Raw genomic sequence first — 57,671 nt, 5'->3', positions numbered from 1 at the left:
TCAACGGAACAAGCATGTTGCAGAAGATGATCGCGTAAGAAACGCCCTCTGCACCGCTTCCGAAGATACGGAACAGTCCTGTTAAAATACCAAGGCAGATACCAAATACGATCTGTCCTTTTGCAGTGATCGGGCTTGTTACATAGTCGGTAGCCATGAAGAATGCACCGAAGATCAGTCCGCCGCCGCAGATCTCAGCAAGCACGTAGTTGATATTGTGCTGGCCAAAGATAAATGCGAATACTGCAAAGGAAAGGATATATGCTGCCGGGATGCGGATCGTAATTACTTTCTTAACGAGCAGGTATGCCGCACCGATTAAAAGGGCAATTACGGAAACCTCACCGATAGTTCCCGGGATCTTACCGATAAACATTGCTGCAAGATCATATGTATCACCGGCTTTGATCGCCGCAAGAGGAGTTGCGCTTGCAACTGCGTCTGTTACCGGGTCTGTGAACTTTGTCATAGCCTGTGCAAAGGAGATCAGCATAAAGCATCTTGCTGCCAGAGCCGGGTTCATCCAGTTCTGACCAAGTCCGCCGTAAAGCTGTTTTACGACAATGATCGCGAATACACCGCCAAGGATCGGCATCCATAACGGAATTGCCGGCGGCATATTTAAGCCTAAGATCATACCTGTAACAAGAGCACTGCCGTCACTGATGGTAACCGGCTTGTGCATCAATGTCTCAAAAAGATATTCACTGAGTACACAGGAAAGAACCGTTGCAACAACAACGATAAGGGAATAGATACCGAACTGCATCACGCCCCAGATCGTAGCCGGAAGCATTGCGATCGCCACATCGTACATTAAGTTCTTTGTGGAAACACCGCAGCGTACGTGAGGGGATGATGATACGTTTAATAATTTACTCATTTGTCACACCTCCTACGCTTTCTTTCTTCTGGCTGCCATGACAGCTTTACGCATCTCTTTGAATGCCTGTGTCAGCGGTCTGTGTGCAGGGCAGATGAAAGTACAGGAGCCGCATTCGCAGCACTCCATACCATTTAATTTTTCGAACAGGGCAAGATCATTTCTTTCTGCTGCCGCCATCATCATCTGCGGGACAACATGACCAGGACATACCTCGATACAGCGTCCACAGCGAATACACGGAGATTCCAGATTTGCCGCAACCGGATCTTTTATGAAGCAGGTCAGGGCAGAAGAGTTCTTCATGACCGGAATATCCAGAGAGAATAATGCCTGTCCCATCATCGGACCACCGGAGATCATCTTTTCCGGCTCTTCCTTAAATCCACCTGCAGCCTCGAGGATCTCCCGGTAGCACATACCGAGCGGAACCTGGAAGTTCTGCGGATTCTTAACCGCATCACCGGTAACAGTAATGATCTTACGAATTAACGGTGTGCTCTCACAGACTGCATTGTAAATAGAGATAACGGTATCTACGTTATCAACGATACATCCTGCATCCGCCGGAAGCATCGTGGAGTTGATCTCACGTCCGCCCGTAACCGCATAGATCAGGAAACGCTCGCCGCCCTGCGGATATTTTGTCTTTAACGGACATACCGTGATCTTCGGCTCGTCTTTTACGAGACCTTCCAGAAGCTTGATCGCCTCCGGCTTGTTCTCCTCGATTCCGATCACGCCCTTCGCGTTCGGGAACATGCTTAACATGACTTTGATGCCGCCGATCAGTCTCTCCGGCTGCTCCATCATCAGGCGATAGTCACTTGTCAGATACGGCTCACACTCAGCCGCATTTACGATAATGTGATCGATCGCGTTGTCATCCTTCGGTGCAAGTTTTACGTTGGTCGGGAAACCTGCGCCGCCGAGACCTACGATACCGGCTTCTTTTACGATATTCCGGATCTCTTCCTTGGAAAGTTTTGTGTAATCGCGTTTTTCGCCAAAACCTTCGATTGCTGTGTACTCGTTATCGTTCTCAACGATAATGGACTGTACGATTGCTCCGTTCGCAACCAGACGCGGTTCGATTCCCTTTACTGTACCGGATACGGAACAGATAACATTTGCGGAAATGAAGCCGCCTGCTTCAGCGATCTTCTGGCCAACCAGGACCTTGTCACCCTTGGCAACAAGCGGTTTCGCCGGAGCACCGATATGCTGGGAGAGAGGATAAACCAGCTCACCCTTCGGCTGGATCACCTGAATCGGCTTATCTGCGGACAGTTCTTTTCCCTCATAAGGATGAACGCCGCCTATAAATGTGCTCAGACCCATTTAACAAACCTTCTTTCTATAAAATTTCATAGTACCCATCACATCGTAGTATAGCATATTTGGAATTTTTCTACAATTGGAAATCGGTTAACTTTTTAACGGAAATGGCCGTTTTCAGCGTTTGTATCAAAAAAAGAACAAAAACAGACATCTGATTTCTTTAAAAAATGAAGTTTTTACCAACTAACTCCCGCTCTTTTCTGCTGTCTCTTATGGAATTGCTACAAAATTTGAAAAAGCCTGTCTGGGTGCGTATGATCGATACGCAGTGCCTTTTTATGTAACAGGAAATTCCCCGGAATTTCCTGTTACATAAAAAAACGGGCAGATTTCTTCATCTGCCCGTTTTTTCTTCTGTGATCGTCCTAACTCAGCTCCGCCATTCCCGTATATAACCGGTAATAACGTCCTTTTTCTTTCAGGAGGTCCTCATGATCACCGCGCTCAATGATCTCTCCGTTCTCCAGAACCATAATGGCGTTGGCGTTCCGCACTGTGGAAAGACGGTGGGCGATCACGAAAGTGGTCCGTTCTGCCATCAGCGCATCCATGCCCTGCTCGATATGCTTTTCCGTTCTCGTATCGACGGAGCTCGTCGCCTCATCAAGGATCAGGATCGGCGCCTTGGATACCGCCGCTCTTGCGATATTAAGAAGCTGTCTCTGGCCCTGGCTTAAGTTCGCGCCGTCGCTCTCCAGAACGGTGTCATAGCCCTTTGGAAGCCGCATGATAAAGGAATGGGCCGATGCCATCTTTGCCGCCTGAACGACCTCCTCGTCGGTGGCATCAAGCCGTCCGTACCGGATATTTTCCATAACTGTTCCCGTAAACAGATGCGTATCCTGAAGCACCATGGCAATGTGGCGGCGCAGCTCGTCCCGCTTAATATGGCAGATATCAACGCCGTCGATGGTGATGGTCCCGCTCTGGATATCGTAGAAGCGGTTGATGAGGTTCGTGATCGTCGTTTTCCCGGCTCCCGTGGAACCCACGAAAGCGATCTTCTGTCCCGGCTTCGCGTAGAGGCTGATATCCTTTAAGATGACCTTGTCCGGATTGTAGCCGAAGGTCACATGATCTAACACCACTTCCCCGCGCATGCCGTCCATGGACACTGCGTCCTTATCAGCCGCCGCCTCCGGCTCCTCATCCATCACGGAGAAAACGCGCTCCGCTCCGGCGAGAGCTGAGAACACGTTGGAGACCTGCATGGAGATCTCGTTGATCGGCCTTGAGAACTGTCTCGAAAAGTTCAGGAATACCGTGAGCCCGCCGACATCGAAGTTTTTCACCACACAGAGGATCCCGCCGATGCACGCCGTCAGGGAATAGTTTACCTGACTTAAGTTGTTCATCACAGGTCCCATCATGCCCCCAAGGAATTGGGCGCGGATCTGTTTTTCGCGGAGATCCCTGTTTAATATATCAAATTCTTCCTCCGCGATCTCCTCATGACAGAAGACTTTTACCACCTTCTGTCCGGTGATGGTCTCCTCGATGTATCCGTTTAAAGCACCGAGAGCCGACTGCTGGGCACTGAAATATTTCTGGCTCCGCTTCGCGACCTCTCCACCGGCCCGCAGCATGAGCGGGATCATGATCAGGGTCACGGCTGTCAGCCAGATGTTCGTGTAGAGCATGAGGAACAAGGTCCCGATGATGCTTAAGGTTCCGGAAAAGAGCTGCACAAGAGTACTGCTCAGCATATTTCCGATGGTGTCCACATCGTTTGTGAAGCGGCTCATCAGATCCCCATTGGAATTTGTATCGTAAAATCTCACCGGAAGCTTCTGCATTTTTGTAAAAAGGTCTGTCCGGATCCGCACAAGGGCGCTCTGGGCAACCTCCAGCATCAGTCTTGACTGGAGATAATTTGCGATAACCCCCAGAAGATAGACGCATGCCATCATGGTCAGCCCTTTAAAAAGTCCTGCCACATTGCCGGGACTTCCGTCCGGCGGTGCAATAAACCGGTTGATGATCGGGCGCAGCATATAGGAACCGGTCAGTGTCGCCACCGTATTTACAATGACACAGAAAAATGCGATCCCCATCCGGAGCCTGTCCGCTTCCAGATAGGACAGCAGGCGCTTTAAGGCCGTTCCCGTGCTCTTTGGGCGTCCTCCGCCTCTCGGAGCCCCCGGTCCTCTCCCCATCCCTCTCCTTTTCGGTGCGGCTGCCACGCGTCCGGCATATCGTTTTTTCAGACTCGCTTCGCGGTCTGCTCTCGTGACGCTCATACTGCCGCCTCCTCTCCTGCCCTGATGGACTGATTTCCGATCTGGGTCGTATAGATCTCGCTGTATGCCTCACAGGTCTTTAAAAGTTCCTCGTGGGTTCCGTGACCAATGATCTTTCCGTCCTCCAGTACCAGAATCTGATCCGCCTCCTGAACGGAGGAGATCCTTTGGGCGATGATGATCTTTGTGGTATCCTTGAGATCATGGTAAAGACTCTCCCGGATTTTCGCCTCCGTTGCCGTGTCAACAGCACTGGTGGAGTCATCCAGGATCAGAATCTTCGGGCGCTTTAAAAGTGCTCTCGCAATACAGAGACGCTGCTTCTGGCCTCCTGAGACGTTGACGCCGCCCTGCCCCATCTCGGTATCATATCCGTTTTTGAAGGTCTTAACGAAGGGATCTGCCTGGGCGCTCTCCGAGAACCGGATGACATCCTCCATCGGCGCGTCCTCATTTCCCCATCGGAGATTTTCCTCGATCGTTCCCGAGAAGAGGATATTTTTCTGGAGAACCATGCCGACGCCATCACGCAGGTGTTTTAAAGAGTACTCTTTGACGTTCACGCCGTCGACAAGGACTTCTCCTCCGGTCACATCATAGAGTCTCGGGATCAGCTGCACGAGGGAGGTCTTTCCGCTTCCCGTGGAGCCGATGATCCCGATGGTCTGTCCCGGTTCTGCCGTAAAGGAGATCCCTTCCAGAACGAGATCCTTTCTCCCGTTCTCTCCGCTGTAGCCAAAGCTTACATTCTTAAACTCCACACGGCCTTCCGTGACTTTTTTATCCTTATTTTCCGCGTTGTCATCATTTAAGCCGATCTCTGTGTCGAAGATCTCATTGATCCGCTTCATGGACGCGCTGGCGCGGGAGCTCTGTAAGAATACCATGGAAAGCATCATGAGGGACATCAGGATCTGCACGATATACGTCGTAAACGCGGTGAGATCCCCCACCGGCATCTTTCCGGCAATGATGATATTTCCTCCATACCAGACGACAGCCAGTGTCGTCACGTTCATGGCAAACATCATCACCGGCATCGTGGCGATCACGATCCGGAGCGCACGGAGGCTGCTCTCCTTTAAGTCGTCATTTAATTTACTGAATTTTTCGATCTCATGGTCCTCCCGGACGAAGGATTTCACTACCCGGACATTCGTCAGGGATTCCTGAATTCCGGAATTCAAACGATCCAGTCTCCTCTGCATCTCCCCAAAGCGCGGGAATGCGGTCTTTAAGATCAGAAGGATCGCCGCGAGAAGAAGTGGGATCACGATGAGGATGATGACCGCAAGCTGACGATTCATCATGAACGCCATGATCAGGGCACCGAGGAACATTCCGGGCGCTCTAAGCGCCATACGGAGCCCCATCATCAGGACATTCTGAACCTGCTGGACATCGTTCGTGAGCCTCGTGACGAGAGAACCGGTGCTGTAGTCGTCGATATTCTCAAAGGAGAACTGCTGGACCTTCCTGAAGAGGTCGTTTCTCATGTCACTGGTAAAGGAGATGGACGCCTTCGCGGAAAAGTAGGCACCGAGGATCCCACCCACCGCCATAAAAAGGACAGTCAGGACCATCAGCGTCCCCATCTTTCCGATATAGGCAACATTTCGACTTGCGACACCGTTGTTGATGATCATGGACATAAATTTCGGGAGCATGACCTCTCCCGCCACCTCGGTGAGCATCATCAGCGGACCGATCACGAAAGCACTGAGATACGGGATGATGTATTTTTTGTATCGTTTCAATTCTATTGTTTCCTTTCTGATCAGATCTGCAGTCGTTGGATTCTTCCGTTGCTGTTTATCACGCATCTTCCCTCGGAAGTTTTCTCCTCACGATATAGAAGCAGATCATATGGGCCGTCGCCGTGACGATCCAGGTAAACGGATAGGATAAGTATAACACTGTCAGGTTATGGTATACCTGAAACACCGTAAAGATCCAGACGATCCGGAGTCCACACGCTCCCAGAAGGGAGACGCACATCGGCATAACGGAGTATCCGAGACCGCGGATGCTGCCCACCATCGTATCCATGATCCCACAGAGGAAATATGTCGTTCCAAAGACCACAAGTCTTCTCATTCCGTATACAATGACCTCCGGGTCTGAGGAATAGATCCGGATCAGGGCATGTCCGCAAAGATAAGCCGGGATTCCCATCCCGAGTCCCACTGCCGTCACAACGCCGAGGCAGGTAACCATGATCCGGTTGATCCTCGAATACTTTTTGCCGCCGAAGTTCTGGCTCGTGAAGCTTAAGTTTGCTTGATAAACCGCATTCATGGCGTTATAGATGAATCCCTCAATATTCTGGGATGTCGTATTTCCCGCCATCGCGACAGAACCGAAGGAATTGACAGAGGACTGGATCAGAACATTGGAAATAGAAAATACTGCGCCCTGCATCCCCGCCGGAAGGCCTACCTGAATGATCTGACGGAATTTTGAGCGGTGGATCTTCAGAGCTTTTAAATGAAGCTTCAGACCGCCCTCGCTCTCCATCAGGCAAAGGATCACCAGACACGCCGAGATCGCCTGAGAGATCGCGGTCGCCAGAGCAACTCCCGCCACATCCATCCGGAACATGATCACAAAAAAGAGGTTTAAGACCACATTGATCACGCCCGCCGCCGTAAGGAAATACAGCGGGCGCTTCGTGTCTCCCACCGCGCGGAGAATCGCGCTTCCGAAGTTGTAGATCATATTCGCAGGCATGCCGATAAAGATGATCCGCATATAAATCGTAGATTTATCGATTACATCGTCCGGAGTTCCCATGAGTTCCAGCATTGGCCTCGAGAGAAGCTGACCCACAACGATCAGAAAAAGACCGCTGACGATGCTGAGTGCCATGGCCGTATGGATCGTATCCTGCACGTCTTTTTCCCGCTTCGCTCCGTAATATCTCGCCACGATGACATTGACACCCACGGACAGTCCGATAAAGATATTGATCATCAGGTTGATCAGCGCCGTTGTGGAACCCACCGCCGCCAGAGACTGGCTGCCCGCGAAACGTCCCACAACGATCACATCCGCTGCGTTGAACAGAAGCTGCAGGATTCCGGAAAAGATCAGCGGAATCGTAAAGGTGAGCAGTTTTCCGAGGATCGGGCCACTGCACATGTCCATTTCGTAATTTTTCTTCATAATACTCCTTTTTCCCGTATCTGTATCTTCTTTCCGGCAGCATCCGGAAAGAAAAGCAGACTGGCATTTCCCGCCCCTGTCCGTCTGCTCATTCTATCCACGGCTGCTCCCGGTGCCGGAATGCGTAAGGCACATTCCTTTTATCTGTTACGCAGATTATAGACGATTTTTACAAATAATGCAATCCTGCCGCAACACGCTTCAGTCCTCGAGGACATACGCCCGGAAGAGGCCGGACCACGGATTTCCGATAATATAGCAGGTGTAGGCTCTTCCCGCACGGACGTTGACGTTGAAGGTGAGAAGCGGATTCGCCACGGTGCAGGTCGGACAGGAAACGCCGACGATGGAGGAAAGGACAAGGACCGGAAGCTCGCCTAAGGCCGAAACTGCATACTGGGAACCTGTCACAAAGAAGGTATAGGTTCCGCTGGATGTCTGTTTATAGCTCGTCACTTCCTTGTATCCGACCCCCGCAAATGCTGTCTGGTTGTTGAAGGTCCGCACATCGTAGCTGGATCCCGCGTAGGACATGTTCGCGACACGGAGACAGCCGTAACCTGCCGGAACGTTCGTACAGCCCATGTCGGAGACACGGGTCAGGGACACTCCGGAAACCGTGTCTAAGATCACCATCGTGAGTCTCTCACCGGACACAAAGGCAATCGTCTGCTGATAATAGATCTGACCGTTGGTCCTGCGCACAGTGACGGTGTGGAATCCGTCCGTCACGCGGATATAAGAAGAAATCGTGGCAAATTCGGAACCGGAAAAGACATTCCGGCCATCGATATAGACATCCAGAGTCTGGCCTGATGTGCTGGCATTTAAAAACCGGACTCTGCTGTAGTAATTTCCTCCTGAGACCGTCGGATATGTGACCGGAAAAGAAATCGTCGGAAAGCCCGGGCGTCCGATGGTATTGTCAGGATAGACAGGGCGTCCGCCAGACGGCGCGACCGGTGTCGTTGGGATTCCGGCGAGATCGTCATCTCCCGGATAAACAGGTCTTCCGCCCGGTGAAGCGATGGGCGGCACAGGGATCCCCGCAAGATCATCGTCTCCCGGATAAACAAAAACTCCTCCTAATGGCTCGGCCGGTGTCTCCGGTACATTTGCGTCATTCTTCCCTGCCACAACCTCCGCCGTATTCTCTCCCGACGGTTCCGGCATTGATGTTGGATTCTCTGGCATATTAACACCTCAATATCTTTTTTACTACAAAATATGAAAGCAGAACGGAAAGTGTTCCCTGCACGTGTTTGAACGCAGATAAGCATTCCCCCGCTTCAAGTGCGCGGAGCACTAAGCGGTGGGTGAGTGGGATGCTTATGTCAGTGGGAGTTGAAAGCTCCCACTGACAGATCGCGAAGCGACTGCGTTCATGAGCAAGTAGCGAAGTGGATTGCGAATGTCCGCTTTACCCTCCATGGGCTTTCCGAGGAATTGATCTTTTTGTATGAAAAATTTATTCAAATTTTTTTGTTTTTATCGTTGACAAACCTGTTGATCCATGATACTATATTGGAGGTTCGAAAAACACAGTAAATGTGTTCGCTGCCTTGGCTCAGCTGGTAGAGCGTCGCCTTGGTAAGGCGGAGGTCGGCAGTTCAAATCTGCTAGGCAGCTTAAACCATGAGGCTTTCCGGAATATCCGGGAAGCCTTTTTTCGTGTTACAGGAAATTCCTGTTACGAAAAAGACGTGAACGCGACAATGATGCTCACTCACTCAGGACGACCGGGCTGACCGGAACAAATGTTTATTATGAAGGAAATCCTCCTCGAATAAAAAAGACCTACGGAACTCCTCTCCGCAGGTCTTTTTATCATAAGTAAAATTATAAATCCTATGCCTTCGCCAGTCTCTGTCTCACGATCTCATACGCGAGAACACCTGTCGCAACGGACGCGTTCAGGGAATCGATATCGCCCTTCATTGGGATCGACGCGATCATGTCGCATTTTTCCTTCACAAGACGGCTCACGCCCTCCCCCTCATTTCCGATCACAAGACCGATCGGTCCGGTGAGGTTTAAACGGTACATGCTCTCTCCGCCCATATCGGCGCAGACGAACCAGATGCCGCGTTTCTTTAAATCCTCGATCGTTGCCGCCATGTTGGTGACCTTTGCGACCGGCGTATAGTTTAACGCACCCGCGGAGGTTCTCGCAACCGTCGCGGTAAGTCCCACCGCGCGGCGTTTCGGAATGATCACGCCATGAGCGCCCGCAAGGTTCGCGGTACGGATGATCGCTCCAAGGTTGTGCGGATCCTCAATTCCGTCAAGCAGGAATAAAAACGGCGGCTCGCCCTTCTCTTCCGCGATCTTTAAGATATCTTCCACCTCCGCGTACTCGTAAGCAGCGGCATACGCCATCACACCCTGATGATGTCCCGTCTCAGACATGGAATCCAGGCGTTCCTTCGGGACAAAATTTACGATCGTATCATGCTTTTTCGCCTCTCTCACGATCGTGCGCACCGGACCGTCCTGGCAGCCGTCAAGGACAAACAGCCGGTCGATGGTCTTTCCGGAGCGGAACGCCTCCAAAACAGCGTTGCGCCCTTCTATCGTCAGTTCTTCATATCTCATCGGAGTTCTCCTCTTTCTGTTTTTCCGTATCTCCGGACACTGCTTTTCCGGTCTTTGTCATCGCCAGTGCCACAAGATCCACCATTCGCTCCGTTCTTCCGGACAGGTAAAGATATCCCATCAGAGCCTCAAAGCCTGTCGCCATCCGGTAGTCCTTCATCGTTGCATTCTTGGCCATAGAGAAAGACTTCGCGTTTCTTCCCCGTTTGTAGACCGCATGCTCCTCCTCGGTAAGGTCACCCTCAATGGCCATCAGGAATTCTGCCTGGGCTGCAGCCTTCACAAGAGCCGAAGACTTCCTGTGAAGCTTATTCACCTGCATATTTCCCTCGCTGACCACGATGGTACGGATCAGGATCTCGTAAGCCGCATCACCGAGATAGGCGAGCACAAGCGGAGAGTACTGACCTGCATCCGTATCCTTTAAGTGGAATTTTTCCTTTAAAAGCATTAAGCTCTCTTCCATTTTACGCCCTCTCTTGTGTCCTCGAGGACGATTCCCATGTCGAGAAGTTTTCCTCTGATCTCATCGGCAAGGGCAAAGTTCTTTGCCTTTCTCGCTGCCTGTCTCTGGGCGATCAGGTCCTCCACCTCAGAGTCAAGGACTTCCGCCTTCTTTTCTGTAATAATCCCCATTACGTCGCAGAGTCTCTGGATCTCATTCTTCATCCAGGAAACATACTCCTTTGTGCTTGCCCCGGAGACTGTGGAGTTGGAGAGCTTGATGAGCTCGAAGATCGCGGAGATCGCGTCCGCGGTGTTGAAATCATCATCCATCGCCGCCTCATACTTTGCGACAAGCTCCATTGCCTTCTTCTGGTTTTCCAGTTCTTCCGCTGTCATTGTGCCGCCGGTTGCCTTTGCCTCCGCCTCACGGAGCTTTTCCATACCGGTGAGGATTCTCTCAAGACCGTTCTTGGAGGCTTCCATTAGGTCCGCACTGAAGTTTAACGGACTTCTGTAATGTGCGCTCAGCATAAAGAAACGGAGCACCTGAAGATCGTATTTTTCGCTGATCTCACGGACGGTAAAGAAGTTTCCGAGAGATTTTGACATTTTCTTATTATCAATATTTAAGAACGCGTTGTGCATCCAGTATTTCGCGAAAGGCTTTCCGTTTGCAGCCTCACTCTGGGCGATCTCGTTCTCATGATGCGGGAAAATTAAGTCCTCACCGCCTGCATGAATATCGATCTCGTCGCCGAGGTATCTCTTTGCCATTACGGAGCACTCGATATGCCAGCCCGGACGGCCCTCGCACCACGGAGACTCCCAGTACGGCTCTCCCTCTTTTTTCGGTTTCCAGAGAACGAAGTCGTTCGGATCCTGCTTGCCCTCCTCACCGGTTACCTTGATCTCACGGAATCCGGACTGGAGATCGTCAAGATTCTTATGGGAAAGCTTTCCGTAATCTTTAAATTTCCGGACACTGTAATAAACCGTTCCGTCAGCAGCCACATAGGCGTAACCTTTTTCGATCAGAGTGCTGATCATATTCAGCATGCCGCAGATCTCTTCCGTCGCGAGCGGATTCTTTGTTGCCGGCTCGATATTCATGCCTTCCATATCCTTTTTGCACTCGGCGATGTAGCGCTTGGAGATCGTCTCTGCATCAACGCCCTCCTCGATGGCTTTTTTGATGATCTTATCATCGACATCCGTAAAGTTGGATACATAATTTACATCGTATCCTTTATATTCAAAGTACCGTCTTACCGTATCAAATACGATCATCGGTCTCGCGTTTCCGATGTGGATAAAGTTGTAGACGGTCGGTCCGCACACGTACATTTTTACTTTTCCCGGCTCTACCGGAACGAACTCTTCTTTTCTCTTTGTGAGTGTATTGTAGATCTTCATAACTTAAGCTCCTTCATATATCTTTCTGTCCGAATTTTTCTGCCATGCAGCTTTGCGTAATGCACTTTTACTATCAACAGGCGCTTACTTCCGCATTCATTTATTGCTGCTGTCTACAGCCCGGACAGCCCCCGCATCCACCGGAAATAATTCCAACGCGGTCCTCCGGCGCGTAATCCGCCACCGAACTTAAAAGGGCGATCGCCTGAGCGGAGATCCCCTCCCCGGTACCGGTAAATCCAAGCCCTTCTTCCGTCGTTGCTTTCACGCTTACCTGTTCTTTTTCGATTCCTAACGCCGCCGCGATATTTTCCGCCATCTGCGGGCGGTACGGCAAAAGCTTCGGCCTCTGGGCGATCACGGTAGAATCGATATTTTCGATCATATATCCGTTTTCCTGCAGGATCTTCCCGACTTCCTTTAAAAGCGCGATACTGGAAATCCCTTTATATCTCTCGTCCGAATCCGGGAAGTGCTGGCCGATATCGCCGAGGGCGGCGGCCCCCAAAAGTGCGTCCATCACAGCATGAAGAAGGACATCTGCGTCAGAATGACCCAAAAGTCCTTTTTCATAGGGAATGTCCACGCCTCCAATAATCAGCTTTCTTCCTTCTACGAGACGATGTACATCATATCCCTGTCCGATTCTCATAGAATCTCCTCCTATATTTCTTATGAGCCGATCACGCGCATCCGTTTCGGGATACAGCGCACCGCCAGATTCTCCTGACACATACAGCTCTCACCGTCCACGTGGACCGCCAACGGGCGCGCAAGGTGGATCTCCGCCTCGCTGCACTCAAAGACACGGATCCCCCGCTCTTTTCTCCGGACCCCCATCACAAGGTCTCTTAAGATCGGGATCATCTTCGTCTTTCTCGCACTGTTTCCAACGTAAACGGTCATTTTTCCGTCATCATTTAAAATCCCGCCGTTCTTCTTTTTCTTCTCTTCCCGGCGTACCATAAACGTGATGAAATATATATGATTAAACTCCACTTTCTGCGTCCCGTCAAGCAAAATATATCCTTTTGTCGGCTTTGCAAGAAAAAGCTGCTTTAATCCGATCCCAAAACGAAGGATTTTTGTCAGATGAAGTCTCGTCATCTGGTTTCTCACGGGGCAGCACAAAAGATTGTGGCACAACGCCGCGTCGAGTCCGATCCCACAACGTCCGGCAAATCTGCGGCTCACGATCTCCTCGTTTCCGAACGTGATAACGCCATAGTCCAGCATCCGGTAATATTTCGGGTGAAGGATCCGCCTCGCCTGACGGTCCACCTTCCAGAAAGACTGGAATCCCTTCGAGAGTGCATTCCGGAATCCCGCCGGGACATAGCCGAAGGTCAGGAGTCCCCTAAAGGAGACACCGTTTAAGACCTCATTGTAGGTACCTTCGCCGCCGACGATCACGATCACCTTCGCTTCATCCTTTTCCGCCGTCAGTACTCTCGCGATCTCCGCCGCATCCCCTTGATGTTCCGTAAAAAAGACACGGTATTCCCGACTGTTCATTTCCAGCTGATGTTCCAGTCGTTTCCAGATCCGGTATCCTCTTCCAGCACCGGCACCGGGATTTACGATAAACTGATACATAACGTCCTCCGAATCTTATATGTTCAGAATTTTCCGTGCAGCCATATGCATTCTGACCATGTCAGTGCCATATGGCATACGATATAGATTATAGTATATCACATAACCGCTAAAAAAAGGCTAAATTTTTTCTAAACTTCATGCATGTGCACTGCGATACATTCCTGTTCATGCCATGCGCAGACAACAGCTGATTTTGCCGATGCTTCGCATTCCAAATCAGCAAAATCCCTACCCGTGTACCGGACACATCCGCGCCAAAACGTAAGAAAATAGTAAACATCTCTTTCTTGTCAGACAATATTGGGATCAATTATAATAAAAGCAGATACAAATGGCAAAGATAATTGATTTTTATGAATCCAAGCTCTGAAAGGAGGTTCCTGGTATGAAAAAAAGAATGTATGTCGGGCTTTTCATGCTGCTGTTCTGCATGATCTTTGCAGTCACAGCACTTCCGATCACCGCGAAAGCTGATATGGGTCCAAAGCCCTCGGTGCGCATCCAGTTCAAAAATATGAGCGATGATCTGTGCTATGGCACACTGCTTTCAAAGGAGAAATGTACAGGACCTGCACAAGTCTGGGACGGCACCGCCAGAAATGAGCAGCTCTATGATCTTGACCGGAACATCTGGAAAGCTTTTGTAGATTACAAGGATCCTGACGGATATTATTTCCTTCAGAGGGGCTGGACGGTAAGCGAAACCGGTGAGATCGCCTGGACCTATTATCCACCGGAGGATTTTAAGATCCTCCTGTATTATCCGGAAACCGGGACCTTTGTATCAAGCGGAAGCTATGAGCGTTATGCATTTGATACTTATTACACCGTTGACATGGAGGGCGTCCGGATCGGATCCGTGGAATACAATGAGGACCTGAGCACAAACGAGCGGATCAACGCGTATCGTTCCTATAATTATCGAATGGAGCTTTTATCGCTCGCGGTCCGTATCCTTCTTACGATCGCAATTGAAATGGTCGTCGGGCTGTTATTCGGCTTCCGGCAGAAAAAGCAGCTGCAGATCCTTGCGCTTGTAAATATCACGACGCAGCTTCTCTTAAATCTGCTTCTCAATATCATTCATTACAATGCCGGTCCGTTGGCCTTTATCACAAGCTATGTCTTTTTCGAGGTCATAGTCTTTGCGCTGGAGGCAGGTCTGTATTGCAGGTTTTTGAAGAGAGTGTCCCCCAAAAAGGAAAACGGTGACTTCGTTCTCTATTCGTTTATCGCGAATTCAGCATCATTCTGGGTCGGATATTATCTTGCGACAGTATTACCGGGAATCTTTTAAGTGAAAATCCAGACACCAACAGAGCCTTTCATATGTTTGCAGGATCATTGCAGATGTTCTTTTCTGTTTGGTACAGCAGAATATTTCAGAAAAACTATTATAATCGAAAAAATCCCGGGAACCTTCTCAGATTCCCGGGATTTTCAATCGTAGCGGAAGGGAGATTTGAACTCTCGACACCACGGGTATGAACCGTGTGCTCTAGCCAACTGAGCTATTCCGCCATAGTAGCGGAAGGGAGATTTGAACTCTCGACACCACGGGTATGAACCGTGTGCTCTAGCCAACTGAGCTATTCCGCCATGATCAATATGATATTTTTCATATAAATGGGACCTATAGGGCTCGAACCTATGACCCTCTGCTTGTAAGGCAGATGCTCTCCCAGCTGAGCTAAGACCCCATTGCTTCCGTCTGACGTTTCCGTCAAGCACGATTGCTTTGACAGTTTAACCTATTTTTTCGAAATTGTCAACAGTTTTTTGAAATTTTTTTGTAATGGATTTTTCCTGTTCTATCTACACGATTTAAAAAAAAGACTGACATCTCCTATTTTTCTCTTGCATTCCCAATACATCTTGTTTATAGTATAGTGTATAAGAATCCGATTCGCGGATTCCAATAATATGAACCTGCACAGGAGGGATTGTAATTATGCCAAGAGGAAGAAAGAAGACTGACGTTGCTCCGCAGGATCTTTTAAATGAGGTCCTTGCTTCTATCGAAGAGACAGAGCAGAAATTAAAAGCATTAAGAACTCAGAAAAAGGACATTGAAAAACAGATCGAGGCCAAAGAAATGGCTGAATTATACGCGATCGTAAAAGAGAAGAACATGTCCATCGAGGATGTAAAAACGAAACTCGGCGCAGAATAAGTCTCGCACTTCTGTCTGAACATAAAAGGAAGATCCACATTTCCCGGATACCGGGGATGCGGATCTTCCTTTTTTATTCTATTTTACCTGTTCCACGAAACTATCGGATCCACGCAGATCTCAGGCAGATCCCGATCATTCTAATTCTTTTAAGATCGACTCCCCGATCATATTCTCCGCTTTTTTAAGCCCGAAGTTATCGAGCACCGTCGCGCCGATGACACCAAAGGTCTTCTGTTCCTCAAACATTCCCTTCTCTTTCATAGATGGGGAGTAGGCAATAAATGGAACTTTTTCTCTCGTATGGTCTGTTCCCGTGTAAGTCGGATCATTCCCGTGATCCGCCGTGATCATCAAAAGATCACCTTCCCGGAGGTTTTCAAGGAGTTCGCCAAGCTTCACATCAAAGCGCTCCAGTTCTTCCCCATAACCCACCGGATTTCTCCTGTGGCCCCAGAGGGCATCGAAATCCACGAGATTCACAAAGCAGAGTCCCTTGAAATCCTTATCTTTGCAGATTTCAATAGTCTGTTCCATTCCGTGGACGGAGCTCTTGGAGCGGAATGCCTCCGTGATGCCCTGGCCGTCAAAGATATCGCGGATCTTTCCGACGGAGATCACATCGTATCCGTTGTCCTTTAAGATATCGAGCGCCGTTGTCCCGGTCGGCTTTAACGCGTAGTCATGGCGATTGCTGGTGCGGACAAACTCTCCCTTTTTCTTTCCAACATACGGTCTCGCGATGACGCGGCCCACGCGCCACTCTTCCTTCATCGTAATCTCTCTTGCGATCCCGCAGCATCGGTACAGCTCGTCGAGACCAAATGTTTCCTCATTTCCGCAGATCTGTAGAACTGAATCCGCGGAGGTGTAGACGATCATGTGGCCTGTGGCGATCTCCTCCTCGCCGAGTTCGTCCAGGATCGCGGTTCCGCTGGCGCTCTTATTTCCTATTACTTTGTGACCGGTGCGTTTTTCCAGCTCCTCGATCAGCTCCTTCGGGAAACCGTGATCCGTGAAGGTCTTAAACGGTTTCGTCGTGTAGATTCCCATCATCTCCCAGTGTCCGGTCATAGTGTCCTTGCCGTTGCTGGCCTCGGAGAACTTTGTGAAGCGGCCCGTCGGCTCTTCCACCGGGGCAACTCCCTTTAATGGTCTTAAGTTCGCGATTCCAAGCTTCTGGAGATTCGGGATATGGAACCCCTTCATGTGTTCCGCGATATGTCCCAAGGTATCCACGCCCACGTCACCAAACTTTTCGGAATCCGGCATAGCGCCGGTTCCCAAGGAATCTATGACGATCGTAAAAATCCGATTATATTTCGGCATCTAAATCTCCCCCTTTCTTTTTCGCCTGTTCCACAAGGCGGCTCGTTCCGAGACGGTCAGCGCCGAGGAGGACAAACTCCCTCGCGTCGTTGAAATCGGTGATTCCTCCTGCTGCCTTGATCTTCTTTCCGGCAGTCATATGGGCCTTCATAAGCGCCACATCCGGCTTTGTAGCCCCTGCGGCAGAAAATCCAGTGGACGTCTTGATAAAGTCCGCTCCAGAAGCAGCTACAGTCTCACACATCTTTATCTTCTCCTCATCCGTGAGAAGGCAGGTCTCGATGATGACCTTTAAAATGTGATCTCCGCAGGCCTCTTTTAAGGCATTGATCTCCGCCAGGACCTTATCGTACTGTCCCATCCTGACCCAGCCGATGTTGATCACCATGTCAATCTCTTCCGCTCCGTCTTTTAACGCCTCTTTCGTCTCAAAGACTTTCACAGACGTCGTGTTGTACCCGTTCGGGAATCCGATGACGGTACAGACGGGCATCTTCCCATCCAGATATTCTGCCGCCTGCTTTACGTAGGACGGCGGGATGCAGACGGATGCGGTTCCATATTTTACCGCGTCATCGCAGATCTCCCTGATCTGTTCCCAGGTGGACGGCTGTTTTAACAGTGTATGATCAACTTTCTTCAATATATCTCTGTATGTCATATTTTCTCTTACATCCTTTCCAGTGTGCCTTCTATTTTTCCAGTGCTTTCCCCGTAAAGCCTAACGGTAGCAGCTCTTTCAGGAGGTAATCCCGGATCTCCCCGTCTCCATTCATAAGGACGATCCGAAAGGTCTCCGGGTCACAAAACTCTGCCATCACCTGGCGGCAGACGCCGCAGGGTGCGCAGAAATCTTTCGGTTCTTTTCCCTTCGGACCGCCCACGATGGCGATCGCCCGAAAGTCCATATTTCCCTCGCTGACAGCCTTAAACATCGCCGTCCGCTCCGCACAGTTTGTCGCCGGATACGCCGCGTTTTCGATATTGCAGCCGCGAAAAATCGTTCCGTCCCCGCATAGAAGCGCTGCTCCCACCGCAAAGCTGGAATATGGGCAGTAGGACTGTTTTCTTGCTTCCAGAGCTTCCCTTACCAGTTCTTTATTTTCCATGAATTTCCTCCCTCCAGGTTTGAAAATCCGAATATATTTTCTTCCTTTAACATACCATAAAGCCGAAACAATGTCAAAAGTCTTACCGCCCTCTTACATTTCTAAAGTGTTCCTTACTTTTCGATAAAAATTTACCAATGGGGGTTGAAACCCCACTTTTAAAGTGTTATAATTTGGCAACGCAAGAGAAATATGACAAAAGTATTACAGAGCAGGCCTATAAATATGATGCCTGTTCCGAAAGTAAAGGAGGTCATCCTTTTGAAAAAGCTGATAAGAAAATATGGGCATGTATGGATGCTGTCCTATGCATTCATCTATATCCCCTGGTTTGCAAGACTTCAGGAAAACATCAACAAACCTTACCACGTCATGCACACGGCACTCGATGATATGATTCCTTTCGAAGAGATCTTTATCGTACCTTATCTGATGTGGTTTTTATATGTAGCAGCCACCATCGCATTTTTCTTCTTTCGGAATCGTGATGACTATTACAGGCTCTGCACCTTCCTTTTCACAGGAATGACGATCAGTCTTCTCGTCTGCACCCTGTTCCCGAACGGAACGGACTTCCGTCCAGCGATCGATCCGGATAAAAATATTTTCTGCTACCTGGTATCGAGACTCTGGAGCATTGATCCGTGCATCAACGTCTTCCCGAGCATCCATGTATACAACTCCGTCGGTGTCCACATCGCGGTCTGCCACAGCGAAGAATTAAAGAAACATCCGATGATCATCGGGGCATCCGGCGTTCTGATGGTTCTGATCTGCCTGGCAACAATGTTCTTAAAGCAGCACTCCGTGATCGATGTGGTCGGCGCGCTCCTCATGGCATCCGTCATCTACCCGATTGCTTATGCACCGGAGGCGGAAAAGAAGAAAAAATACGAGACGAGCTTCTAAAATATAATAACTTCAAACCTGTGCAGGATAGTTTTTACGGCTGTCCTGCATTTTTTGTTGCTGTTTTTGCTGTTTTTCTAACTTTCATATTCACAGGAGACCTCTACCTCCTGCCTCTTTCGAATGCATGACAGCAAAAACAGCCGTCCTCTTTACCCGCCATATAAGCACACAAAAGAACAGCTGTCTTTACTTTTTATCTGACTATTGCTTTCTATATCCCGTCGTAAAATCCACCACATTCCGGTACGGCGTTCCGTTCGCCCAGGCCGCGAGATTTTCTCCCGCGATCCGGATGATCCGCTCAAATGTCTCCGGGAGGAAAAAATTACCTGCCACATGAGGCGTGATCACAAGGTTCTCAAGCTCCCACAACGGGCTGTCCGCCGGAAGCGGTTCCGGCTCCGTAACATCGAGACCACAGCCGCCGAGATGTCCATCTTTTAAAACTTTATAAAGTCCATCCGGATCGATGGCGTTTCCGCGGCCCACATTGATGAGGTATGCGCCCTTTTTCATCAGGCGGAGTCTTCTCTCATCCATGATGTGGTTCGTAGCGCTTCCGCCCGGAAGGACCATGGCAACAATATCTGCCCTGCCTAAGAGCGTATCCAGATCATCCATCGTGTGCTGCTCATCCAGGTAATCCGGCTTATTCCGGTTCGTACGGCGGACACCGATCACATGGGCGCCCAGCGCGTGGACCTTTCTCGCGTAATCCCCGCCGATATCGCCCAGACCCAGGACAAGGATCGTGGAACCTTCCACGGAAATGATATTTCCCATGGCTTTCCATACATGCTCTGCCTGATTGGCATGATACTGGTTTAAACGTCTGATCAGGTCGAACGTAAGACCCAGCATATGCTCGGAGACCGCGAGTCCGTAAGCACCTGTGGCGTTTGCGAGCACTGCTCCCTCCGGCATCACACCGGCCTTGATATAGAGATCTGCCCCAGCAGAATTTAACTGGAGCAGCTCCAGGTTCTTCGTGCCGGAGAGCAGGGATGGATCTACGTTTCCGATGATAACATTTGCCCGTTCCGCGTCCTCCTTTGTGACTTCCTCGCCGCTCACATATCGGATGCAGCAGTTCTTGTCACCTGAGGCGGCTTTTTCTTCAAGGAACTTCTTGTGATCCTCGTTTACCGGGATCACCACCAGAATGTTTTTCTCTAAATCCGCCATGTGTAATCCTCTCCAATCGGTCTTGTCGCTTCTTTTAACCACTCGTTCTCTTCCTCAGTCATATACGGGGAAAGCTTCTCGCAGACTTCTTTATGGTACGCGTTCAGCATTCTCACATCAGACGGCTCCATAACGGAAATATCCACCGCATCGAGATCGATGGGCGCAAATGTCATATTCTCGAAGCACATGAACTGACCGTACTCATTCTTCTCTGCCTTTCTGCAGAGGGACAGGTTCTCAGTACGGATTCCGTGGCTGCCCTCGATGTAAAGACCCGGCTCGTCGGATGTGAGCATGCCCTCCTCCAGAACGCAGGAATCCTGACGCTCCGGAACGATGCGCCAGCGGATGCCGTTCGGTCGCTCATGGACAGCGGATAAGAAGCCAACGCCATGTCCGGTACCGTGGTTGAAGTCGAAACCCCGCTCCCAGAGCGGTCCTCTCGCAAGGTAATCCACATTGAGACCCCGGCAGCCGTATAAAAATTTCGCGTTCATCAGGCGGAGCATTCCCATCATGACAAGTGTAAAGTGTTCCTTCATCTCGTCTGTCACATGACCGACCGCGATGGTTCTTGTGACGTCCGTGGTTCCCTCATAGTACTGTCCGCCAGAGTCTACCAGATAGAAGCCATCTGTTCCCACCGGGCTCTCCTGCTCCTTTGTCGCATGGTAGTGGCACATCGCCGCGTTGGAGCCGAATGCGGAGATCGTCGTGAAGCTCGGTCCGAGGTAACCTTCCTGGGCCTTGCGGTAATCCTCCAGGCGCTCTGCGGCCTCTGTCTCTGTGAGTTCCACTTTTCCCGCGTTCTTCTTCATCCAGTACAGGAATTTCGTCAACGCCACGCCGTCCTTTAAATGAGCTTTGCGAAGGTTTTCCATCTCCACCGGGTTCTTCACTGCCTTCATCCGGGAAGTCGGGTTCATAGCCTCCACAATGCGGTTGGAGGCATCGATTTTCTTATAGAGGGCAAAGTTTACCTTACCCGGCTCTAAGAGGACCGTCTCGTTTCTGATCCCTGCCACCGCGTCGTAGATCGCGTCGTATTTTTCGATGGCGACATGATTCTCCTCAAAATAAGCGCGGAGCTCCGGGGAGAATTTGCGACTGTTAATAAAAAGTCTCGCCTCATCCTCTGTGATCAGGGTGAATGCCGGTGCCAGTACATTTCCGTCGTCGGAATTTTTGCGGATATTAAAGAGCCATGCCACATCGTCAAGGCTTGACAGGATGTGCACGGTCGCGTGTTCCTTCTTCATCGCGGTTCTGAGGCGGGCAAGCTTCTCCGCAACGGTCTCGCCTGCGTACTTCACGTCGAGGACCCACACCTCCGGTGCCGGAAGGATCGGGCGTTCTTCCCAGACCTCACCCGCAAGGTCATCGCCGACGGAAAGTGTGGCATGTTTCTCTGCCATCATGGTCTCAAATTTTCTTCCCTGGGCAGCATTTACCACGCGGCCGTCAAAGCCTAAAACGCCGCCTTCCGGCATATGGTCCATCAGGTATTCCTCAATGGTCGGGACGCCCTCCTCGCCCATCGCCATCAGACGTGTGTCCTGGCCTTCCAGCTCTTTCTTCGCCTGGACAAAATATCTTCCATCTGTCCACATGCCGGAAAAAGCCTGGGTGATCACCATGGTCCCCGCGGAACCTGTGAAGCCGGACAGGAATGCGCGGCATTTGAAATAATCCTCCACATACTCAGAATCGTGGAAATCGGAAGACGGAACATAGTACGCGTCCACATTTCTCACTTTCATCAGGGTCCTGAGTTCCCTCAAACGTTCATTTGCCATTTTTTTACCTCCATAAGCAGGAAAAGTTACCGCACACATCTTTGTGGACCGTAACTGTTTTCCTGAATATTTAATACCGATCAGGCTTGCGCCGCCGGGTCGTTCTCATAATAAGTCTGTGCAGATCCACATCCGCCTGCTGCTTACAGCAGCGGAATTCCCGCCTTATTCGCCTCCTCGCGGACCTCATCCGGCCACAAGGAAGACTGGATCTCACCGATATGGGCTTTTCTTAAGAAGAACATACAGATACGGGACTGTCCGATACCTCCGCCGATGGTGTATGGAAGCTCTCCGTTTAACAATGCCTTCTGGAATGCAAGCTTCTCGCGCTCCTCACAGCCTGCCGCCTTTAACTGCTCGTGCAGGGAGATCTCGTCCACACGGATACCCATGGAGCTTAACTCAAGGGCAATGTCGAGAACCGGATAGTAGACGATAATATCGCCGTTTAATTTCCAGTCATCATAGTCCGGAGCACGTCCATCGTGCGGCTCTCCGGATTTTAACTTTCCGCCGATCTGCTCGATAAACACAGCGCCGTGAAGCTTCACGATCTCATACTCTCTCTGCTTCGGGGTGAGATCCGGGTAGAGGTCCTCAAGCTCCTGGGATGTGATAAACTCGATGTGCTCCGGGAGAACACGGCCGATATAGTCGTACTCGTATGCCATATAGTCCTCTGTGATCTTTAATGCCTTATATACGGCACGGACAGTCTCTTCCAGTGTCCCGCGGGTTCTCTCCTCCTTCGTGATCACCTTTTCCCAGTCCCACTGGTCCACATAGATGGAGTGGATGTTATCGGTGTCCTCATCGCGGCGGATGGCGTTCATATCGGTGTATAAACCTTCACCCGGCTGGAAGCCGTACTGTTTCAACGCGTAACGTTTCCATTTTGCCAGGGAGTGGACAATCTCTGCCTTTCTTCCGCCTTCCTTAATATCGAAGGCAACCGGGCGCTCCACACCGTTCAAGTTATCATTTAATCCGGATTCCGGCGTTACAAATAACGGAGCGGAAACTCGGGTCAGATTTAACTGTTTTGTAAGTTCCTTCTGGAAGAAATCCTTCACGACCTTGATGGCGATCTGGGTCTCTTTTAAGTCAATATCCGGAGTATAACCGGCTGGTACAATAAAATTCATTGTCGTGCTCACCTTTCTATGCAGCATCCAATTTTCTGTCTTTTCCGCCGCCATAAAATTCCAAAACAGCGGCATTTTTCCTTTGCGCTTTATGCTGCCGGTATCCATCATATCATTATTTGGCGGAAAATGGAAGAAAAGTTTCATTCTTCCACACATTTCCCCAAAAACATGTTAAAATAGCTTTAACAGTTTAACATCAAAGGAGCGACCGAACATGAACATAGCGATCGTCGATGACCGAAAGACGGATTCTGACCGGCTTGTCGGATTTATTGATACATATGCGGAACAGCATAGGCTTCAGTGGGGGGCAATGGACCGTTTTTCCAGCGGGGAAGAGTTTTTGGGCGCGTTTACGGCCGGAAAGTATGATCTCATCTTCCTTGATATCTACATGGATGGCATCACCGGGATGGAGACGGCGAAGCGGATCCGGCGGGCGGATCATGGCTGCAGGATCATCTTTATCACCACCTCCCCTGAATTTGCCGTGGAGAGCTACGACGTGAGCGCATCCTTCTATCTCCTGAAACCTATTGAAAAGAACGGTGTGTTCGCTGCCCTCGACCGGTGCGGGCTCCAGGATGCTGAACGCACCAGGGCGGTGGAGGTTGCAACACATTTTGGAAAGACAGTTCTCCCGGTCCACGATATCTCCTACACCGAGTATGTCAGACGGCAGGTTCTCATACACCTTAAGAACGGGCAGGATATGGAAGTCTCCATGAGCCAGAAGGATTTCTCCGCCCTTCTGCTCCAGTATCCGTGGTTCTGCAACTGCATCAAGGGGATCCTCGTAAACTTTGAGGACGTGGATAAGCTTTTAGAAGACCGTTTTCTCTTAAAAAGCGGGATCCAGATCCCTATCAGCCGTCTGAAATACCGGAATGTGCGGGAGCAATTTCTTGAGTATTCCTATTCGAAAGTCCGGGGAGGTCAGTATGGCGGAACTGCTTATTAATGAATTTTTCAGCACTTATCCGTTCCACATGTTCGCGTATCTTCCGTTTCACACGAATCTGCGTTATCCGGGAAAAATAACGATCCTGCTCTCTGCCCTTGCGGAGATCATATATCTGGCAGTCTTCGCGATACTGGTCCATGCGGGGTTTCCAGCCGTATCTGTACAGTATCTTGCGATTCCCATTCTGGGATTTTTTCTCTACCATCTGGTTCAGGCAAACATCGGAATCGTCACGTTCCAGTACACCTTTGTCCTTGACTACCTCATGGTGATCCGCGCCTCCTCCTTTTTTATATGCAGACAGTTTCTGCACTGCGGATTCTACACCTGGCAGTCCGGCGTCACTACGTTACTCCTGGTGCTCCTCACCACCCGGTTTATGATAAAGCGGCTCACAGAGATCATCGACAGTCTCTCCGCGATCCAGGCGCCTGCAATCTGGAAAACCGCATGGCTTCTTCCATTTTCCGCCACGATGATCATCTTCCTTCTCACCGGCAATATCCGGGATGGGAATTTTGATCAGGCAGACCTTTTCGCCAGAGTCCTGCTGCTCGTCTGCATGTTCCTCATCAGCCACACGCTGATCATGCTCCTGCGCTTCTTTAAGGACCAGGCAGAAGCCGCGGCAAAATCGGAGACCATGGAAAAGCTCCTGGAGATCCAGTCAGACCAATACAGCCTTCTCACCGCCAGGATCCAGGACAACCGCCGGGCAAGGCACGATTTCCGCCAGCATCTGGCCGTCATCAGGGACTGCGCCGACCGCGGGGATCTCGCCTCCCTGAAAAATTATCTGAACAATTACGAAAACATGTTCCCGATCCAGGAGGTCCGCACCTACTGCAAAAACTACGCAGTCAACGCGATCCTCTCCTTCTACGCGGAAAAGGCAGAAAAAAACGGGATCTCCATGCAGGTCACCATCCAGATGGCTGACCCGCCGGTGATCCCGGAAACGGAATTCTGTGTTCTAGTCGGAAATTTACTGGAAAACGCAGTGGACGCCTGCGCGGATACCGATGCGGAGATCCAGTCTTTCATCCGACTCCATGTAGTCCAGACCGGCTCCTCCATGCTCTCCATCACCGCCGACAACACCAGCTCCGGAAGTCCGAACTGGTCCGGAGATAAGCTGCTTTCCACAAAGCACTCCGGCTACGGCATTGGAACGGAGTCTATCCGCATGATCGCAGAGCGGTACAGCGGGGACGCGAGATTTAGGTGGAAAGACGGAATATTCTACGCGTCTGTGATGTTAAATCCGCAGGTTTGACCGCTGAGACCGGATTTTCGACCTCTGTTATCTCCTGATGACAATTTCATATCAGTACCTTCAGCTTTTATATGCCCTGAACGAATCATCCCGATTTTGGTCTTACATCCCCGGCACATACACGCCGCTCTCATTCACATAGAGCCCGTCCGGCGTCCTCCCGCTCTTATACATGGCTCCGCTCACCGGATCCAGATAGTAGGACTTGTTGTACAGGGTGATCCATCCTGTGGCCATATATCCGTCCTCCCGGAAATAGTACCACTTTCCGCTGATGTAGAGCCACTCTGCCGCCGCCCATGTGCCATCACCGTAGTCCCACCACCATCTGCCGTCAGCGCTCTGCTTCCAGGAGCCTGCGGCGTAGGATCCGATCTCCCCTGAGCGGACCCAGGCGCTCTTCGTGTTGTTTGTGGACTTCACGGAGCGGACCTCAAAGCTGTAGGATCCAGAGGTTCCCATCAGTCTCGAAAAATCGTACTTCGTTCCGTAGATCGTAAACTCGTCCCCCGTGAGACTGCCGTCCTTTAAGAGGCGGAGCTGGTAATATTTCGCCCCGCTGACCGCTGACCATATTCCCGTTCCGTAGGCATTCGGAGACCAGGCCACACCTGTGGGCGCCTTGACGGTACTTGTGGTGGATGCGGTGGTTTTCTTATCGAATGTCAGGCGGAACGTCAGCTCGACGGTACTTCTGTCATTTTTCTTTACCGCCTTCACGTACTCCGCTTTTCCGTATCCGTTTTTTGCGGAATCGGACAGTGTCAGGCGAAAGTCCTTTGAGGCTGTCCCGGAGAAATAATAATGATCCTCGTCCGCTACCTCCAGCGTCACCGTGATCTTCGGTGGATTGGACTCCGTATAGCCGTTTCCGTCGTTATTTTCGATATAAATGTTATCTACATAGTAAAGATCTGTATTATCCCCGTAGGGCGTCACTGTGACGTCCTCAGAGTCATTTTTAAGTCCCACAGTGCTGTCGATGGTCAGATATATCTTTCCGACCGCTGTCTTGCTGGCTGCAAAAGCCGGAAACGCCGCAGTCACTGCCAGAACCGCCGCCAGCAGAAATCCCGCAATCTTCTTTCCAAATTTTTTCATGTCTTCTCCTTCCCGTAAGAAGTTCTTCCACTCGCTTCTCTTTATCCCCTCATATACCAGTTTGTGCAGAAAAACGTCCATGCAGAACAATTCTGCCGTACATCCTCCTGCACAAATCCGTCAAATATTCTTTCATTATCTGTTCTTAAAGATCTCAATGATCGCCCTGACCATCTGGACCAGCATGTTCCACATTCTCTCAAGCGGGTTCACATCCGCCTTCGCTGTCTCCGCATCGAGAAGCTCCGCGTCATCGTCCACGCTGATCTCCTCGGTTCTCATGATGATCTGCAGGGTGTTCGGCTCCGCGTTCTCATCGGAAGTGAAGGAAACCTTCTCCGCGTTTGGATCCATATTTAAGAAATTGTTGTCGTCCTCCATGTCGTTCCACTCATTGTCCATGGTGTCCTTCATAGTCCGGCCGGCCTTTCTCATGGAGCTGGTGCTGTCGAGGACGCTTAAACTCTTGTCGAGGACATTCAAACTTCCCTTGATGGAGTCCTTCGCCGCCGCGTCAAGGCTGTCCGCGCTGGCACGGACGGTATTCTGTACCAGAGTCAGGGAATCCGTGCTCTTATTAAGGGCATCCGTGGTTCGGTTTACGAGCTCCCCGGAATCATCCAGGGCTGACTGGAGATCCGGGTAATACACATCCAGGGAGTCCTTTAACGCCTTCACATCCTCGATCAGATAGTCCATCTGGTCTGTGGTCTGTGCCAGGTATTTTGATGTATTGGATACATCGTCGAGCATATCTGCTGTATCTGCCACAAGGGCATTGCTGGAGGAAGCCACCTGGCGGAGCGCTTTCTCCTTCTGCTTTAAGATTCCGATAAGTTCCTGGGCATTCAGCATTCCCGCATGTCCGGCGGAGGTGTCTGCTCCCGCTGCTGCCGCTGCCAGTGCCTGGGTATCTTCATCCCCTGCCTCACCGTTGCAGTAATCTGCGATCGCGTCCTGCATGGACTCCTGGGCAGAAGCCAGGTTTTTGATAAACTCCAGAACGCTCTGCTGAAGCTGTGTGTCAAGCTTTTTGATCAGCTGAACGGAAGCGACTACGTTTCCAATACTGCCGGACGCGCCCTCAGAGCTATCCCTTAAGCCCCGTAAGCTCGTGTCCAGTCTGCGGATCGGCTCCTGCATGTTTCCGAGTGTGTTGACAACGTCTGTCATGCTGTTGTGGGCAACCTCGGAGGCATCCTTTGCAGTCTGGATATACGGAACGATGGTTCCAAGCTGCTCGGAGAGCGCCGTCAGGGAAGCCAGTGTCTGGTCATTGCTGTCCAGGATCTCGTCCTTGGAACCGCTGATGACGCCTCTCGCGCTCTCCGCCTCATTTAAGCCCTGGCGCAGCTCGTTGACGCCGCTTCTCATGGCCTCGACGGAAGCCGCCATCTGGTCCATGCTGTCGTATAACTGGTCACCGGCATCCTTCCAGGTGTCCTTGGCGTCCTTCAGGTCAACGATGTGCTCTAAGTCTTTCACCGTTCCCGGAACCATCGCCATGATGACACCGGAGGTCTCAAACTTGTCGCTGCCAATGCGGATCGTGTAATCGCCCTCCTCGCCCGGAAGCGCCGTGTACATGATCGCGGTCTGGGAACCGAGGCTCTGGGTCTGGGAATCTTCCGCTTCCACACTGTAGCACTTGCTCATATCAACAAGCATCGCTACCACTAACATCATATTGTTCTTATAGTAATCTCTCGCCGCCTCATTCGGTGTCGCTGTCACATGTACCTCCACCAGACCGGAAGCACCCGCAAGCTTCTCAGCGTCCGTCGGGACGCCGTTTAATTTGTAGGACACATCCATGGTCCACGGAAGTGTCACCGCGTCCTTATCGATCGCTCCCTTATAGTAGAAATATCCCTTGGTGTCCGCCGGGAGATTCCATGTGACCTTTCCGTCACTGATCTCCGGAGCTGTGTTGTTGGTCATATTTGTCACATCAAGATAATTTCCATAATCCGTAAAGCTTGTGAGACCATTTAAGCTCACACCCTTCACGACATTCACCTTATCAACGGAACCATAGTAATCCAGGTTCACGTACATCGCTTCATCGACGCTCACAGACGCCTCTGCCGCATAGACCGGCGCAGAAACAAGGCTGGTGCAGAGTGTGACAGCCGCCATGCCCGCTGCCATGATCCTTCTATTTTTCTGTCTCATCACCGTTCTCCTCCATTTCTTCTCTATCTGTCAATTCCGGCTCCGATTCCCTGCTGGCCGCCGCCTCGTTCTCATCGTCCTCGTAGGGATCTCCGCCTTCATCTGTACTCTCTTCTGTCTCGTCCCCGTTCTTTCCGGAACGTCTCTTCTCTCTCTGGTTCTTCACACGGCGGTGCAGGCGTCTCGCAAGAGCTGCCGCCGGTTTCTCGCCGACGATAAAATTGTCAAATAATGTTAACAGCAACGGAAGCACCGTCAGTACCAGCACAAGGCTGAACAGTCCGCCTCGTCCGATCAGGTGTCCCAGGTCCGCGATGGCCGTTGTGGACGAGATCATATACACGATATATCCGGCCAGCGTGATGATGGATCCGGAAGTAAAAATCGAGGAACAGGACGCTGCGACGGCCTCCACACATGCCTTTTTCTTCGGCAGCGTCTTTCTCTTCGCCAGGTAGTTGTTTGCAAGCAGGATCGAGTAATCGACCGTGGCACCCAGCTGGATACTGCTGACGATGATATAACCCATGTACACCATCTCGACACCCTGGAAATACGGCATCGCCATGTTGATGAAGATCGCCACCTCGATGGGAATGATGACGAGGATCGGCATGACAGCCGACTTGAAGCTCATCATGACGACGAGGAATACGCCCGCCAGGGACAGAACATTTACATTCTCATAGTCCTTTACGATGAAGGACTTGATATCCTGGGTGGACGGAGTCTCACCGACGAGATAGCTTCCTTCCGGGTAATACTTCTTTACGATCTCCTGGATCGCGTCGGAGTCCTTGAATGCCTCGGCACTCTCGGTCTTCGTTCTCGTGTAGATCAGCATCCGGCAATAGCCGTCTTTATGTAAGAGCTCCACCGTGGACTTCGGGAGAAACTCTTCCGGGATCCCCTCCGGCAACGTATCCGCTAAAGCTGTAACGTTCTTTACATAGGATAGATCCTTGATCTCCTTCGCCATGGCCCGCTCATTGACCTCCGATGTGTTCGGATAGAGGGCGAGCAGCATGTTGCTTCGGCCGAAGATCTTCGTGATCTGCTGGTCATCTTCATAAACCTGTGTTCCCTCCGAGGCACCCATGGAGTCGTTTCCGTAAAGGAAATCGTTCAGGCCCTGGGCCGTGTATGCAAGCGGTGTCACGAGGACGATCACCGCGAACACGATGGGACGGATCCGGTAGATCGCTTTTCCAAGTCCGTGGAAATCCGGCATAAAGGAACGGTGCTTTGTCTTCTCATTGAGCTTCGCGAACTTCAGGATCATCGCCGGCATGAAGAAGACGACTGTCAGCAAGCTGAATACGATACCTTTTGCCAGGACAAGACCCAAGTCAAATCCGATGGAGAACTTCATCGTCACAAGGGCCAAGAAGCCGACGACTGTCGTCAGGCTGCTGGCGAAGATGGAATTGATCGCCTCCTGAACGGCGTTGATGATCGCGTCCTCCTCGTTCATTCCCTGCTTTCTGTAGTTCATGAACGCGTCAAGCAGGAAGATCGAGTAGTCCATGGATGTTGCCAGCTGCAGGATGATCGACACGTTTTCCGTCAGGAACGAGACGGTTCCGATAAAGATGTTCGTTCCCTTATTAAGCAGGACAGCGACGCCCATAACCAACAGGAATAATATCGGTTCCGTCCATGCCGTTGTCGTCACGGAAAGCACAGCGAAGATCATGATCACCGCCACAACGAGGATCTTGCTCATCTCGCTTGCCATGGACTCTGTCATGGATTTGTTCTGGACCGCCATGCCGACGTAGCATCCTTTGTCCCCTAAGAGATCCTTGATCTCGTCGATGGCAGTGGAGGTTCGGGTGGAATCACTCTCCTCCACAAATGTGATATCGTAGACCGCATTCCGGTCTTTGTAATAATCCTTGATCTCACTCTCATCAATGAAGTCTTCACCGGCATAGATATTTACCGTGCTGTCGCACCATAAGACCTGGTCCACGCCATCGATATCGGCGATCTCATCTTTATATTGCTTCGCCTCGTACAGCGAGACGTCCTTCACCATGACCCGCGCCGTTCCGGGATAACCGAACTTATCACGCATAACGTCAAGTCCGATAGCGGATTCCGCCGTTTCTGGAAGATATTTCGTCAGGTCATAGTTTACATTTACAAAGTTCATCGTCAAAAGCGAGAGCAGGCAGCCGATCACGAAGACCGACTCGATCCAGCCGCGTTTATGGATGATAAATGACGCGAGCATGTAGGAAAAGCCGCCGTTCTGGTTCTTTTTCTTTTCTTTATGCCCGCGGAACATGTTTTTTATTTTCTCTCCCATGTCTTCTCTCCTTATATTCCCTGTCCGTAACTGTTCAGTACCCACACAGGTCATTTTCCGTCACCGTCCACATTCCTACCGTTCCAGAACCACCATGTAATAGTCCTTTCCATTCTGGTTTTCATGGGCAATTCCCATTCTGCGGTAGTATTCCAGGGAATATTTTTTATCGTCCTTCCGGTCGAATTTTTCCTGCATCCGGATCATAACAGAATCATACGGATCGTATGTCTCCTCAGGGCCCCAGAGGTACATCTCAAAAAATGTGGCACTCTTTCGCTCCGGAAATGCTGTCTTTACGTAATCGCTTACGGTTCCCTCTCCCGGGATCGTATTTTTGCTCTTGGAATATCCCTTTTCCATAGCGGAAGAAAGTCTTGCCTTTGCGATATCGCAGAGATCCATGTCGAGGACAAATGTGGCGCGTCCATCGTAAAACTCCACATCCCCGTTGTCGTAATCATCCTCCGCCTCCGGATAAGTGTCAAAAAACAGGTCGCTCTTCTCATCATTCATATCATCAAAGAGTTCCTGTTCCTTCTGATCCAGCACGTATACAGGATACGCGCCGCCCTGCGTATTCGGGGTTTTCCGCGCATAGGACAGCGTCCCGTCCTTTGTAAACGTGTAGCATGTATTCTCATCTTCTATAAAATCTGTGCTCCAGGCACCGTTTTCCATAAGGTAGTACCACTTTCCCGAGATCTGATTCCATCCCGGTACCGCTCCGAATGGCTCCGGAGCTGCCGCATATGCGGGAACTGCTGTCATTCCCGTGATCATGCAGAGGATCGCTGCCATTCTTCGTACTTCTCTTCTTCGGATCATATGATCGCCTCCGCTTTTTTCTTTCCTTTTCACTTGCAATATTATCTATGTTTATGCTAAAATACTCAAGAACCAATTTTTGAAAAGTGTACCAAATGAGACAAATTATCACTTTTTGTCCAATTTGGAATGGATAGAGGAGTTTTGTAGTTTATGATAAAATTACCGATCCAGGAAGAACATGTTTCTGTCCGCAGGACCTACCTGCTTTTGATGAAGGCGCTCCTGGACCTTCTGGCGGAAATGCCTTTTGAGAAGATCTCCCTCACTGATCTCTGCCGGGTCTCCATGATCTCCCGGTCCACGTTCTACCGGTATTTTGAGGACAAATATGATCTTCTGCACTACTGCGTGAACATGTACATTGAGGGACTCCGCCCGGTGGAGGATCTGATCTACTTTAAAAGCACCGATTCCCTGCGTCAGTTTTTAGAATATCTGATCGCTCAGGTGGATGAGAATATCACTCTCTACCGCCGGATCTACCAGACGAACAAAAACGGCTCCCTGATGTTCACGATCCAGGGAGACCTGGCGAAGATCCTCACGGAGAGCGGCTGGCAGGGCGAGAACCAGGGCGTTCGGTTAAAGATCCCGCTCCCACTCTATGTTTCGTTTATGTCAAGCTTTTATCTGACGACGCTAAGATCTTATTTAGAGCTGGCGGATGAATATGACGCGAAGACCTTCGTGGAAAGCGTCTGCCGCTTTGCGCTCAGGGATTTCTGGGAGAAGGCTGACGGCTGATCCGGCAGCCTCTTTTTCCACTGTCCGGAATCCGTTTCTACTTAATATAATATGGAAGCTTCCCGCAGGTCTTTTAACTGCCCTGCTTCCTGTACTTTGGTTCTGTTATTATCCGCATAGTAATGCCGCTCTGCGTTTCTTTCTGAATCCACCGGGCGGCATCTTTTTTCTCTTATTTCATCTTTGCCCGCTCATCCCACACCGTAACATCGATTCCGGCGATCTTTGATGTGAATGCGGTTCCATCGTTCTTTTCGAAGTGTTCCCATGCCCGGAGCACATACTTAAAGCCTATGTACTGTAATGGCAGGTTGCAGTATACCATGAGGATATTCGCGAAATCGCTGAGATCCCACAGGGCACTTAAGTCCATGCCCGCAATGTTCGTGATAACGCCGAAGGAGATGACTACCAGGCAGAGCACGCGGATCGTGTTAATAAAGGCAGGTCTCGTGGAGATCCGGTTCGCGCACATTTCCGTGAAGGACATGAATCCCACAAGGCAGGTAAACGCGAACAGACCGAAGCAGACGCTGACGAGCATCGTCACGAGGTGATAGATCGTTCCGTTCCCGGTGAGCGCTCCGCAGGATGCTAAGAACCTGTCAAGTTTTCCGAGTTCAAACCATGCTGCGCTGTCCTCCGTGAGCCACACTCTTCCCATGACAACGACGAATCCTGTCAGGGTGCAGATCACGATGGTATCTAAGAAAACGCCAAGCGCCTGGACACAGCCCTGGTCACAGGGATGCTTTGCGTCCGCCGCCGCTGCCGGCATGGTGATCGTTCCCTGTCCAGCCTCATTTGACATAAGGCCTCTCTTGATTCCCTGGCTCAGCGCGATACCGAAGGCACCGCCGAAGACTGCTTCCGGCCGGAAAGCCTCGGAGAATACTGCTCCGAAGAACCACGGGATTCTCGGGATATTAAATACGATGAGAAGAATGACTGTCAGGATATAGATCACTGCCATCACAGGAACTAAGAGGTCTGTAACCTTTGTCACCTTCTTGATTCCACCAAAGCTGATGACCGCCGTCGCCGCGATGAGGACCGCGAAGGAGATCCAGTACAGGGCGGAGTTTGTCTCGATGACGGTTCCCGTAAATACGCCCGCGATCGCTCCCACCGCGGAGATCGTGTTGAAGCCCTGGGCCGGGAAGCAGAGGAACGCATAGATAATGTAGAGGACACTGAGCGCCGCTCCTGCCCATGCCGCATTCTTTAAGAGTCTTCTTCCGTAATACGGCAGGCCGCCCACATACTCATCATCTTTTCTCTCCTTAAAGATCTGGGAGAGTGTCGCCTCAACGAAAGCTGTGGACATACCAAAGAAGGCGGAGATCCACATCCAGAGCAGGGCGCCCGGACCGCCGGTGGAGATCGCGCCGGTGACGCCTAAGATATTTCCGGGGCCGACACGCATGGCCGTCGACAAGAGGAATGACGCCAGGGATGAGATTCCTGTGCCGCTGCTCTTCTGTCTCATCAGGACATGGAGTCCGTGGCGGAATTTCCGCACCTGGATAAACCGGAGTCTGAATGTAAAATAGATTCCTGTTCCCACTAAAAGGATGATCGCCAGACTGAAGTTTCCGAGGATCGGGATATTCGCGTACCAGTCAAAGTTCGTCGGGAAATCCCAGAACAGGTTCGAGACGATCTGGATCTTTCCGCATATGACATTTACGGCCTGAAACAACGCTTCCATAGCTTTTTCCTCCTCATGATTCAATTTTTCTGTATTGTCGGAAATTTTTCTGGGATGATTCTCCGCAATGATCCCCGGCATCCCTCATTTGAATTCAGATTTCCATTAAGATTTAAAAGTATTTATGCCTCATCTCTTAAAAATCCGAGTTCTATTTTGTATACGTTTCTATAATATATCTGTTATTAGAAATTTTCAAGAAAATTTACAAATTATTTCGGCAGACTGTCCGCCACGCAGAGCGCTCCATATCCCAGCCTCGGATTCGGATAGGCCAGCTCAGAAGGAAGTCTTCTCGCTCCTTTTCTTAAGTACGCCTTCACCTTCTCCCCATAAAGATACGGATCATTCTCCCTGACGATCCCCCACTCCATGAGAAGCGCCGCGGCCCCGGTGACAAGGGGCGCCGCGAAGGATGTTCCGGTGACAGGGGAATAGCCGCCGTCCCGGTCCGGGGCCATGATTCCCACCCCTGGGGCGGCGAGGTCCGGCTTCTGGGCGCGATAGACCCTGGTGTCCCCGCGGCCAGAAAACGGGGCATAGATTCCGGTCCCGCTGTCATAGGCGCCCACCGTCACCGGTCGGAACGCCGTGGAGGGAATCGTCAGGGTCGTATCCGGCGACGATTCCAAAAATTCCGTGTCCCGCCCGACTGCCGCCGCGGAGGGAAGCCAGAGATCCGCTGCCGTCTCCTCATCCCCTGTCCCGAGGAATCGGAATGTCCAGATCCCGCTCTCCACATAAGTTCTTTCCGGCACAAACTCAATATAGATCTCCTGGGCCGCATTAAAAGGGGACGGTTCCCCGTAATAGATCAAAAGTTCCGTCTCTCCGACCCGGATCCGGTCCGTTCCCCTCACCGGGACAAGCTCGATCTCCGCACCGCCAAAGGGATCCCTCAGAAAGATCCGCATCCCGTCCTCATAGTTTTTCCAAATCTGCATGCCGAATCCCGTCTCGTATGTCCCAACAGAGAGCCGGATCTCCGTGATCTTCCCGGGTTCGATCACAGGTCTCGCATGTCCCCCGGAGTCCCCCTCATTTCCCGATCCTGTGACGAAGACAAACTGCCCCATCTGTGCAAGAGAATCGAGGTACCGCTCTAAAAGTCCGCCGCCGTCGTGGGATCCATATGTATTTCCAAAGCTCAGATTCACTGCCATGGGGCGTCCCAGTTCCAGAGCTTTCCGCACCGCGAGATCCATCCCCCGCATGAGTTCCGTGGTTCTCGGAAATCCAACTGAATCCGGGATTCCGAGACGGACAATGATAAGTTCACTCTCATAGGCCGCCCCGCGGTACAGTCCGCCGCTTGTTCTCCCGTTTCCAGCCGCGATCCCCGCCACCGCCGTGCCATGGCCGCTGGTATCCAGGGAAAGACCGCCTGTTCCGCCGGATTTATTCTCTCCCCGCAGGATCTCATTGATCTCCCGCCTTTCATATGTTTTCCCACTGATCTGGTCATCCAAATACAGGATTCTCGTGGTTCCGTCCTCATTCCGGAAGTCTTCATGAAAGATGTCGATTCCCGAGTCGATCACCGCCACCAGGACACCTTTTCCCGTAAGCCCATCGGTCCCTGTCTGCACCGGAAGAAAACAGGAGGCCGCCCTCGCCCGGTTCAGGGCAAAAAACAGCCTCTTTGGTTTTTCCGCGTATTCAATTTCAGGAAGTGCGATCACCCCCGGGACATCCCGCTCCGGGACACGCAGGATCGCAAAGCTGCTTAAAAGGTATGTTCCGGAGACACCCGGAAACTGCTCATTCAAAGTGCTCTCCAGGTTCCCATGGTATTTCACGATGATCTCCCATGTCCGCTCCACCCTGTCATATCCCACGTTCAGCTCTTCTGTCCGCTCCCTCGTCTCCTCAGGGACAGAAAGTGCCAGATTCAATAGATTTTCCGCCTTCTGATCTTCCATCTCTGCCGCGCCACATCCATTCTATATTCTGTCTGTCCCGCATTTTTCCATGCCGTTTCTGAAAGACAGATCCCATTCTGAATATTTTATGCGGCATGCTTTATTTAAGACTTTCGTTTTCTCAAAAACAATATTAAAAAGCCCCCAGAGCCATCGGGGCCGGGGGCAAATGTCACGTCTTATTTAATTACTGTGCTGTTGTCATACTCATAACGATGCTGTTGAGAGAAGCTACATCTTTGGTTCTTCCAGTTGTCTGGACAACTACCATATAGCCGTCCTGCTTGCGGCAGTAGTACGTTCTTGATGTCTTCTTTCCGCTTACTGTTACCTTGGAGTACTGCTGGTTTGCGATCGTCACAGTCTCAGCTGTTGTAGCCTGACCTTTCTGACCTTTCTCGATTCCTGCAAGAGTATTTGCAAATGTCTGGGCATCCATATCCTGCTTATTCTTCATATTGAGGTAGTAGACTTCTACGTCGCCGAAGTCTGTACTCATATAGAGATCATGTGTCAGAGACGGGCTTCCGATTGCCGCATACTCGCCGCCTGTGTACTGGTCAGCTGCCTCAAAATCAGACTCTGTTGTTCCGATGATCTGCGGGATGCAGAGGTTAGACCATGTATTATAGTATCTTCCGCCTGTAACGTGTCCCTTCGGCGCTGTCTGAACCGGAGCAACCCAGCTTCCGTCATCGCTGAATGTGTAGGATACGCCGTCGATGGTTCTTGTTGTATTATAGATCATAAGGTTTGTGGACGGATCGATATAATACCACACATCATTTCCGCGTCCATCACCATCTTCAGCCTTGATCCAGCCGCTCTTTAAGTTTCCGTTGGAATCATAGTAGCGCCAGGTATTTCCGCTGCCTTCCCAACCGTACTTTGTCTCTGTCTCGTTCTCATCCGCAAGAGCAGTCACCATATTTACACTGCCAATTGCTGCAGCGAGAGCTGCCATGAGCATAACTTTCTTTAATTTCATTTGAAATCCACTCCTTTATGGGTTTTTATCAGCTAAAGTCATTATACAGGGGTTTTCAGGATAACGCAAGCGCTAAGGGCTGGAAAAAGCACGGCTTCATGAAAACTTAAGAAAGAAGGCTTTTTAATAATCATTTGCTTTTCAGCTCCCGTTTTAAAAATGCCAAAAGATTCATTTTCGCCCGCTCTTCGGTATCTCTTCGCCTCGTCTTCACCTTTTTTACGACTTTTCCCTCCTGGTCGCGGCGGATGTGGTAGACGATGCGCAGGTATTCTCCGACTTCTTCCCAGGCTTCGCGGCTCTCCGGGATCAGGTCGAGGCCCATCTGGAAGACGTGGAACATTCCGTCATAGACGGAGCAGCGGACCTTTACTCCCTCTGCCCTCGCCTTCTTTGCGGCGGCCCTCGTGTCATCTAAGAGGACCTCGTAGGCGCCGACCTGCATCAGTATCGGCGGGAATCCCTCGAAGTTTCCGAAAAGTGGGGAAAGATAAGGGTCTTTCTTGTCCGCGTTCCCGATATAGCTGCACTGGTAGAGCATATTTTCCTTCGAATTTCCGAACAGGGGATCGATCGTGTAATTCTCCTCATAGGACGCTCCGCTGAGGGTCACATCCGTCCACGGGGACATGGTGATGATGCCCGCAGGGAGCGGCAGGGCGTGGTCCTTCGCGTAGAGGCAGAGCGCCAGGGCAAGTCCGCCGCCCGCGGAGTCTCCCGCGATGACGATCTGTTCCGGGTCGTATTTCTTCTCGTTTAAAAGCCATTTGTAGGCGTAAACAGCGTCCTCAAGCGCCGCAGGGAACGGATGTTCCGGCGCGACGCGATAGTCCGGTGTCAGGACATCCGCACCGAGACCCAGTTCCGAGTATTTTACCGCAAACCGGCGATAAATGTTTTTCATCGGACCAATATAGCCGCCACCGTGGAGCTGTAAGACCACACGGCCTGTGACCGCCTGCTTCGGCTTTAAATATTCCATCACAAATTTCTCTGTGGGAACCAGTTCATAAATATAGTCACCCGGACATCTCCAGGCCGGTTCCACCGGATTTTTCCGGAACTCTCCCGTCTGGATCGGCTTCTTTAAGGATGTCTCCATCACATCCCTCATCATGTCCCGGGTCAGATTCCCGATCATGCTGACTTCTTTCCGGCTCATAGTTCATCTCCTTCTTTATTCTGCGTGTTTCTGGAACTGTTCTTTTTCGCTCTGTTCTTTCTCAAACATGAAACCGCCGGCGCAGTTCTCTCTTCACACTTCTATCTCCCAATAGAATCGTAAGCACCAGCGCGCTCACCGAGATTACCACCGATATCACCGTGAGCAGCGGATGCTTCGTCCATCCGATCCTTAGGAACACAAGCGGCACAAAGCTCAAAAACGTAACCGCGATCTGGTACATGAAATAGCATTGCCAGTTCATGCGGTTTACAAGCAGCATGAGCAGGATCGCCGCCACCTCAAACAGCACCACACAAGGGATCGCGTAGTCCACGGACCAGCCGTGCAGCCCCGTCATCGTGTCGACCAGCAGCAGGATCGCCTGGATTCCCAGGCATTGCCGCACCAGGATCCCGGACATACTGGCGTGACGCATGACGGAAAACCGCAGCGTCATCGCCACATAGGCCGCCGCTCCCCAGGTGAGAAATGCCCATTTGAACGGGATCTGCCGGTAAGTGGCGAGATTTACGACCCCCGCAAGGACCGAGACGACAGCCAGGGAAATATAGAAGAGCCTGACAGCCCTCTTTATCTTATTCTTATCGCCGCCGACCACCGGATACCGCCCTTTGTCATGTTCCCGGTCGTAAATCCCGTTGCTCTCGAGTTCCACAGGGATCCCCTGCTTTTCCAGAAACCGGAAGAAATACTCCGGCAGCCGGTTCTCCGCCATAGCGCTGGCAAAGGAGAGGCAGAGTTTTCCATCATAGGCAACCGCCCCGCACTTCATCCTCTGCTTCGGGGACGCGCCCACGAGGAGCTGGAAAGATTCCACTTGATCCCGCAGCTCCTCCCGGACATCCATCCGCCCGATATTTGAAAATGTCATTGTATGGGCGCGGGTGCTATGCAGAAAGATCATCTGCATCGCCAGGTGTTTCACAAACAGTGGGATCGCCCGCACATACCATTTTTTCTCGTTCCCCACATTGTAGGAGATCGTCTTCTCCAGGCGCTCCTTCACGATCTGTTCGTCCATCTGGCGGCTCACCGCCTCCAGGACCTCCGAAAAGCTTTCCGGTGCCCGCCGCTCCGACCAGGAGATATTGATGACCGCAAAGAAATTTGCTAACGTCTCCGACTCGAAAAAACTTCTCAGATTCACCGGAAGATTTAACGCTGCCGGATGCTTCATCTCTTTTCCGTCTGTCTCGGTCTGGATGATGGACCACAAAAGGGCTGCCGCCAGGTATTTCGTGATACTGACTCCCACCTCTTTGCTGCGTTTCTTAAGGTCATCCACATGGAACGTCCCATGGAGCACCGCCATCTGGTCAAAGGGAAGAAGCTCCCCGCTCACCTGGATCGCAGGCCGGCTCTCGTAGCGCTTGTGGGGCAGTTTTTTATAATAACGGAGATAATCATCCGCCCTCATCGGAGAAAACTCACGTTTCCTTATCTCCGTTGGAAGACCATTCTTTAATTCCAGATAATGTTCCGTGAGCCGCGAGACAAACCCCACCGCCCCAAGACCGTCTGTAAGGCCATGGAACACCTCAAAGTTGATCCGGCAGCCATAGTAACTCACGCGGAATGGAAACCTCCCGCCCCGGTGGGGATCGATAAAGCGGCAGGGCGCACTCTGCTCCTCCTCCACCACCGGATCCCGGTTATTTGTCTCAAAATAGTACCAGAAAAAGCCCTTTCGAAGCTTTACTCGAAAGTTTTCAAATTCCGGAAGCGTCAGAAGGAGCGCCTTATGCAGAAGCTCCGGCTCCACCGGCTCCTTTAAGACCGCCGCGATCCGGAACACACTGCTCAAGTCCTCCCCGGACACCGCCGCGAAGAGCTTCGCCGTGTTGTCCAGCCGCCGCCATGCGGCACCCTGGATCCGCGGACGCTTTTTTATCAATCCATTAGATAATTTCTCCAAACTGATCTGCCTCTTTTCCGGTATAAAAAAATAACCGGAAAATCGAAATTTTCCGGTACATCAGAAGCAGGGGAAGAGGGGCTCGAACCCCCATCTACGGTTTTGGAGACCGCTGCTCTACCATTGAACTATTCCCCTATATTTTGTTGCTCATCACTTAATGCTCCATTATAATAGCATGAAATGTTTTAATTGTCAACACTAATTTGAAAATTTCTTTCACCAGTTTGAGCATGCGGCATTTAGGATGGAAAAACAGATGCTGCAAGCTTGCTTGCAAGCGGCTGTTTCTCCATTCTAAATGACATATGGCGAACGCCATATGCTTCTTGTTTTCATTGCAAATGAAAACAAGAAGATCGCACCACCCAGCCAACATCAGATCAACTGTATCGCCTCTCTCACATTCTCCACCCCGATCAGCCTGATCCGTTTCTCATCCTTCAGCTTCTCCAGATTCGATTTCGGCAGCAGGCAGCTCGTAAAGCCCATCTTGATAGCCTCGGACACTCTCTGGGCAGCCTGGGAGACGCCTCTTACTTCGCCGGAGAGACCTACCTCTCCGAAGATCAGCATTCCAGGATCCACTTCCCGGTTTTTGAAGCTCGACACGAGTGCCATCACCACCGCCAGGTCCAGGGCCGGTTCATTCATCTTCATTCCACCCGCGATATTCACGTAAGCATCATACCGGCTCATGGCGAAGCCGCAGCGTTTCTCCAGGATCGCAAGCAGAATATTGATCCGGTTGTAATCCACTCCGTTCGCTGTCCGTCTCGCCATACCAAAATTTGTTGCGGTCACGAGCGCCTGGACCTCCAGAAGGATCGGCCTCGTTCCCTCTAAGGAGCAGGCAACAACCGCCCCCGACGCCTCCTTCGGCCGCCCGGAGATCAGCATCTCCGACGGATTCAGCACCTCCGAAAGCCCCTTCTCCTCCATCTCAAACACGCCGATCTCGTTCGTGGAACCAAAACGGTTCTTCACCGCCCGGAGGACCCGGTAGGCGTCGTTTCTGTCCCCCTCAAAGTAGAGCACCGTGTCCACCATATGTTCCAGCACCCGGGGACCTGCCACCACGCCCTCTTTCGTCACATGTCCGACAATAAAGATCGTCACCCCGTATCCCTTCGCGATCTGCATCAGAAGGTTCGTGGACTCCCGGACCTGGCTCACGCTGCCCGGTGCAGAAGAAATATCTTCCCGGAACATGGTCTGGATCGAGTCGATGATCACAATGTCCGGCTTCGACCTCTCGATGGCGCCATGGATCGTATCGAGGTTCGTCTCGCAGAGGAATAAAAGGTCTCCTGTGATCATCCCGATGCGGTTTGCGCGCATCTTGATCTGCTTTAAGGATTCCTCACCGGAGATATAGAGGACACGTTTTCCCGCCCCGGCGAGGTTTCTGCAGACCTGTAAAAGCAGCGTCGACTTCCCGATTCCCGGATCACCGCCGACAAGCACGAGACTTCCCTTCACGATCCCGCTTCCGAGGACCCTGTCAAGCTCCCCGAAGCCTGTGGGCGTCCTGTCCTGCTCATCGAGAGAGATCTCCGAGATGTGGACCGGGACCGCCGTCTTTCCGGCTCCCACCGCGGCGATCTGCCCCGACGGTGCCTTTTTCGCCTGGGCCACCGGCTCCTCAACAAATGTATTCCATTCCTTGCACACCGGACACTGTCCGAGCCACTTTGCGGACTCATAGCCGCACTCTTTACAGAAAAAAGCTGTGTTTCTTGCTTTTGCCACAATATTCTCCCTTTTTATAGTCAAAATGCCATGATACGTTTAGCTGCCTTACCTGACTGCCTGCGCCAATCGATATTCCTGCGTGAATTCGCACGACCTTTGTGCAATGCTTTCTTGGTGAACAGAAATATTTCATAAAACAGGAAACGCTCCGAAGTTCATCCCTCGGAGCGCCATAAAATACTACCGTCCATACCCCGGCCAGCAGCAATCTTCAATTTCCTGATCACTTGCGAACAATCTTAACTTCTACTTCCTTGCCCTCATTGAGCTCAACAGAAAGACTCAGCTTGCCGCTCATATTTGTCTTCATTCCGCCGACGCCAACGCCGTCCTCGTAAATCTCGTACTCGCAGTCGTCCTCTAACTGTACGGTGATCTGGGCATCCTCAAAGCCCTCAACCTTGAAGGTAACGGTTGTATCGGTCACTGCAAATTCTGTTACTGCAGTTCCTGGAACGGACTCGTAAACGAACATTCCGTTTCTTTCTAACTTTGTGATTTCCTTAAATGTCTTAACTTTATAAAGATCACCTTCGTGCTCGAAGTCTTCTACCTTGGATTTTGCCGCGAGGCTGTAGTTTCCGAAGCTTAAGGTTCCATTTGCCTCTGTGCGGATCAGTTCGTTGATTACTGACATAATGCTTACTCTCCTTTTGTGTGTTTCAACAAGGACTAAATTTTCCCTATTGCTATTGCTATTGTAATAGGTAACGGTCACAGGCAGCCGTCCCTTCTAACCGTTACGTCGTGCCTATGATTTTACCACACTGGCGGAAGTTTTTCCAGCAGTTTGTGGATGTCTTGCTGAAAATTTCAGTTCTCCGTCCTTGCAGGTGATCTTCACGGAATCGCCTTCCCGCACTTTTCCTTCCAGGACCAGCTCCGCGAGCTTATCCTCGATGAGGTTCTGGATCGTGCGCTTAAGCGGTCGCGCGCCGTATTTCTCGTCGTATCCCTTTTCCACAAGGTATTCCTTCACGTCATCCCCGGCATTTAAGCGGATGGACATCTGATTCTTTGTCCGCTTTGCGAGGACATTCAAGAGGATCGTCACGATTTCCTTCATGTGATCCTTCGTCAGCGGATGGAACACGATGGTGTCATCAATACGGTTTAAGAACTCTGGCTTGAACATCCGTTTCACTTCGTCCATGACGCCGGTCTTCATTCTCTGGTAGCGGACCTTCTCATCGTCCTGGGACATGAATCCAAGCTGCTTCGGCGCGATGATGTTCTCGGCGCCCGCATTGGAGGTCATGATGATAACGGTATTCTTAAAGTCGATCTTATGGCCCTGGGAGTCCGTGATGTGACCGTCGTCCAGCACCTGTAAAAGAATATTGAAAACATCCGGATGGGCTTTCTCCACCTCATCAAAGAGGATCACAGAATACGGGTTTCTGCGGACTTTTTCACTCAGCTGCCCGCCGCCCTCGTATCCCACATATCCTGGCGGGGATCCGATCATCTTGGAGACGCTGTGCTTCTCCATGTACTCTGACATATCAACGCGGATCAGGGCGTTTTCCGTTCCGAACATGGCCTCCGCAAGGGCTTTGCAGAGCTCCGTCTTTCCGACACCTGTGGGGCCTAAGAATAAGAAGGAACCGATCGGGCGCTTCGGGTCTTTTAAGCCGACTCTTCCGCGGCGGATCGCCTTCGCGACGGCAACCACCGCCTCGTCCTGCCCGACCACGCGCTCATGGAGAATGGATTCCAGCTTTAAGAGACGCTCCGTCTCGCCTTCCGCCAGCTTGCTCACCGGGATCTTTGTCCAGCCGGAGATCACGTCTGCAATGTCATTCTCGTCGACGGTCAGCTCCCGGCTCTCCTTCTCACTCTCCCATTTCTCCTTCAGCTTGCGGATCTTCTCCCGCTTTGAGGCCTGTTTCTTCTTGATCTCACCGGCGAGCTCATATGCCTCGTCACGGATCGCGTCCTCTTTCTCTTTCTCGAGCTTCTTGATCTCCTCCTCGAGAGTCTTGATTCCCTTCGGCTCCACATAGACGGTCAGTCTCGTCTTGGAGGCCGCCTCGTCCACCACATCGATGGCCTTGTCCGGCAGGAACCGGTCGTTGATATAGCGGGCGGAGAGGCGCACTGCCGCCTTTAAGGCCGCGTCGGTGATCGTCACATGGTGATGTTCCTCATATTTCGGGCGGAGTCCCTTTAAGATCTGGAACGCCTCGTCCTCCGTCGGCTCCTCCACGGTCACCGGCTGGAACCGGCGCTCTAATGCCGCGTCCTTTTCAATATATTTCCGGTACTCTTCAAGCGTCGTAGCACCGATGAGCTGGATCTCACCGCGGGCCAGGGATGGTTTCAAGATGTTAGACGCGTCTAACGCGCCCTCCGCTCCGCCTGCGCCAATGATCGTGTGGATCTCGTCGATAAATAAGAGGACATTCTCCGCCTCTGTCACCTCGTTGATCACATTTTTAATGCGCTCCTCGAACTCACCGCGGTACTTGGATCCCGCTACCATGCCGGAGAGGTCAAGGATCACCACGCGTTTTCCGCGGATCGTATCCGGGACGTCGCCGGAAGCGATGAGCTGCGCGAGACCTTCGATCACAGCCGTCTTTCCGACACCTGGTTCTCCGATAAGGCACGGGTTGTTTTTTGTTCTTCTGCTTAAGATCTGGATCACGCGGCGGATCTCCTTCTCCCTGCCGATGACCGGATCCAATTTTCCTTCTTTTGCGAGGACTGTAAGGTCGCGGCTGTAGGCATCAAGTGTCGGTGTGGCGCTCTGTCCGCCCCGCTGCTGGCGTCCCTGGGCCAGGTCCTCTTTTCCTGCGTTTCCGTCCTCACCCATGGCGGATAAAAGGTCGATGTAGACCTTCTGAATGTTGATATTTAAGGTGTTTAACAGGCGGACTGCCACACAGTCCGATTCCTTTAATAATGCCATCAGAATATGCTCGGTACCGATTAACGGCGCATGGAACCGGACAGCCTCTTTATAGCTGTTTTCCAGCACATGTCTCGCACTTGGAGTGTAGCCGTCCCGCTCTTTGGTGGCTGTATTCTGATAGGAAGAGACAAGCTGCTCCACAAGGGCCAGCAGTCTGTCGAGCTTCACCTCGTTGGCCTCGAGGACCATGGCAGCGGTACCGCTTCCCTCCTCGATCAGCCCGACCAGGATGTGCTCCGTTCCGATCACAGGGGAACCCATATCCTCCGCCGCTTCACTGGCGAGAACCAGTGCCTCCTGGGCTTTTTCTGTATATTGTGCCATCTGTTCTAATTTCCTCCTGAACTTTTCCGTCAACTGCGTAACCATTCAATCCATTCATAGTTACGAACATAACTCCATTCCAAATCAACTGCGCCGATTAAAATTTTGCCTCCCTGCCTATGTTTTCTTTCGGTCGGTGCAGCAAAAGCGCAGATCTGCCGAACCGTCAACTAATTTTCTATCTCTATGATCTCCGGCAGCCGCCTTCTCAGGAACTCTGCCCGGGCGGCATCCAGCTCATCCTTGTCAAGCGGGCGGTCCGCCAGACTCAAAAGGTTCGCAGGCTGGATCCCCAGCATCAGACCGTATACAGAGTACGGTTCCTTCACTTTTAAGATCCCATCCGTGATTCCTGTCATGATCTGGGACAGGAATTCCATTCCGTCTTTTCTCGTCAGCCGTCTCGCGTACTTTAAGACGCCGTAGGATTTATAGCATTCATCGGCCGCCTGCACCGGCTTTCTCTGACGGTATTCCCGGCGTACCCGCCGTTCCTGGGCATCCAGCTCCTGGGCTGCCTTCCTGACGATATCGATGATCTCCCGCTCCGTCTGTCCTAAGGTTTTCTGGTTTGAGATCTGGTACAGGGAGCCGAAGTTCTCCGCGCCCTCACCGTACACGCCCCGGACCTGGGCCCCGAACCGGCCCATATCCGCAACGAGACTGTTGAAATTTTTATTCTTGGACAGCATCGGCAGGTGCAGGACCACCGCTGCCCGAAGTCCTGTGCCCACGTTTGTGGGGAACGAGGTCAGGTAGCCGTATTTTTCATCGAAGGCGTAATCAAAACGCTCGCTGATATAGTCATCGATCTTATCTGCTCTCTCGTAAAGCTGCTCCAGGGTCAGCCCCGTCTGCAGCGTCTGGATTCGCACATGATCATCCCCATTTAGGAGGATCGCCGTTGATTCGTCCTCCGACAGGATCATTCCCGTCGGGTCTTTCTTCTTTATTACACTGCGGTTGATCGCCCGGCGCTCTAAAAGCGCTGTTTTTTCCAGGTCGCCCATCCGCTCTAAGTGTGTAAACCGATACTGCATCCGGTCCATGGACGCGATGCCGGTGAGTCCGCCGAGAAGCTTCTCCGAAAGCTCCGCGCTCTGCTCCTTGGTGAGGCGGCCAGGAAACGGATACTCTTTCAGATTTCGAACCAGACGGACACGGCTGTAGATCACATTTGTGCCTGCTTTTCCCGGTACTTCATACCATTTATCCATTCTGTCTCTCCTCTTTCAACGCCCGGATCTCATCCCGGAGCTTCGCGGCCTCCTCGTACTCTTCCCGGCGCACCGCGTCTTTTAATCTCGTCTCCATCAGGCGGATCTTCTCTTCCTTTGAGAGTTCCGGAATATTCACCGGATCCTCTCCAATAGTTCCCGTCCCGTTCATTTCTTCCATCTCGGACCGGTATCCCGCCGGACGCTTTCCGACGTGCTTTTCGCTGCCCTGAAGATGACGGATATTGTCGCTGATCAGAGGATCAAACACGCTGTAGCAGTCCGGGCATCCGAACCGGCTGTCCTTTACAAATTCCTCATAAGTCGTTCCGCAGGTCGGGCACACGACACCGGAGTACTTTTCATCTTCTTCCTCCGTCTCCTGGGTTCCAAGAAGTCCGGAGAGAAGTTTTCCTAACGGGAATTCTCCCTCAAAGAGAGCTGAGAACTGTCCAAGGTCCGCATGGGCGGCACACTGGGTACAGAGGTTGTGCTCTGTCTTCACGCCGTTGATCACTTCCACATATTTTACGGTTGCTTCCCGCTTTTTGCAATGTTCACAAAGCATACTGCCCCTCCTTTACGCCTGTCCGCCAAACTCATCATAGATCTGGTCTACAAGGCTGTGGATCTCATCTCTGCCGACATTTTTACAGATTCCCCGGGCAACGATCAGCGCGAGGTCGTTCTTCATCTCTTCCATCGTCCGCAGTTTATCCATATCCAGGGCGATCACGGCCCCGCGTCTGCGGTCCAGGCGCAGAAATCCTTCCTGTTTCAATACAGCATATGCCTTGTTGACTGTATGCATGTTAATTCCGATCTCATCTGCAAGCTGTCTCACCGACGGGAGACTATCCCCATCGTGAAGCACATCCATTGCGATGCCGCAGATGATCTGGTTGCAGAGCTGGGTATAGAGTGCTTCTTCACTGTCAAAATCGATCTTCAGTACCATTTGATCACCATCTTTTTTCTTAATATTTTTGATGCCGGGACCGTTTATGCGTTTCCAGTATCATAGTATTCCATTTGTTATATGTGTATAGTAACAGATTGTGTGGTGTTCGTCAAGTGAAACCAAAGTTTATTCGTACGTATGTTCTACTTTCATTTTTGCCTGCTTTGCAGTTTCGCCTCAAAGTATTATATTTTCCTACTCTAAGTCCAGACGTCCATCCGCCGACCGGTTATCCGCGATCCGCTCGATAGTCCAAGTAATATCTGAAGCTTTTGCTTTCAGCGCGTTCCAGACATCCGGGTCCTGATATATATGAAACAGCGCTCCAAAGATCACGTCATACTCTCTCTTCGCGCCTTCCGGCAGGCCCGTCGCCTGGGCGATCTCCGCAAACCGGTACCTCGCCGCCTTTGGGAACTGGTCTTTCTTCATCTCATCCCCGGAATTTTCATAGACATACGCCCCGAATCCGCCCTTCACGGCATCCGTTTTCGAAAACCGGAGTTCTTTCTTCTCCTCATCCAGAGAATAATTGCAGGAATAGAGTACGTTTCCCCTCTTATCTTTGAAGGTTCTATATGCCCCGCCCGACGGACAGTACACAAACCTCCATCCGTCATCCCGGAACTTCTTTCTCCAACCATCCGGGAAGGCGTTGATATACACGGCGATCTCATTTTTCTCGGCCTCGCTCACCGTCTTCGCCGTTCCATCCGCGTTGACCGCCAGAATATCCCCCGCCGGATCCGGCTGTCCGTCGTAGTCGGTGTAGGAAAAGCCCGCGTACTCATTTACCCGCATGCTTCCATCCGGGCGGAACGCGTATGTCTTTCCTTTTATTGTGCGGACAGCTTCCTTGTTCATCTTTCCGTCCGAGTCAAACCAGTACCAGTTTCCCTTATCCTGAAACCACTGGATCTTCGCGTTCCCCGCGGAATCATAGTAGTACCAGTTTCCGCCGCCCGGACCGTCGTACTGCCAGCCCTCGGAGAGGGAACCGTCCTGGTTGAAATGGTAACGGATGTTTCCCACCGTCTTCCATCCGGTCTCCATGATTCCGTTTCTGTCAAAATGGTACCACTCGCCGTCGATATCCTCCCAGGTACCCCGGGCTTTGCGCCCATCCGAGTATGTGAAGGTGTAACCGGCATCCGTGAGCGTCCATTTTCCATCCGCAGCGAAAGATGTTATAGTCTGCACAGCAAGCAGGATGCCGACAGCGCCGATCAGGATAAGTGTTCGTTTTTTCTTCATGGTCACTCCTCCTTTCCGTTTTTATCAAATGCTGGTAACTATTCAGTACCTTCATAGTTACGCGCAAAAATCCATTTCAGATCAGCTTTGCTGATGGGATTTTTGTCTTCCGGCCTATGTTTTCTTACGGTCAGCGCAGCAAGTGCGCAGACCTGCTGAATGGTTACGATATATTCTGTTCAAAAATCTTCCTTCCGGAACCGGAATTACATTCTTTATGCCTCATTATCTTGAATCCCGCTTTAAAATACCTTATACTAAGCAGGAACTCAAAGTATGTACATGAAAGGAACCTAAATATATGAAACGATTTTTCGCCTGGGCCGGGATCCTCATCATCGCCGCGGTCTTCCTCGCCCTCATCGTCCTGACCTTCACCGGTGGCCCGGAGAATGTCATCCTGGCGCTCCTGTTCTGCGTCATCGTCATCCCGGTGATGCTCTACGGCTACGCGCTGATCTTAAAGTACGTCCGAAACAGAAACAAAAGGGATAACTAACAAAATCCGTAATCTTTTGCCATCTTTTCCAGACGGTCAGCAGCCGCCTCAAGCGTCTCTTTCCCTCTGGAAAAATGCAGACGGATGTAATTGTTTACCGGCTCCTTAAAGAAGCTGGAACCCGGCACAGCTGCCACACCGTAATTCTTTATCATCCATTCACAGAATTCCAAATCTGTCCAGCCGGTAAACTCCGGCTTCTCAAGAAATCCCGAGATATCCACGAGAACAAAATAGCTGCCCTGAGGTGTCGTGTGGGAAAGTCCCATCTGCTCCAACCTTCCACAGAGATAATCTCTCTTTTCTGTGTAGAGATCCTTTAACCATTGATAGTACTCTGGTCCAAATTTCAGACCAGTGACTGCCGCTTCCTGAAGCGGTGCCGCAGCGCCTACGGTCAGGAAATCATGGACCTTCTTCGCCGCCTCGATCACATGTTCCGGTCCGATCAGATAGCCGAGTCTCCATCCGGTCATGGAGTATGTCTTTGAGAGGGAGCTGCAGGTGATCGTCCGCTCATACATTCCGGGCAAAGCAGCCATGGAGATATGGCGGTTCTCACCGTAGATAATGTACTCGTACACCTCATCCGTGATCACAAAGGCGTCATACCGCTTTGCGAGCTCCGCGATCTCCTCCATCTCTTCCATCGTAAATACTTTTCCACAGGGATTCGACGGATTACATAGGATCAGTGCCTTCGCACCGGCCTGAAACGCCCGTTCCAGAGCTTCGCTGTCATAATGGAAATCCGGCGGCACAAGCGGCACATAGATCGGATCTGCCCCGGAGAGGATCGCGTCCGCCCCATAGTTCTCATAGAACGGGCTGAACACCGCGACCTTATCTCCCGGATTGCACACGGTCATCATCGCCGCCATCATCGCTTCCGTTCCCCCGCAGGTCACAACGATCTCCTTTTCCGGATCGATCTCACGGGCAAATTTCTTTGTATACATTTCTGCCAGCGCGTCCCGGAAATTCTTCGCCCCAAAGGTGATGGAATACTGGTGTGGACCATGCTCCGCCGCTTCCTTTAACGCGTCCAGGATCTCCTGCGGCGGATCAAAATCCGGGAATCCCTGACTTAAGTTAATGCTTCCCGGTGTCATATTGTTGATCCTTGTCATCCTGCGGATGACGGAGTCTGTAAATGTCTGTACTCTTCTGCTTAATTCCGGCATATGTAAAACCTCTCTTCTATTGTCATGTATGATGTCTTTCCGGTATTCCGATCCTTCCGCGCGCACATCTCAGTATTACGTTCCGAATCGTCCCTCTGTTCTAATATCTTATCATAACTTTCATGACAGACCTATTGATTTTTCTTTACATTTCTATAAAACTTCCCCCGGATCATTTGTATTGTCAAAACAAAAAGCGACAAGCCTGATTCATAAGCTCATCGCCCTTAATGATCACAGTCGGACCTGTTTACAGAGTTTTTCTCCCTCTTCCTCTCGGACTCTCCGCAACTCACTGCCGGGGCTTTGATGAAGAGGTATTCTTCTCCCTGATCCTCATACCAGCCTCTCTCCTTCCCTCTCGGCTGATATTTTTCCATCATCGGTCCATTCGCAGCCTACCGATTTCATGGTCTCCCCCGGCTGTATCAGCTCGATCCATGTCTCCAGTGCACTCTTCCGCTCTCTGTCTGACAGCGGCGTGTTGAAATTTTCTGTGCAAAACATATTCACACACCTATTTAACGATTGGTCCCTTACTCTTTTGTCATAACCCCTGAAAAAAAGTAGCTTTTATAACGCAAAAAGACTCAAGTCTCTCGACTTGAGTCTTTCGTGCGGAAGATGGGACTTGAACCCACACGATGTAACCACCACAAGATCCTTAGTCTTGCTCGTCTGCCAGTTCCGACACTTCCGCGTATCGGGTGTTTCAAGATTTTGTATCTCTCACCGACGCATATTAATATATCATAGTTCTTTCTGTTTGGCAAGTACTTTTTTAAACTTTTTTTTATTTTTTTAATAACATATTTTTTTTACTCAATTTGTACTATATTCTATCCCATGGCATAACCGAAATCCGCTAAAGAGATCATCTCCACAGTAAGACCCATCCCAAAGATATCATGCAATGATCTCTACGGCTATATCTCACAAAACATCTTCTGCAGTCATCCTTCAGAAATATCATCTATCTTAAATTTCCATCGCCTTTTCTCCTGCTCTTCCCACAAATGCCGAATATAGCGCTTCCCTCTGGTGCTCATCGCAACCGCGCTTCCTTCTCTCCATGTTACACTTTGCGTGGCATTTTCCTCAAAATACGCATTCATACATTAATTTGACAATTCCAGTACCATCACCTCAATCACCAGGCTCTCCACATCTATCGCTATTTTCTCTATAACGCAAAAAGACTCAAGTCTTTCGACTTGAGTCTTTCGTGCGGAAGATGGGACTTGAACCCACACGATGTAACCACCACAAGATCCTTAGTCTTGCTCGTCTGCCAGTTCCGACACTTCCGCGTATCGGGTGTTTCAAGATTTTGTATCTCTCACCGACGCATATTAATATACCATAGTTCTTTCTGTTTGACAAGTACTTTTTTGAATTTTTTAAAAAAAATGTTTTTTTAGCAATATTTAAAAAACTCTTGACAAATCCCACGCCTTATACTATAATATGTTTTGTCAATGAGATACGTCATCTGACGAGATGCAGAAGTGGCGGAATTGGCAGACGCGCACGGTTCAGGTCCGTGTGATAGCAATATCATGAGGGTTCAAGTCCCTTCTTCTGCACGAAGGCTTAAGTCGAAAGACTTAAGCCTTTTTTAGTTTCACATCAACAATCTCGCGATGCCGCGGCGCCCAAAGGGCCCCGCGCATCGTCTGGCTTTCGCCAATCCCATCTCTCCCTCCACACCCTTCCTTTTCCTTCCCTCATCCCGCCAATACACAGCGCCTCCGGGCACGGACGCGCCTGGGTGGAGGGAGCTGGTTTCCTCTTGGCTCGCAGGAAAATGCGTTGGAGGTCCGAGGACACTTGTTTGAGCAACGAAAGTTGCGAGTTGTGTCCTCGGACCTCCGCCCTTAGCATTTTTCCGGGAGCTTAGAGGAACCCTCCCGGAATCCCGTGAAGCGTCCGCGCCCGGAGGCCCGTCGGCGCGTAACTCCCACCACTATGAACCTCTCCCCAAAAAACGCAAAAAACCTCCCCGGCAGATCACTTCACCGGAAAGGTTTTCTCTATTCTCACCGACTAATTAAGCCAGTTTTGTTTTTGCTAACTCAGCAAGCTTTGCAAAGCCCTCTGCGTCGTTGATAGCCATATCGGATAATACCTTACGGTTCATAACAACACCAGCCTGCTTTAAGCCGTACATGAACTTGCTGTAAGAAAGGCCGTTGATTCTAGCTGCAGCGTTGATACGAGCGATCCAGAGCTGTCTGAACTGTCTCTTTCTCTCTTTTCTGCCAGCGTAGGAGCTTGTTAAAGCTCTCATTACGGACTGCTTTGCTACTCTATACTGTTTAGAACGAGCCCCTCTGTAACCTTTGGCTAACTTGAGCACTCTGTTATGTCTCTTCTTGGCATTTAAGCCACCTTTAATTCTTGCCATTGCTTAATTTCCTCCTTAATCTTAATTCCGAAACAAATTATAAATACGGTAAAATCTTCTTCATTACCTTGCTGTTTGTAGCATCAGTAACAATGTCTTTTCTAAGATTTCTCTTACGCTTTGTGGATTTCTTAGTTAAGATATGGGACTTATAAGCTTTATTTCTCACTAACTGACCAGTTCCGGTCTTTTTGAAACGTTTTGCAGCTGCTCTGCTTGTTTTCATTTTAGGCATTGTTGTTTCCTCCTTAAAATTGTTCCCTTATCGTTTTGCAGTTAAAAACATTACCAGGCTTCTTCCCTCCACCTTGGAAGGCTTATCGACAACAGCGATATCGGAAAGTTTCTCAGCGAAATCATCCAGAATATACTTTGTCTGGTTCATATGAGCCATCTCACGACCGCGGAAACGAAGCGTTACTTTTACCTTGTTGCCTTTTTCGATGAACTTTCTCGCAGATCCGATCTTTGTGTTAAGATCGTTTGTATCGATATTCGGGGAAAGACGCACTTCTTTCACCTCGATCGTTTTCTGCTTCTTTTTCGCTTCCTTCTCCTTACGGATCATCTCATACTTGTATTTACCGTAATCAATGATCTTACATACCGGCGGCTTCGCTGCCGGAGCAATCTTTACAAGATCCAGTTCTGCATCTCTCGCCATTTTGTAAGCGTCTTTTGCAGACATGATTCCAAGCTGCTCACCATTTTCTCCAATTAAACGAACTTCCTTATCACGGATCTGCTCGTTAATCATTAACTCGCTAATAGCCGTACACCTCCAACTCTCATACTCTACATATGTCGATAGAAAAGAAAAAGCAGATAGGTAACTATCCGCTCGTAACTGCATTGGTTTGGCATGCTGCTGCATGATAAAAACCGATGTCTATGAACCCAGGTCACTTACTCGTGCCAGGGTGAGGCGGATACCTGCTTTCCTGTCAGTTGCTCTCACAACTTATGTTATTCTACTATATCGTTTCCGTTTTGTCAATCACTTTTCCCGGAATTTCCAATACTTTTTCGGCTCAAGCCCTCCACGATTCTGCCCGGTATTTTCCACAGCCCTTTCATACTTCTCCCATAGATCTGTCTTCTCACAGACGCATATCAAAAATCCACAATGCCTTTCTTTCAGGCAAAACAACGACTTTTCTGCTAAGTAAAAAGGAACCGGCGACGGTCAGTTTGCTATCATCAGCTTTCTCCGCAGCCAGTCCCTTCTCTATTCCTACTTCTCCCTAAAGCTTGCACATTCCGTCTGACCGACAGCCATAGCGCCGTCCCCCGCGATCGTGATCCGCTCTGCCCTGCACTGATGGTCATCATTGTAGAGACAGTTCGCTACATCACATTCCACCTCAAGCTTTGATTCCGGCGTCTTAAAAAGATTCTTAAAAAGACCGCCCCTGTTCTCCTCAAAGCTTCCGCAGCAGGTATCACAGCAGTTCTTCGCCTGCGCTCCCTCCACGAGGATTCCGCTCTTGCAGCAGCACTTCTCCGCATTATGGACACATGTCGTCACGGTACAATCCAGTTTTGTCATAAAATGGCCTCCTTTTTCCTGTTTCATCAGAGGTCATTATGCGCAGAAAGATCCCGAAGTATTCACTCTCCCGGGATCTTTCCTAAAACCAGCATAATTATTCAGTACCTTTATAGTTACGCGCAAAAATCCATTCCAGTTCAGCTTCCCTGATGGGATTTTTGCCTTACGCTTCCTCCACCGGATATTTCAGGCGTTTCAATCTCTCCATCAATGTACTGCTGTCCTTCATAAGCGGATAGATCGTAACGATGGACTGGTTATTCTTATCGATCAGCTCATAACTCACGATAGATCCCGTCTTTTTCTTCTTATAAACAACCGCTTTTTTCAAATCTGAAAACGGGACCACCTTTTTCTTTCCTATTACCGGGTTTACCTTGATCGTCTTGCCGTCAATCGTAGTCTTCCACAAAAGTCCCCACAGTGCAAATAAAATCCCCGCAATTCCGCAGATCACATAGAACGCCTTGATGAGCAGTTTTCCATCTGCCGCCGGATTCATAAAGAAGCTCCCCATGGTCAGCGCATCCACGATTCCCATGAACGGCACGACCAGCGTATATTTTAACTTCAATGTCGGCAGCTTTTCGATCTGCATTTTCTCTTCTTTTTTTATTTTCATCCCCAAAAGATCCTCTCCATTTAATTTTACACAGCTCCACCATTCGGAACTATGGACTTCCATATAGAAATGGTCCTCCGTCCGTCTATACGTTTCTTACCTTCTCGATCACCTTATTGCACCGTTTTTCAAGGAAAGATCCGAATGTCTCCTTCTTTCCGCGGTAGAATCCCGCCTTCTCCACCGGGATCGCGAGGGATCTGTTCCAAAAGATCATATAATACTTGCTGGTCTCTTTGATCCATGCGATTCCCTCGTACTGGTACTCCGTGATGATGCCAGGCCGCTCCACCGTAAAGGTGTCCTCATAAAAATTCATGGTGCATCGGTCACCCTTTAATCCAGAGCTCTCCAGAAGCTGCAGAGCCTGATTTTTATCGGCAGATACGGAATTCGCCTTCTTTCCGGAAGTCTCCCCGTTCTGTCTCTCATTCATTCGCCGAAGTACTACAGCCGCCACAAGTCCACAAAGCACCGCCTGCAGGATCCTCGTGGACTGATCAAGCTGTCCGAACGCCATGTAAACAGCTGCGCCCACAAGAAGCGCCATCAAAGTATCTTTCAGTCCGAAATCAGGAAGCTGGAACTTGATCTTCTTCCCATCGTTCTCCTTCGGCATCATCCGCGGCTTGGAAGCCACAACCTGGTGATAAAACATATCTTCATCATATGTAGATTTTACTGCGTATATCGGTTCCATCCCGCACCTCCTATCGTACTGCGATCTGTTCCATCGGAAGATGGCACTTTTCTGTCAGGAATCCTGCAAGCTCCGCGGAATTTCCCTGTACCGCGTCATCCTTCATGAAGTAACGCACCACATTTCCGCGCTCCACCAGCACATACATACCGGACATATCAATAAGGCGTCCCACGTTTTTATACTGCACACGGGATTTCTCATTCTTTCCGATAACCTCATATCCATCCTCGTAGAACCGGTATTCCCACTGATAGTTATCTTCCATCTTGCCCGCCTCGAACTGGAGATGGATCTGCTTTTTCGCGTCCAGCCAGCCTTTCAAAAGGGCATAGGTTCCAAACACGAATCCCATGGCACAGAGAATGCCGATCATCATGAGTGCGTCCCCGATCGTTCCGCCGATTACGACTTTTGCTGCCATGCAGAGCAGGAAAAGCCCAAGAAAGATCGACATGATCCTCTTTCCGCCGGACTGGAAACCGAGTTTCCGGACTCCCTTTTCCAGATGAAGCAGCTTTTCTTCCGTCACATGATGCCGGATGATAAACCGCGCGTCCTTTTCGTTCCGTAATTCCATTGTGTTCCTCCTTATTTTGTGTGATACAGCTATGCAGCGCCTCCGCGGTATACCTGATGCCGCCCTATGCACGACTATAAATTTCTTAGAAGATGATGATCGCCGCTGTCAGGCTCACGATTCCGAGAATGATTGATGCCGAGTTCACCGCGCTGGCAAGGTTCACATCTCCCTCAAGCATGGAGGTGTACGGAACGCCAAGGGCCGATACCGGGCCAAACATCAGGATTGCCAGGGTTCTGCGGATCTCCAGGGAAAACGGCAGAAACTGATAAAATAAAACTGCCAGGACTGCGGAAACCGCAAATCTTGTTCCCAGAATCTTCGCGACACTGCCCGTCTGCTCTCTTGTCATATGTAACTCCAGTCCGAGGCCGATCATAGTCATGGAGAGGAAGGTGTTGGCGTTCCCCACAGTCTCAGCTACCTGGTCCATGAAGACCGGAATACGGAGTCCCGCCATCGTCAGTGCTGTCATAATTACATAGCAGTCAAACGGGATGGATTTTAAGAGCTGGATCACGATCCTGCGGATCTGATGCTTATCTCCGGCACCGCCTTTTCCTGCCACTGACACAGCCACCGCGTAGGAACCACCAGTACAGACCACCGCGTTTCCCGTATCAAAAAGGCTGGTACAGGCCACGCCCGGCGCTCCTAAGAATCCCTGGACGAAAGGCATCGTAAAGCAGCCGATATTGTATCCCGACGCATTTACGAGGCCAAACGCCTTCTGATCCCTCGTCCCTTTCGCAAAAAGTCCGTATCCGATCACCGCATACGCACCGCTGCACAGGAAACCAATCAGCACGATCACCAGCATGGAGACATCCATGGTCGCCTGGCTGAAGTTATGGATGATCGCCGCCGGGAGCGTGATCTTCGTGACGAGCTTCGAGAAGACCGGAAGATCCGTCTGGCTTAAAAGGCCGATTTTTTTCAGACCATATCCCATCAGGATGATCAGGAAAAAGCAGCCCGCTTTTAGTAAAACTGAACTCATATTTCATGTTCCTCTTTTTATGTATTTTTCTCGCAGAAATAGAAACAAAGTTTATTATATCTCAAAGTCACACTTGAATCAATCATTCTTTTTCCGCCCGTTTTGCCCGCACGAAAAACGCATGAGTAAATAAATTGTGAACATGCCCCTTTTCTGGTAAAATTAAAAGAAAAGGGGCGTTGGTATATGCAGGAATTATTAGATTGGCTGGAATACATAGAAGATGAT

At 50.7% G+C, this 57,671-nt stretch carries 50 protein-coding genes and 8 tRNA genes (1 of these 58 running past the window's edge); 9 read left to right on the top strand and 49 right to left on the bottom strand.

The genetic code is table 11. The annotated features are described in order from the left end of the window. The 6 genes from ABCW45_RS08530 to ABCW45_RS08505 all read right to left on the bottom strand — a co-directional run. Positions 1 to 883: the 5' portion of an RnfABCDGE type electron transport complex subunit D gene (locus tag ABCW45_RS08530; RefSeq protein WP_117566548.1), read on the bottom strand. 62 nt of this gene lie to the left of the window's left edge; 883 of the gene's 945 nt are visible here — the first part of the coding sequence; it begins with the start codon at positions 881 to 883; the stop codon falls past the left edge of the window. A gap of 12 nt (positions 884 to 895) precedes the next feature. After that, the gene (gene rsxC / locus ABCW45_RS08525) at positions 896 to 2,224 is read right to left on the bottom strand and encodes an electron transport complex subunit RsxC (RefSeq protein WP_117469711.1); all 1,329 of its coding nucleotides are present in this window, start codon (positions 2,222 to 2,224) and stop codon (positions 896 to 898) included. 365 nt (positions 2,225 to 2,589) lie between these two features. Continuing rightward, entirely contained in the window at positions 2,590 to 4,464 is a 1,875-nt protein-coding gene (locus ABCW45_RS08520) for an ABC transporter ATP-binding protein (RefSeq protein WP_117566547.1), read from the bottom strand. After that, positions 4,461 to 6,221, bottom strand: a complete 1,761-nt coding sequence (locus ABCW45_RS08515) for an ABC transporter ATP-binding protein (RefSeq protein ID WP_117566601.1) — start codon at positions 6,219 to 6,221, stop codon at positions 4,461 to 4,463. Before ABCW45_RS08515 ends, ABCW45_RS08520 begins: the two co-directional genes overlap by 4 nt. Positions 6,222 to 6,279: 58 nt before the next feature. Further along, complete coding sequence (locus ABCW45_RS08510; protein ID WP_117566546.1) at positions 6,280 to 7,629, bottom strand: MATE family efflux transporter; 1,350 nt, start codon at positions 7,627 to 7,629, stop codon at positions 6,280 to 6,282. A 201-nt stretch (positions 7,630 to 7,830) separates the two neighbouring features. Continuing rightward, entirely contained in the window at positions 7,831 to 8,823 is a 993-nt protein-coding gene (locus tag ABCW45_RS08505; RefSeq protein WP_343220645.1) for a DUF4397 domain-containing protein, read from the bottom strand. 362 nt (positions 8,824 to 9,185) lie between these two features. Between ABCW45_RS08505 and ABCW45_RS08500 the strand changes: the two genes are divergently transcribed. Beyond that, a tRNA-Thr gene (locus ABCW45_RS08500) sits at positions 9,186 to 9,258 on the top strand. Positions 9,259 to 9,477: 219 nt separating this feature from the next. On the opposite strand, the gene rlmB is transcribed toward ABCW45_RS08500, so the two are convergent. The 5 genes from rlmB to ABCW45_RS08475 form a co-directional block, all read right to left on the bottom strand. Then, positions 9,478 to 10,224 (bottom strand): 23S rRNA (guanosine(2251)-2'-O)-methyltransferase RlmB, encoded by a 747-nt coding sequence (gene rlmB, locus ABCW45_RS08495; RefSeq protein ID WP_015554667.1) that lies wholly within the window; start codon positions 10,222 to 10,224, stop codon positions 9,478 to 9,480. Then, entirely contained in the window at positions 10,214 to 10,690 is a 477-nt protein-coding gene (locus ABCW45_RS08490) for a Mini-ribonuclease 3 (protein WP_117503976.1), read from the bottom strand. Before ABCW45_RS08490 ends, rlmB begins: the two co-directional genes overlap by 11 nt. After that, positions 10,675 to 12,084 carry a cysteine--tRNA ligase gene (gene cysS, locus ABCW45_RS08485; protein ID WP_117566545.1) on the bottom strand — a complete coding sequence of 470 codons (1,410 nt, stop codon included), beginning with the start codon at positions 12,082 to 12,084 and terminating at the stop codon, positions 10,675 to 10,677. Before cysS ends, ABCW45_RS08490 begins: the two co-directional genes overlap by 16 nt. 100 nt (positions 12,085 to 12,184) lie before the next feature. After that, positions 12,185 to 12,736, bottom strand: a complete 552-nt coding sequence (gene ispF, locus ABCW45_RS08480; RefSeq protein ID WP_117469717.1) for a 2-C-methyl-D-erythritol 2,4-cyclodiphosphate synthase — start codon at positions 12,734 to 12,736, stop codon at positions 12,185 to 12,187. A gap of 20 nt (positions 12,737 to 12,756) precedes the next feature. Continuing rightward, positions 12,757 to 13,680 carry a diacylglycerol/lipid kinase family protein gene (locus ABCW45_RS08475; RefSeq protein WP_117566544.1) on the bottom strand — a complete coding sequence of 308 codons (924 nt, stop codon included), beginning with the start codon at positions 13,678 to 13,680 and terminating at the stop codon, positions 12,757 to 12,759. Between the two features lie 388 nt (positions 13,681 to 14,068). On the opposite strand from ABCW45_RS08475, the gene ABCW45_RS08470 reads away from it, so the two are divergent. Then, positions 14,069 to 14,980, top strand: a complete 912-nt coding sequence (locus ABCW45_RS08470) for a hypothetical protein (protein ID WP_117469719.1) — start codon at positions 14,069 to 14,071, stop codon at positions 14,978 to 14,980. Positions 14,981 to 15,130: 150 nt separating this feature from the next. On the opposite strand, the gene ABCW45_RS08465 is transcribed toward ABCW45_RS08470, so the two are convergent. The 3 genes from ABCW45_RS08465 to ABCW45_RS08455 all read right to left on the bottom strand — a co-directional run bounded on the left by ABCW45_RS08465 (position 15,131) and on the right by ABCW45_RS08455 (position 15,383). Next, positions 15,131 to 15,204: transfer RNA gene (locus tag ABCW45_RS08465), tRNA-Met, on the bottom strand. A gap of 4 nt (positions 15,205 to 15,208) precedes the next feature. Continuing rightward, a tRNA-Met gene (locus tag ABCW45_RS08460) sits at positions 15,209 to 15,282 on the bottom strand. A gap of 28 nt (positions 15,283 to 15,310) precedes the next feature. Next, positions 15,311 to 15,383: transfer RNA gene (locus ABCW45_RS08455), tRNA-Val, on the bottom strand. 251 nt (positions 15,384 to 15,634) lie between these two features. On the opposite strand from ABCW45_RS08455, the gene ABCW45_RS08450 reads away from it, so the two are divergent. Next, positions 15,635 to 15,856: a hypothetical protein gene (locus ABCW45_RS08450; RefSeq protein WP_015554672.1), complete on the top strand. Its 222-nt coding sequence runs from the start codon at positions 15,635 to 15,637 to the stop codon at positions 15,854 to 15,856. A gap of 135 nt (positions 15,857 to 15,991) precedes the next feature. Here the strand turns inward: ABCW45_RS08450 and ABCW45_RS08445 are convergent, their stop codons facing one another. The 3 genes from ABCW45_RS08445 to cdd are packed head-to-tail and all read right to left on the bottom strand — an operon-like array spanning position 15,992 to position 18,294. Further along, positions 15,992 to 17,185 (bottom strand): phosphopentomutase, encoded by a 1,194-nt coding sequence (locus tag ABCW45_RS08445; RefSeq protein ID WP_343220644.1) that lies wholly within the window; start codon positions 17,183 to 17,185, stop codon positions 15,992 to 15,994. Further along, on the bottom strand, positions 17,172 to 17,846 hold the full coding sequence (deoC, locus tag ABCW45_RS08440) for a deoxyribose-phosphate aldolase (protein ID WP_117566490.1): 675 nt from the start codon (positions 17,844 to 17,846) through the stop codon (positions 17,172 to 17,174). Before deoC ends, ABCW45_RS08445 begins: the two co-directional genes overlap by 14 nt. A gap of 31 nt (positions 17,847 to 17,877) precedes the next feature. Continuing rightward, a complete protein-coding gene (gene cdd, locus ABCW45_RS08435; RefSeq protein ID WP_117513390.1) occupies positions 17,878 to 18,294 on the bottom strand; it encodes a cytidine deaminase in 417 nt (138 codons plus the stop codon). A gap of 261 nt (positions 18,295 to 18,555) precedes the next feature. Here cdd and ABCW45_RS08430 point away from each other — a divergent pair, with 261 nt between their 5' ends. Further along, entirely contained in the window at positions 18,556 to 19,203 is a 648-nt protein-coding gene (locus ABCW45_RS08430) for a phosphatase PAP2 family protein (protein ID WP_343220643.1), read from the top strand. A gap of 204 nt (positions 19,204 to 19,407) precedes the next feature. On the opposite strand, the gene ABCW45_RS08425 is transcribed toward ABCW45_RS08430, so the two are convergent. The 3 genes from ABCW45_RS08425 to asnA all read right to left on the bottom strand — a co-directional run bounded on the left by ABCW45_RS08425 (position 19,408) and on the right by asnA (position 23,338). Further along, positions 19,408 to 20,391: a D-2-hydroxyacid dehydrogenase gene (locus tag ABCW45_RS08425; RefSeq protein ID WP_117566489.1), complete on the bottom strand. Its 984-nt coding sequence runs from the start codon at positions 20,389 to 20,391 to the stop codon at positions 19,408 to 19,410. Then, positions 20,379 to 22,190: an aminopeptidase P family protein gene (locus tag ABCW45_RS08420; RefSeq protein ID WP_117469723.1), complete on the bottom strand. Its 1,812-nt coding sequence runs from the start codon at positions 22,188 to 22,190 to the stop codon at positions 20,379 to 20,381. The genes ABCW45_RS08425 and ABCW45_RS08420 overlap by 13 nt, the downstream gene beginning before the upstream one ends. A 143-nt stretch (positions 22,191 to 22,333) precedes the next feature. Then, entirely contained in the window at positions 22,334 to 23,338 is a 1,005-nt protein-coding gene (asnA, locus tag ABCW45_RS08415; protein ID WP_117553021.1) for an aspartate--ammonia ligase, read from the bottom strand. 217 nt (positions 23,339 to 23,555) lie between these two features. On the opposite strand from asnA, the gene ABCW45_RS08410 reads away from it, so the two are divergent. Then, a complete protein-coding gene (locus ABCW45_RS08410; RefSeq protein WP_343220642.1) occupies positions 23,556 to 24,302 on the top strand; it encodes a LytR/AlgR family response regulator transcription factor in 747 nt (248 codons plus the stop codon). After that, on the top strand, positions 24,283 to 25,581 hold the full coding sequence (locus ABCW45_RS08405) for an ATP-binding protein (protein WP_181968499.1): 1,299 nt from the start codon (positions 24,283 to 24,285) through the stop codon (positions 25,579 to 25,581). Before ABCW45_RS08410 ends, ABCW45_RS08405 begins: the two co-directional genes overlap by 20 nt. A gap of 102 nt (positions 25,582 to 25,683) precedes the next feature. On the opposite strand, the gene ABCW45_RS08400 is transcribed toward ABCW45_RS08405, so the two are convergent. The 4 genes from ABCW45_RS08400 to ABCW45_RS08385 all read right to left on the bottom strand — a co-directional run bounded on the left by ABCW45_RS08400 (position 25,684) and on the right by ABCW45_RS08385 (position 31,999). After that, the gene (locus ABCW45_RS08400; RefSeq protein ID WP_117469910.1) at positions 25,684 to 26,682 is read right to left on the bottom strand and encodes a hypothetical protein; all 999 of its coding nucleotides are present in this window, start codon (positions 26,680 to 26,682) and stop codon (positions 25,684 to 25,686) included. Between the two features lie 135 nt (positions 26,683 to 26,817). Continuing rightward, a complete protein-coding gene (locus ABCW45_RS08395; protein WP_117469725.1) occupies positions 26,818 to 28,857 on the bottom strand; it encodes a hypothetical protein in 2,040 nt (679 codons plus the stop codon). Continuing rightward, positions 28,841 to 31,171, bottom strand: a complete 2,331-nt coding sequence (locus tag ABCW45_RS08390; RefSeq protein WP_117484131.1) for an efflux RND transporter permease subunit — start codon at positions 31,169 to 31,171, stop codon at positions 28,841 to 28,843. Before ABCW45_RS08390 ends, ABCW45_RS08395 begins: the two co-directional genes overlap by 17 nt. 75 nt (positions 31,172 to 31,246) lie before the next feature. After that, positions 31,247 to 31,999 carry a hypothetical protein gene (locus tag ABCW45_RS08385; protein ID WP_117553015.1) on the bottom strand — a complete coding sequence of 251 codons (753 nt, stop codon included), beginning with the start codon at positions 31,997 to 31,999 and terminating at the stop codon, positions 31,247 to 31,249. A gap of 153 nt (positions 32,000 to 32,152) precedes the next feature. Between ABCW45_RS08385 and ABCW45_RS08380 the strand changes: the two genes are divergently transcribed. Then, complete coding sequence (locus ABCW45_RS08380; RefSeq protein WP_117484129.1) at positions 32,153 to 32,746, top strand: TetR/AcrR family transcriptional regulator; 594 nt, start codon at positions 32,153 to 32,155, stop codon at positions 32,744 to 32,746. 172 nt (positions 32,747 to 32,918) lie between these two features. Here ABCW45_RS08380 and ABCW45_RS08375 read toward each other — a convergent pair whose 3' ends face one another. From ABCW45_RS08375 to ABCW45_RS08315, 13 genes are all read right to left on the bottom strand, one after another. Beyond that, entirely contained in the window at positions 32,919 to 34,457 is a 1,539-nt protein-coding gene (locus ABCW45_RS08375; protein WP_165859970.1) for an alanine/glycine:cation symporter family protein, read from the bottom strand. Between the two features lie 212 nt (positions 34,458 to 34,669). Further along, entirely contained in the window at positions 34,670 to 36,379 is a 1,710-nt protein-coding gene (locus tag ABCW45_RS08370; RefSeq protein ID WP_117484127.1) for a S8 family peptidase, read from the bottom strand. Positions 36,380 to 36,566: 187 nt separating this feature from the next. Next, entirely contained in the window at positions 36,567 to 37,367 is an 801-nt protein-coding gene (locus ABCW45_RS08365) for a hypothetical protein (protein ID WP_117566485.1), read from the bottom strand. A gap of 130 nt (positions 37,368 to 37,497) precedes the next feature. Then, positions 37,498 to 38,529 carry an alpha/beta hydrolase gene (locus ABCW45_RS08360; protein ID WP_117503958.1) on the bottom strand — a complete coding sequence of 344 codons (1,032 nt, stop codon included), beginning with the start codon at positions 38,527 to 38,529 and terminating at the stop codon, positions 37,498 to 37,500. 61 nt (positions 38,530 to 38,590) lie between these two features. After that, complete coding sequence (locus ABCW45_RS08355; protein ID WP_343220641.1) at positions 38,591 to 40,468, bottom strand: DUF6320 domain-containing protein; 1,878 nt, start codon at positions 40,466 to 40,468, stop codon at positions 38,591 to 38,593. Positions 40,469 to 40,535: 67 nt separating this feature from the next. After that, positions 40,536 to 40,606, bottom strand: a tRNA-Trp gene (locus ABCW45_RS08350). A gap of 240 nt (positions 40,607 to 40,846) precedes the next feature. Beyond that, a complete protein-coding gene (gene radA, locus ABCW45_RS08345) occupies positions 40,847 to 42,220 on the bottom strand; it encodes a DNA repair protein RadA (protein WP_117503954.1) in 1,374 nt (457 codons plus the stop codon). 226 nt (positions 42,221 to 42,446) lie between these two features. Further along, positions 42,447 to 42,860 carry a hypothetical protein gene (locus ABCW45_RS08340; protein ID WP_015554690.1) on the bottom strand — a complete coding sequence of 138 codons (414 nt, stop codon included), beginning with the start codon at positions 42,858 to 42,860 and terminating at the stop codon, positions 42,447 to 42,449. A 114-nt stretch (positions 42,861 to 42,974) separates the two neighbouring features. Further along, on the bottom strand, positions 42,975 to 45,464 hold the full coding sequence (locus tag ABCW45_RS08335; RefSeq protein WP_117484121.1) for an ATP-dependent Clp protease ATP-binding subunit: 2,490 nt from the start codon (positions 45,462 to 45,464) through the stop codon (positions 42,975 to 42,977). Between the two features lie 170 nt (positions 45,465 to 45,634). Next, a complete protein-coding gene (locus ABCW45_RS08330; RefSeq protein ID WP_117484120.1) occupies positions 45,635 to 46,681 on the bottom strand; it encodes an ATP--guanido phosphotransferase in 1,047 nt (348 codons plus the stop codon). Then, positions 46,674 to 47,249 carry a UvrB/UvrC motif-containing protein gene (locus ABCW45_RS08325; RefSeq protein ID WP_117484119.1) on the bottom strand — a complete coding sequence of 192 codons (576 nt, stop codon included), beginning with the start codon at positions 47,247 to 47,249 and terminating at the stop codon, positions 46,674 to 46,676. The genes ABCW45_RS08330 and ABCW45_RS08325 overlap by 8 nt, the downstream gene beginning before the upstream one ends. 12 nt (positions 47,250 to 47,261) lie before the next feature. After that, a complete protein-coding gene (locus ABCW45_RS08320) occupies positions 47,262 to 47,639 on the bottom strand; it encodes a GntR family transcriptional regulator (protein ID WP_015554694.1) in 378 nt (125 codons plus the stop codon). A gap of 198 nt (positions 47,640 to 47,837) precedes the next feature. After that, entirely contained in the window at positions 47,838 to 48,896 is a 1,059-nt protein-coding gene (locus ABCW45_RS08315; protein ID WP_117503950.1) for an N-acetylmuramoyl-L-alanine amidase family protein, read from the bottom strand. A 301-nt stretch (positions 48,897 to 49,197) separates the two neighbouring features. Between ABCW45_RS08315 and ABCW45_RS08310 the strand changes: the two genes are divergently transcribed. Next, positions 49,198 to 49,395, top strand: coding sequence for a hypothetical protein (locus tag ABCW45_RS08310; RefSeq protein WP_015554695.1), 198 nt, complete (start codon positions 49,198 to 49,200; stop codon positions 49,393 to 49,395). Here the strand turns inward: ABCW45_RS08310 and ABCW45_RS08305 are convergent. The 4 genes from ABCW45_RS08305 to ABCW45_RS08290 all read right to left on the bottom strand — a co-directional run bounded on the left by ABCW45_RS08305 (position 49,392) and on the right by ABCW45_RS08290 (position 51,889). Next, positions 49,392 to 50,579, bottom strand: a complete 1,188-nt coding sequence (locus tag ABCW45_RS08305) for a pyridoxal phosphate-dependent aminotransferase (protein ID WP_120040467.1) — start codon at positions 50,577 to 50,579, stop codon at positions 49,392 to 49,394. The two genes, ABCW45_RS08310 and ABCW45_RS08305, sit on opposite strands and share 4 nt — an antisense overlap. A gap of 336 nt (positions 50,580 to 50,915) precedes the next feature. Next, positions 50,916 to 51,086 (bottom strand): hypothetical protein, encoded by a 171-nt coding sequence (locus ABCW45_RS08300; RefSeq protein WP_181968075.1) that lies wholly within the window; start codon positions 51,084 to 51,086, stop codon positions 50,916 to 50,918. 109 nt (positions 51,087 to 51,195) lie between these two features. Further along, positions 51,196 to 51,279, bottom strand: a tRNA-Leu gene (locus ABCW45_RS08295). A 526-nt stretch (positions 51,280 to 51,805) separates the two neighbouring features. Beyond that, positions 51,806 to 51,889, bottom strand: a tRNA-Leu gene (locus ABCW45_RS08290). A 192-nt stretch (positions 51,890 to 52,081) separates the two neighbouring features. On the opposite strand from ABCW45_RS08290, the gene ABCW45_RS08285 reads away from it, so the two are divergent. Then, a tRNA-Leu gene (locus ABCW45_RS08285) sits at positions 52,082 to 52,165 on the top strand. A 464-nt stretch (positions 52,166 to 52,629) separates the two neighbouring features. On the opposite strand, the gene rplT is transcribed toward ABCW45_RS08285, so the two are convergent. The 8 genes from rplT to ABCW45_RS08245 form a co-directional block, all read right to left on the bottom strand. Continuing rightward, a complete protein-coding gene (rplT, locus tag ABCW45_RS08280) occupies positions 52,630 to 52,986 on the bottom strand; it encodes a 50S ribosomal protein L20 (protein WP_015554698.1) in 357 nt (118 codons plus the stop codon). A 37-nt stretch (positions 52,987 to 53,023) separates the two neighbouring features. Further along, a complete protein-coding gene (gene rpmI / locus ABCW45_RS08275; protein WP_015554699.1) occupies positions 53,024 to 53,221 on the bottom strand; it encodes a 50S ribosomal protein L35 in 198 nt (65 codons plus the stop codon). Between the two features lie 27 nt (positions 53,222 to 53,248). Further along, positions 53,249 to 53,743, bottom strand: coding sequence for a translation initiation factor IF-3 (gene infC / locus ABCW45_RS08270; protein WP_015554700.1), 495 nt, complete (start codon positions 53,741 to 53,743; stop codon positions 53,249 to 53,251). A gap of 477 nt (positions 53,744 to 54,220) precedes the next feature. Beyond that, a complete protein-coding gene (locus tag ABCW45_RS08265; protein WP_015554701.1) occupies positions 54,221 to 54,535 on the bottom strand; it encodes a DUF1540 domain-containing protein in 315 nt (104 codons plus the stop codon). 166 nt (positions 54,536 to 54,701) lie between these two features. Next, a complete protein-coding gene (locus ABCW45_RS08260; protein WP_021906097.1) occupies positions 54,702 to 55,160 on the bottom strand; it encodes a DUF6560 family protein in 459 nt (152 codons plus the stop codon). Positions 55,161 to 55,245: 85 nt separating this feature from the next. Next, complete coding sequence (locus tag ABCW45_RS08255; RefSeq protein WP_117566479.1) at positions 55,246 to 55,860, bottom strand: YcxB family protein; 615 nt, start codon at positions 55,858 to 55,860, stop codon at positions 55,246 to 55,248. A 10-nt stretch (positions 55,861 to 55,870) separates the two neighbouring features. Further along, on the bottom strand, positions 55,871 to 56,440 hold the full coding sequence (locus ABCW45_RS08250; RefSeq protein WP_117469801.1) for a hypothetical protein: 570 nt from the start codon (positions 56,438 to 56,440) through the stop codon (positions 55,871 to 55,873). A gap of 85 nt (positions 56,441 to 56,525) precedes the next feature. Beyond that, positions 56,526 to 57,443, bottom strand: coding sequence for an AEC family transporter (locus tag ABCW45_RS08245; protein WP_343220640.1), 918 nt, complete (start codon positions 57,441 to 57,443; stop codon positions 56,526 to 56,528). Positions 57,444 to 57,671: the final 228 nt, after the last annotated feature.

Origin of the sequence: Pilosibacter fragilis (genome assembly GCF_032490495.1) — a bacterium.
Taxonomy (GTDB): domain Bacteria; phylum Bacillota; class Clostridia; order Lachnospirales; family Lachnospiraceae; genus Pilosibacter; species Pilosibacter fragilis.
This window is presented reverse-complemented; position numbering and strand designations above follow the sequence as displayed.

What these genes read in the sequence shown, in the direction of transcription:
- rsxC (WP_117469711.1), bottom strand. Translation starts at nt 2,224, where the DNA reads ATGGGTCTGAGCACATTTATAGGCGGCGTTCATCCTTATGAGGGAAAA.
- ABCW45_RS08520 (WP_117566547.1), bottom strand. Translation starts at nt 4,464, where the DNA reads ATGAGCGTCACGAGAGCAGACCGCGAAGCGAGTCTGAAAAAACGATAT.
- ABCW45_RS08510 (WP_117566546.1), bottom strand. Translation starts at nt 7,629, where the DNA reads ATGAAGAAAAATTACGAAATGGACATGTGCAGTGGCCCGATCCTCGGA.
- ABCW45_RS08505 (WP_343220645.1), bottom strand. Translation starts at nt 8,823, where the DNA reads ATGCCAGAGAATCCAACATCAATGCCGGAACCGTCGGGAGAGAATACG.
- rlmB (WP_015554667.1), bottom strand. Translation starts at nt 10,224, where the DNA reads ATGAGATATGAAGAACTGACGATAGAAGGGCGCAACGCTGTTTTGGAG.
- ABCW45_RS08490 (WP_117503976.1), bottom strand. Translation starts at nt 10,690, where the DNA reads ATGGAAGAGAGCTTAATGCTTTTAAAGGAAAAATTCCACTTAAAGGAT.
- cysS (WP_117566545.1), bottom strand. Translation starts at nt 12,084, where the DNA reads ATGAAGATCTACAATACACTCACAAAGAGAAAAGAAGAGTTCGTTCCG.
- ispF (WP_117469717.1), bottom strand. Translation starts at nt 12,736, where the DNA reads ATGAGAATCGGACAGGGATATGATGTACATCGTCTCGTAGAAGGAAGA.
- ABCW45_RS08475 (WP_117566544.1), bottom strand. Translation starts at nt 13,680, where the DNA reads ATGTATCAGTTTATCGTAAATCCCGGTGCCGGTGCTGGAAGAGGATAC.
- ABCW45_RS08470 (WP_117469719.1), top strand. Translation starts at nt 14,069, where the DNA reads ATGAAAAAAAGAATGTATGTCGGGCTTTTCATGCTGCTGTTCTGCATG.
- ABCW45_RS08450 (WP_015554672.1), top strand. Translation starts at nt 15,635, where the DNA reads ATGCCAAGAGGAAGAAAGAAGACTGACGTTGCTCCGCAGGATCTTTTA.
- ABCW45_RS08445 (WP_343220644.1), bottom strand. Translation starts at nt 17,185, where the DNA reads ATGCCGAAATATAATCGGATTTTTACGATCGTCATAGATTCCTTGGGA.
- deoC (WP_117566490.1), bottom strand. Translation starts at nt 17,846, where the DNA reads ATGACATACAGAGATATATTGAAGAAAGTTGATCATACACTGTTAAAA.
- cdd (WP_117513390.1), bottom strand. Translation starts at nt 18,294, where the DNA reads ATGGAAAATAAAGAACTGGTAAGGGAAGCTCTGGAAGCAAGAAAACAG.
- ABCW45_RS08425 (WP_117566489.1), bottom strand. Translation starts at nt 20,391, where the DNA reads ATGGCGGATTTAGAGAAAAACATTCTGGTGGTGATCCCGGTAAACGAG.
- ABCW45_RS08420 (WP_117469723.1), bottom strand. Translation starts at nt 22,190, where the DNA reads ATGGCAAATGAACGTTTGAGGGAACTCAGGACCCTGATGAAAGTGAGA.
- asnA (WP_117553021.1), bottom strand. Translation starts at nt 23,338, where the DNA reads ATGAATTTTATTGTACCAGCCGGTTATACTCCGGATATTGACTTAAAA.
- ABCW45_RS08410 (WP_343220642.1), top strand. Translation starts at nt 23,556, where the DNA reads ATGAACATAGCGATCGTCGATGACCGAAAGACGGATTCTGACCGGCTT.
- ABCW45_RS08405 (WP_181968499.1), top strand. Translation starts at nt 24,283, where the DNA reads ATGGCGGAACTGCTTATTAATGAATTTTTCAGCACTTATCCGTTCCAC.
- ABCW45_RS08400 (WP_117469910.1), bottom strand. Translation starts at nt 26,682, where the DNA reads ATGAAAAAATTTGGAAAGAAGATTGCGGGATTTCTGCTGGCGGCGGTT.
- ABCW45_RS08395 (WP_117469725.1), bottom strand. Translation starts at nt 28,857, where the DNA reads ATGAGACAGAAAAATAGAAGGATCATGGCAGCGGGCATGGCGGCTGTC.
- ABCW45_RS08390 (WP_117484131.1), bottom strand. Translation starts at nt 31,171, where the DNA reads ATGGGAGAGAAAATAAAAAACATGTTCCGCGGGCATAAAGAAAAGAAA.
- ABCW45_RS08385 (WP_117553015.1), bottom strand. Translation starts at nt 31,999, where the DNA reads ATGATCCGAAGAAGAGAAGTACGAAGAATGGCAGCGATCCTCTGCATG.
- ABCW45_RS08380 (WP_117484129.1), top strand. Translation starts at nt 32,153, where the DNA reads ATGATAAAATTACCGATCCAGGAAGAACATGTTTCTGTCCGCAGGACC.
- ABCW45_RS08375 (WP_165859970.1), bottom strand. Translation starts at nt 34,457, where the DNA reads ATGGAAGCGTTGTTTCAGGCCGTAAATGTCATATGCGGAAAGATCCAG.
- ABCW45_RS08370 (WP_117484127.1), bottom strand. Translation starts at nt 36,379, where the DNA reads ATGGAAGATCAGAAGGCGGAAAATCTATTGAATCTGGCACTTTCTGTC.
- ABCW45_RS08365 (WP_117566485.1), bottom strand. Translation starts at nt 37,367, where the DNA reads ATGAAATTAAAGAAAGTTATGCTCATGGCAGCTCTCGCTGCAGCAATT.
- ABCW45_RS08360 (WP_117503958.1), bottom strand. Translation starts at nt 38,529, where the DNA reads ATGAGCCGGAAAGAAGTCAGCATGATCGGGAATCTGACCCGGGACATG.
- ABCW45_RS08340 (WP_015554690.1), bottom strand. Translation starts at nt 42,860, where the DNA reads ATGTCAGTAATCAACGAACTGATCCGCACAGAGGCAAATGGAACCTTA.
- ABCW45_RS08335 (WP_117484121.1), bottom strand. Translation starts at nt 45,464, where the DNA reads ATGGCACAATATACAGAAAAAGCCCAGGAGGCACTGGTTCTCGCCAGT.
- ABCW45_RS08330 (WP_117484120.1), bottom strand. Translation starts at nt 46,681, where the DNA reads ATGGATAAATGGTATGAAGTACCGGGAAAAGCAGGCACAAATGTGATC.
- ABCW45_RS08325 (WP_117484119.1), bottom strand. Translation starts at nt 47,249, where the DNA reads ATGCTTTGTGAACATTGCAAAAAGCGGGAAGCAACCGTAAAATATGTG.
- ABCW45_RS08320 (WP_015554694.1), bottom strand. Translation starts at nt 47,639, where the DNA reads ATGGTACTGAAGATCGATTTTGACAGTGAAGAAGCACTCTATACCCAG.
- ABCW45_RS08315 (WP_117503950.1), bottom strand. Translation starts at nt 48,896, where the DNA reads ATGAAGAAAAAACGAACACTTATCCTGATCGGCGCTGTCGGCATCCTG.
- ABCW45_RS08310 (WP_015554695.1), top strand. Translation starts at nt 49,198, where the DNA reads ATGAAACGATTTTTCGCCTGGGCCGGGATCCTCATCATCGCCGCGGTC.
- ABCW45_RS08305 (WP_120040467.1), bottom strand. Translation starts at nt 50,579, where the DNA reads ATGCCGGAATTAAGCAGAAGAGTACAGACATTTACAGACTCCGTCATC.
- ABCW45_RS08300 (WP_181968075.1), bottom strand. Translation starts at nt 51,086, where the DNA reads ATGTTTTGCACAGAAAATTTCAACACGCCGCTGTCAGACAGAGAGCGG.
- rplT (WP_015554698.1), bottom strand. Translation starts at nt 52,986, where the DNA reads ATGGCAAGAATTAAAGGTGGCTTAAATGCCAAGAAGAGACATAACAGA.
- rpmI (WP_015554699.1), bottom strand. Translation starts at nt 53,221, where the DNA reads ATGCCTAAAATGAAAACAAGCAGAGCAGCTGCAAAACGTTTCAAAAAG.
- infC (WP_015554700.1), bottom strand. Translation starts at nt 53,743, where the DNA reads ATGATTAACGAGCAGATCCGTGATAAGGAAGTTCGTTTAATTGGAGAA.
- ABCW45_RS08265 (WP_015554701.1), bottom strand. Translation starts at nt 54,535, where the DNA reads ATGACAAAACTGGATTGTACCGTGACGACATGTGTCCATAATGCGGAG.
- ABCW45_RS08260 (WP_021906097.1), bottom strand. Translation starts at nt 55,160, where the DNA reads ATGAAAATAAAAAAAGAAGAGAAAATGCAGATCGAAAAGCTGCCGACA.
- ABCW45_RS08255 (WP_117566479.1), bottom strand. Translation starts at nt 55,860, where the DNA reads ATGGAACCGATATACGCAGTAAAATCTACATATGATGAAGATATGTTT.
- ABCW45_RS08250 (WP_117469801.1), bottom strand. Translation starts at nt 56,440, where the DNA reads ATGGAATTACGGAACGAAAAGGACGCGCGGTTTATCATCCGGCATCAT.
- ABCW45_RS08245 (WP_343220640.1), bottom strand. Translation starts at nt 57,443, where the DNA reads ATGAGTTCAGTTTTACTAAAAGCGGGCTGCTTTTTCCTGATCATCCTG.